Genomic DNA, 57406 nt, shown 5'->3' on the forward strand with positions numbered 1-57406 from the left:
GTCCAGCGCGGCGAGCTGGACCTGGACGCGCCGGTGGCCAAGTACTGGCCGGAGTTCGCCGCGAACGGCAAGGCAGACATCCCGGTGCGCTGGCTCCTGTCCCACCAGGCCGGTCTGGTCACACTGGACCAACCGATGCCGTTGAACCAGGCGTTGGCCTGGCATCCAATGGCCGCCGCACTGGCCGCGCAACGCCCCGTGTGGGCTCCAGGAACCGCCCACGGATATCACGGGCGGACGTGGGGCTGGCTGGTCGGCGAGGTGATCCGCCGAGTGTCCGGCCGCTCACCCGGCCGCTTCTTCGCCGACGAGTTCGCCACCCCGCTCGGACTGGACTTCTTCATCGGGCTGCCGACGAGCGAACGCGGCCGGGTCAGCCGCATGGTGCACCGGAAGCCGGACGTCGACTTCACCACCCTGCCAGCGGAGTCGATCCCCGAAGACCTCCGCGAACAGGTCGCGGCCTGGAGCGACCCGAACTCCTTCAGCAATAGGGCGTACATGGTCACTGACCCGGCGGCGATCGACTTCGACTCCCCCGAGGTGCAGGCCGCAGAACTGCCGGCCTCCAACGGCATCGGCACCGCGCGGGGGCTGGCGCGCATGTACGCGGCACTGATCGGGGAAGTGGACGGCGTGCGCCTGCTCACCCCACAGACGATCGCAGCGGCCACCAAAGAGCAGTCGAGCGGAATGGACCAGGTACTGGTGGCGCCCAGCCGCTTCAGCTCCGGATACATGCTGCCCACCGAGGGCAACCCCATGACCGGGCCGCAGTCCTTCGGCCACACCGGACGGGGCGGCTCCTTCGGATTCGCCGACCCGGAGCACGGCATCACCTTCGGCTACGTGATGAACCACATCATCAGCGGCTCCGACGACGTGCGGGCGGCATCACTGGTCGAAGCAGTGCGCACATCACTGTCGTGACGAGCCCTGCACACTGTCGTGACGAGCACTGCCTGACGAGCTCATCCTTCGCGGCGAAAGAGCCTCTGCGACGGCAATTGCCGACGCCGGATGGTCTGAACAGTACGACGAGAGTGTCAAAGCGGTCTGGAGGACAGCGCGCCCATGGGCACCCGAAGGCGCGCATTTTCGCGTATGAATTCTTTCACTCTGTCTGGAGAAGCCCGGAGCCCACCGCGGAGAATCGGCCACGCGGAAAGACAGCAGGGCGAAGGAACGGGAAATGCGCATCGCCCCAGCTCCAAGCGGGTCACCAGCAAGTTTCCGCAGATCAGCGCTACCGGGACGACGACTTCAAGAAGATCTCCAGCCGGGCCGCCATCCTCTTCGTCCCCACCCCGGTGGGCACGATCAGCTGATGGGGGTGGTGCGTGTAAGTCTGTGCTTCATCTGCAAGAGGCAGGACTGGCTGTAGCGGGTAACGCAGCTGACCTCATCAGCAGTCCGGACAGGCCCAAGGACATCGCATGCGTCGCGTCACTCCCCTCGGCTTGTCCGGCAGCTTCGCCGGTGAGGACCGCTTCCGGCGCGACGCGGAGACGATCACGACGCTCGCGGGCCTGATACCCGCTCATGAGAGCTCACGCGTGGCGCGGTACCTGAGAGCAGTGACGGCGTCCACTACCGGCGCGCGACACGGCGGAGTACGTGGAGACCCACGGCACCGGCCTCCCGTCCGGCTTCATGGCGCACGGCGGGTGGGCGGGGTGGAGCGTGCCCTCGCTGATCGACGAGGAGATCATGGAGGTCGACGACTTCTTCATGTCCCTTCGCGCGCAAGGCTGAGCAGCTCCTACGATCACGGTCATGGACTGGCTGGAGCGCGTCGCGAAGCTGCGGCAGTGGAGTCGGGGTGGTGTGCGGGCGCCGCACAAACCCTTGCTGCTGCTGTACGCGCTGGGGCGGTATCAGGTCGATGCCGAGGGCGAGTTGGCGTACACGGCGGTGGAGGCCGATCTCAAGGGGCTGCTGGCCGAGTACGGGCCCGTGCGTGGGACCACGCCCGCCTATCCCTTTCACCATCTGGTCAGTGACGGGGTGTGGGAGGTACGGACCGACCGCGGTGCCGGCAGCCCCGGCTCCGGCGTGCGGGAGTTGCGGGCGAGCGGCGCCGCCGGGCGGCTGGTGCCGGAGCTGCGGGCGGTGCTCCGACAGGATCCTTCGCTGCTGGGGCGCATGGCAAGGGTCCTGCTGGATCTGCACTTCCCGCCCTCGCTGCACCAGGACCTGTGCGACGCCGTGGGTCTCGAACTGGAGTTGGCGGAGACCGCGACCCTGACGGCGCCCGGGCGTCGGCAACGGGACCGCCGTATGCGGGACGCGGTCCTCACCGCCTACGAGTACCAGTGCGCCTTCTGCGGCTACGACGGCATGCTCGGCACCGTGCCGGTCGGACTCGAGGCCGCGCACGTGCGCTGGTGGGCCTTCGACGGGCCCGACGACGTCGACAACGGGCTGTGCCTGTGCTCCCTGCACCACAAGCTCTTCGACAGAGGCGTCCTCGGCATAGGTGGGACGGAGGGTGCGGGTGGCTCGGGGCGCGGGCATCGCGTCCTCGTGTCCCCGCACTTCGCCGGCCGCAGCCACGCCGCCCGCGAGCACGTCACCACCCTCGCGGGCCGTCCCCTCATCGGGCCCCGGCCCGGCGCCCGCCCCGTCGCCGCCCCCCACCGCTCCTGGCACACCAGCCAGGTCTTCAAGGGCTCCACCCGGCCGGACCGGCTCGTCAGCGGAGTTTGACGGAGCCGCCGTCCGCCATCACCGTCTGGCCCGTCATGTACCGCGCGTCGTCGCTCGCCAGGAAGGCCACCACGGGGGCGACGTCCCGGTCCGGGTCGCCGAAGCGGCCCAGCGGGACCGAGGCCGCGGACCGCTCGTACTGCTCCGGGCGGGCCTCGGCCCACGCGGCCACTCCCGCCGTCAGAGCCATCGGGCAGACCACGTTGACCCGGATGTTGAAGGACGCCCACTCATTGGCCGCCACCCGGCTCAGGCCCCTGATCGCCTCCTTCGCCGCCGCGTACGACGCCTGGTTCGGCTGGCCGTTCAGTCCCGCGCCCGAACCGAAGTTGACGACACTGGCGTTGCCCGTCCTCTTCAGTTCCGGCAGCGCCGCCAGCATGAAGTTGCGCGTCGCGTACAGGCCGGTGTCCATCGCGAGGGCCCAGTCCTCGTCCGTCTGCTCCTCGAACGGCTTCTGCCGCGACACACTCGCGTTGTTGACCAGGACGTCGAGGGAACCGAACCGCTCCACCGCCGTGGCCACCGCCCGCTCCGCCACGTCGCGGTCGGAGACGTCGCCCGGCACGAAGGCCACCGCGTCCCCCGACCCGTCGGCGAGCGCCCGCCCCGCGTCCTCCTGAAGGTCGACCACGACCACGCGGGCGCCGCGCGCGACGAACAGTTTCGTGATGGCGCCGCCGATGCCCGAGGCTCCCCCGGTGACGACGGCCGACTTGCCCTCCAGGGTGCGGGGGTGGTGGTGGGAGTGGGTCATGGTGCGTTTCCCTTCTTGGTTCGGGTGTGACGATCCTCGGTGGCCGTCACGGAGGTGCCCTCGGGCGCGGAGGTGGACGCGGGCGCGGGCGCAGACGCGGACGCGGGCACAGACGTGGGTGCGGGCGCGGGCGCTTCGGCTCCCCCGCCCGGACGGCGCACCCCTCCCCCCGGAATCGCCAGCGTGAGCAGCAGCCCCACCCCCGCGGCCGCCATCGCCACCACGTACGTCATCCGGAAACCGTGCTCGGTCGGTATCTCCGCCGGACCCAGGCGCGTCGTCATGTTCGCCAGGATCGCCGCCGTCACCGCGCTCGACGTCGAGGTGCCGATCGAGCGCATGAGCGCGTTGACCCCGTTGGCCGACGCCGTCTCGGTCACCGGTACGGCGCCCATGATCAGGGCGGGCATCGCGGCGTAGGCGATGCCCACACCCGCGCTGATGATCATCGAGGCGAGGACGATCTGCCACATCTCGGACATCAGGAGGAGGCCGATCCCGTAGCCGACGCCGAGGACCGCCACGCCGACCAGCAGGGCCGTGCGGGCGCCTGACCTGGCCGTGATGCGGGCGGACACGGGTGACAGGGCCATCATCACCAGTCCGCCCGGCGCGAGCGCGAGGCCCGCGGCCAGCGTGGACTGACCCAGGCCGTACCCCGTCGCGGCGGGCGACTGGAGCAGTTGCGGCAGGGTCAGCGACATCGCGTACATCGAGAAGCCGACGAGGACGGACGCCAGGTTGGTGAACAGCACCGGTCGGCGCACGGTGATGCGCAGGTCGACCAGCGGCTGCGCGACGCGCGTCTCGTGGAAGCCCCAGACGACGAGGACGAGGGCACCCGCCGCGAACAGCCACAGAGTGGCGGCGCTGGTCCAGCCCCAGTCCCCGCCCTTGGTGACCGGCAGCAGCAGACACACCAGACCGGCCGCGAGACCGAGAGCACCCGGTACGTCGAAACGCCCCTGCGCGCGCACCGGCGACTCGGGCAGCAGCGCGACGACGAGGGCGAGGCAGACCACGCCCAGTGCGGCGGCGAGCCAGAACAGCACATGCCAGTCGGCGTACTCGACGATGGCCGCGGCGACCGGCAGACCGATCGCGCCGCCGACGCCGAGCGTCGCGCTCACCAGGGACACCGCACCGCCGACCCGCGCGGGCGGCAGTTCGTCCCGCAGCATGCTGATACCCACGGGGATGACGCCCGTGGCCAGTCCCTGGAGCGCCCGCCCGACGATCACCGGGACCAGGCTGTCGGTCACGGCACAGACCACCGAACCCGCCACAAGCGCGGCCAGGCTCGCGACGAGGATCCTGCGCTTGCCGTACATGTCGCCGAGCCGCCCGGCGATCGGGGTCACGACCGCCGCGGCGAGGAGCGTCGCGGTGATCACCCAGGACGTGTCGGACGGCGCCGCGTGCAGCAGCCGCGGCAGCTCGGGGATGATCGGCACGACGAGGGTCTGCATGAGCGACACCACGACTCCGGCCAGCGCGATCACGGGGGTGATCGCGCCCGGTCGCGGCGTGCGCCGGGGGGCGGATGTGCTGGGCACGTAGGTGCTCCTCAAGGGGCGAGGGACAGGTGACAGGCGGGGGCGGAGGCGGCCCTCAGGAGGGGAGTTGCGCCCTTCGCCCCGGCGCGGCCGACGACTGCATCGTCATCCCGCCGTCCACGACGAGGAGTTGCCCGGTGAGGTACCGGGACTCGTCCGAGGCGAGGAACACCATGGTGTGGCCGATGTCCTCGGGTGCGCCGAGTCGGGGCAGGGCGTTGCCCTTCCGCAGACTGTCGATGACGCTCTCCGGCAGGTTGTTCTCCAGGGCCGGTGTCATGACGGCGCCGGGGGCGATCGCGTTGCAGCGCACGTTGTGGGGCCCGTACTGGACGGCCGTCGACTTGGTGATGCTGACCACGGCGGCCTTGACGGCCCCGTACGACGTCTGGAGCACGTCGCCGACCAGCGCGGCGACGGAAGCGGTGTTGATGATCGAACCGCCGCCCGCCCGGATCATGAGGGGCAGCGCGTGCCGGGTGCCGAGGATCGTGCTGGTCATGTTGCGGGCGACGGCCCGGTGGAACTCGTCCATGTCCATGCACAGGAGGTCCAGGTCGGTACGCGGATCGGTGCCGCCCACGTGGTTGCAGAGCACGTTCAGGGAGCCGAACTCCCTGACGGTCGCGGCGATCATGTCCACGATCGAGCTCTCGTCGGTGACGTCCACCGTGACGGGCAGGGCCTGGCCGCCCGCCTTCTCGATGAGCGCCGCCGTCTCCGTCGCGGCGCCGGTGTCGTAGTCGGCGACCACGACCCGCGCGCCCTGCCCGCTCATCAGCTCCGCGGCGGAGCGGCCGATGCCGCTGCCCGCACCGGTGATGACGGCGACCTTGTCCTTGAGGCGTTCCATGAGGGTTTCCTTCGCTGTGTACGGGGGTGTCGGTACGGGGGTGGGTGTGGGTGTGGGTACGGAGATGCCCGTACGGGTACGCGTACGGAGCCGAGCCGCGCGGCGGTTCAGGAGGACGCGCTCGCCGCAGGCACCGCGGCGGTGTCCTGACCGCCGGCGGGCCGGGGCGCCCTGGGAATGAGCAGAGTGACGGCGACCGCCGCGGCCGCGGCGAGCATCGCCACGACGTAGGTCATGCGGAAGCCGTGCTCGGTCGGTACGGAGACGGGCCCGAGCTGTGTGCTCATGGTGGCGAGCATCGCCGCCATGACCGCGCTGGACGAGGACGTGCCGATGGAGCGCATCAGGGAGTTGAGGCCGTTGGCGGACGCGGTCTCGGTCAGCGGTACGGCGCCCATGATCAGGGCGGGGCTCGCGGCGTAGGCGATGCCCACACCGGCGCTGACGATCATCGACATGACGATGATCTGCCAGACCTCCGCCATGAGCAGCAGGCCGACGCCGTACCCGGCGCCGATCACGCACAGTCCGGTCAGTAGCGTCACGCGGGCGCCGTGGCGGGCGGTGATGCGGGCGGAGAGGGGCGCGAAGGCCATCATGACCAGGCCGCTGGGCGCGAGGGCGAGGCCGGCGGCGAGCGTGGACTGACCCAGGCCGTACCCCGTGGCGGCGGGCGACTGCAGCAGCTGCGGCAGGACCAGCGACGTCGCGTACATCGAGAAGCCGACCAGGAGCGAGGCCAGGTTGGTGAAGAGCACGGGGCGGCGCGCGGTGACGCGCAGGTCGACCAGTGGCTGCGCGACGCGCAGCTCGTACACGCCCCAGAGAAGCAGGATCACGACGCCGCCCGCGAACAGGCCGAGGGTCGAGCCGCTCGTCCAGCCCCAGCTCGCGCCCTTGGTGGCGGGCAGGAGCAGGCACACCAGACCGGCGGCGAGCCCGATCGCGCCGAGCACGTCGAACCGTCCCGGGGACTGGTTCGGGGACTCCCGCAGCAGGGTCACGACGAGGGCGAGGCAGACCGCGCCGAGTGCGGCGGCGAGCCAGAACAGCACGTGCCAGTCGGCGTACTCGACGATGGCGGCCGACGCGGGCAGGCCCACCGCGCCGCCGACGCCGAGGGCGGCGCTGACCAGGGCGACGGCGCCACCGACGCGTTCGGCGGGCAGCACGTCGCGCAGGAAGCTGATGCCGACCGGGATGACTCCGGTGGCGAGCCCCTGGAGCGCCCGCCCCGTGATCACCGGCACCAGGCTGTCGGACACCGCGCACAGCACGGACCCTGCGACGACCAGGACCAGGCTCGCGACGATGACCCTGCGCTTGCCGTACATGTCGCCTAGCCGCCCGGCGATCGGCGTGACCACGGCCGCCGCCAGGAGCGTGGCCGTCACCGCCCAGGAGGCGTTCGAAGGACCCGTGTGCAGGAGCTGGGGCAGCTTCGGGATGATCGGCACGATCAAGGTCTGCATGAGCGATATCACGACGCAGCTCAGCGTGATCACCACGGTGACCGGCCCCGATGCCGCGGTGCGGCTGCCGACCGCCCTGGCTGACGACGAAGACATCGAAGCGCTCCTTGATGAGGCAGAGGGGTATGCATGTTACATACGATGTGCATGTTACATACATACGATGCCTCGAACAATGGCCCGGACAACGGCTCGGGGATGAGACGGTTGGGGCCGGACACGGCACACGAGGACATGCGGAAGGGAACACAGCTCAGATGAAGGAGACAGAGGGGGCGCAGGAGTCGAAGGGGGCTCAGGGGTCGCAGGAGTCCAGCGAGCAGGAGCGCCGCCTGGGTGACCTGGAACGCGAGCTGACCCTGCTGTCCCGGCACTTCATCGCCTCACGCGGGCCACGCATCGGCCAGAGCCTGGACCGCTCCGCCTACGTGCTGCTCACCCGCCTCGAAACGGGCGAGCCGCTCACGCTCAAGGAGTTGGCGCACACCTTCCAGGCGGATGTGTCCACCATCCACCGTCAGGTCAACGCCATGCTCCGGCACGGCCTCGTCGAGCGCGTCGGCGACCCCGCGGGCGGGGTCGCCCGCAGGTTCCGCCCCACCCCTCTGGGCCTGGAGCGGCTGGAGGCGGACCGGGCCATCAGCCGGGCGGGAGCGGCCCGGCTGATCGCCGCGGCGGGATGGAGCGGGGAGCGGACGCAGCAGTTCCTCACCCTGCTCGTCGAGTTCAACCACGGCATCGAGGAACTCGAAGGGCTCGCCTGGGTCGGCGCGGGGGGCCGCGCGAAAGACTCGTCCGGCACGAAGTGAGCGCGGGTCCGCGGCCGCGCCCCGCACGTTCTCACCTGCGGACCACGGCCCCGGCCACAGCACGTCGCGAGCCCGCGCCATCGCCACGAACAGGCGGCTGCGGAGCAGCTCTTCGCGTTCGTCGGCCGTTTCCCCGTGCGGGGAGGGCCGTGGGGGCCGGGGGCGGTGTCACCGTGCCGTTGCGCAGGGGGGTGTCGTACTCGGGCAGTGCGTGCGCGCGATCACCGCGGATGCCGATGCCCGCGTCGGCGCGACGGATGCCCGCCGGGGTGGACGGCTGTCGGCCGTCGCCCGCGCTCGCGGCCTCCCACCGGCGGGCCCGGTGACGCGTGGCCTGCCCGCACGAGGGGCACCCCGCGTGCCTAGGTCACCCTGCGGTACGCCGCCCGCGCGTTCACCACCCGCGCCACCACCGTCCCCCCGACCGTCGCCGCCAGCAGGCAGGCCAGCCACGCCGTGTCGCGGTGGCCGGCCCAGGTGAGCCGGCCCGCCGGTGGGATGCCGAAGGTGTTGAGGAACAGCCAGCACAGGACGGCGGTGCCGGGGGCCGCGGTGAAGCGGGCGCAGAGGCCCAGCAGGGCCGCGAGGAGGGAGAGGGCGACCAGGGCCGCCGTGGGTTCTCCGTGGCCGCCGAGGTGGTTGGAGACGGAGACCAGGAGCAGGGCACCGACGAACGCCGCCGACCAGACGAAGGGCGTGGCGACGGGCTGTGGAACGGCCCTCGCGCCCGTGCTGAGCCGCACCCACTCAATCATGCTCGCGGTCCTCTCGTCGGTCTCCGCCTGCCGCTCCCTCCCGCACGGGCGGCACCGGCAGGCGTTCGCGCCGGTCCTGGGAGCGGATGAATTCTTCCACCGGACGGCCCTCCCGCGCCCCCTCCGGCAGAGGCCGGGACGGGATCACGGACGGTGTCCGCGGCGCTGCGGGAGCGACGCGGCGGGCGAGCGGCTCGGTGAAGCGGGCGGTGAGCGGGCCGAGTACGACGAGGATCAGGACGTACGCGGTGGCCAGCGGGCCGATGCGGGGTTCCACGCCGACGGCGAGGCCCGCGATGACGATGGAGAACTCACCGCGGGCGACCAGCGTGCCGCCCGCGCGCCAGCGGCCCGCTCGGCCCACCCCCGCCCGGTGGGCCGCGTACCAGCCGGTGGCGATCTTCGTCAGGGCCGTGACGACGGCCAGGGCGAGCGCGGGCAGCAGGACCGGCGGGATGTCCGCCGGGTCGGTGGACAGACCGAAGAAGACGAAGAAGACGGCGGCGAACAGGTCCCGCAGGGGCGTGAGGAGGGTGCTCGCGCCCTCGGCCACCTCGCCGGAGAGCGCGATGCCGACGAGGAACGCCCCCACCGCCGCCGAGACCTGCAACTCCTGGGCGATGCCCGCGACGAGCAGGGCCAGGCCGAGGACCACCAGGAGCAGCATCTCGGCGTTGTCGGAGGACACCGCGCGGCTGATGAGGCGGCCGTGGCGCAGGGCCAGGTAGAGGACGGCGCCGACGGTGCCCAGGGAGATCAGCAGGGTCAGGGCACCGCCCGCCAGGCTCACGCCCGCGAGCAGTGCCGTGAGTATCGGCAGGTAGAGGGCCATGGCCAGGTCCTCGATCACCAGCACGCCGAGGATCACCGGGGTTTCGCGGTTGCCGAGGCGGCCCAGGTCGCCCAGGACCTTCGCAATCACTCCGGACGACGAGATCCAGGTGACTCCGGCCAGGGCCACGGCCGCGACCGGCCCCCACCCGAGGATCAGGGCCGCGACGGCCCCCGGCACCGCGTTGAGGACGAAGTCGACGGCCCCCGACGGGTACTGCGTCTTGAGGTTGTCGACCAGTTCGGACGCGCTGTACTCCAGGCCAAGGAGCAGCAGGAGCAGGATGACGCCTATCTCCGCGCCGGTGGCGGTGAACTCCTCGCTGGCCCGCAGCGGCAGGATGCCGCCGTGGCCGAAGGCGAGCCCGGCCAGCAGATACAGGGGTATCGGCGAGAAGCCCACCCGTCCCGCGAGGCGCCCGAGGACGCCGAGGCCGAGAATGATGGCCCCGAGCTCGATCAACATGGCAGTGGTGTCGTGCACGGGTTCTGTGTCCTCCGGTGGTGAGTTCGGCGACGGCGTCCACGCCTTCCCGGGTGGCGCTCAGCGTGCGGCCCGCGTACGGGGACCGCTTGGTGGCCGGGACGCGCGAGGCGAGGACGCGCCTGCCGTCCTACTGGTGGACGACGCCCCCGGCGGACGACGACCGGCGGATGCCGGTCCGCTTCCGTCCGCGGGTCGTGGCGCGTACCGACCCCGGGTACGCCTCGGCGGGGCGGGCAGGACGGCAGCGGGAACCGCTGAGGCGACCGGAACCCGGACGCGTCAGCGGCGGCGCTCGCCGAAACCGCTACCGCGGGCGTCGGGTTCAGGCACGCCGTCGCGAGCGGCGTTGTCGGCACGCACCGCCCGGGGAGTCCGCACCGCGGGGCGGCGGACCGTGCGGGTGGGCACGGGCACGACGCTCAGGACAGGGAGATGTGTCCCCATCGTGCCCCCCTCTTCCCGCTCGTGCGGCGTGTCCACGTGGTAGCTGCGCCGGAGTACATATGCAGCGTACAACTAAAGAAACGCACGCAAAATGAGCACACGCCCGCTCAATGGAGCGTAATGACTCAGTAAAGAATACCAGCGCCGTGCTCGAGGGGCTGTGGGATCCTGCTGGGGTGACATCCCTGGAGGACCTCGTCCGGCTGCGTCGGGCCCGTGACCGCATGGACCGCGACTACGCGCAGCCGCTCGACGTGCCGGCCCTCGCGCGGGGCGCGCTGATGTCGTCCGGTCACTTCTCCCGCAGCTTCCGCGCCGCCTTCGGGGAGACGCCGTACAACTACCTGATGACGCGGCGCATCGAGCGGGCCAAGGCGCTGCTGCGCCGCGGCGACCTGTCGGTCACGGAGGTCTGCTTCGCGGTCGGGTGTACGTCGCTGGGGTCGTTCAGCTCACGCTTCACCGAGCTGGTCGGCGAGAGCCCGAGCGCCTACCGGGCCCGCGACCACGGTGACGGCGCCGGCATCCCGGCCTGCGTGGCCAAGATCTACACCCGGCCGGTCAGGATCGGAGAAGCGCCCTCCGCCCCGCCGCCCGTAGCGTGAGATCCATGGACATCAAGCTTTCGCAGTGTTTCATCGCCGTCGACGACCACGACAAGGCGCTCGGCTTCTACCGTGACGTGCTCGGTCTGGAGGTGCGCAACGACGTGGGGTTCGAGGGCATGCGGTGGGTGACCGTCGGCTCCCCGGCGCAGCCCGACGTGAACATCGTGCTCGAACCGCCGCTCGCGGACCCGAACGCGTCCGCCGCCGACAAGCAGGCCATGGCCGAGCTCCTCGCCAAGGGCCTGCTGCGCGGGGTCATCTTCCACACCGAGGACTGCGACGCCACCTTCGAGCGCGTCCGCGCCGGTGGCGGCGAGGTCCTCCAGGAGCCGGTCGACCAGCCGTACGGCGTCCGCGACTGCGCGTTCCGCGACCCCTCCGGCAACATGCTGCGCTTCACCCAGCCGCGCAAGCAGTGACGCGGCCGGCTCCACCGAGTCACCGCAGTATCAAGGCGACTCGGTGAAGCCGTGGTTCCGGACATTCGAGATCGGCACCACGCCCACCCGTTTGCACCGCATGACGACGGGCAGGCGATCATCGTGCTTCGGACAGGAGGCGCGTTCGCGGGACGGTTCCCACCGGTCGCGTACCGCCCTCTGTCGGGCCGTGCGCCCGGTCGTGCCGCGACACCACATCGTCGACACGGCCGAGGAGCGATCATCCATGCCCAGCACGAAGCCCACCGGCACAGCGAGGCCCACCGGCACAGCCACGCGGCACGCGTACGAAGGCCGCCGGCACGCGCACGACGACCGTCCGGAGACGGAGAAGGCCTTCGAGCACCTGGCGGGGCTGCCCGAGGGCCGCGAGCGCGCGCTGCTCTGCGAGGAACTCGTCGCCGCCTGGCTGCCGATGGCCCACCGCATCGCTCACAAGTTCCGCAACCGCGGCGAGAACCTCGACGACCTCCGCCAGGTCGCCGCCATGGGCCTGGTCAAGGCCGTCAACCGCTACGAGCCGGGACGCGGCGCCTTCGAGAGCTACGCCGTGCCGACCATCACCGGTGAGCTGCGCCGCCACTTCCGCGACCACACCTGGGACGTCCGGGTCCCCCGCCGCGTGCAGGACCTGCGCAACCGCGTCCGCTACGCACGCCGCGAGCTGACCCAGACCCCCGGCAGCCCCGAACCCACCGTCGCCCAGCTCGCCGAGCACACCGAACTCGCCCCCCAGGAGGTCCGCGACGGCCTCGAAGCCCTGGACGCCTACCGGTCCCTGTCCCTGGACGCCGAGATGACCGTCGCCGGGGACGACGGCTACCAGCTCGCCGACACTCTCGGCGAGGCCGACCCCGGCTACGACCTGGTCGTCGACCGCCAGGGCGCGAAGGACGGCCTGCGCCGTCTGCCCGAACGCGAGCAGACCATTCTCTACCTGCGGTTCTTCCGCGACATGACACAGAGCAGCATCGCCGAGGAACTCGGGCTCTCCCAGATGCACGTCTCCCGCCTCATCACCAAGTCGTGCCGTCAGGTGCGCGCCGAGGCCCTGGGGGTCGCCTCCTGACGTGACGGGAACCTGTCGACGGGGACGCCGGGGAGGATGACGGCGGGGCCGCGTCGGGCCGAGGGGCCCGCCGCGGCCCCGGCTATACACTCTGTGTATAGTTCACGCATGCTCGCCATACACAAGATGCGGAAGCCCGTGCCGAGGTTGCACCGCCGTACGACCTTCCTCGGGCTCTCCGCGCTCGCCGCGACCGTGGCCCTGACCGGCTGCACCAAGCTGGACACGGTGTCCCCCAGCACCGTCCGCAAGGACGCGGCGAACGCCGAGGCCGCCGACCAGGGCGCTTTCGGCACGGTGGACTGCCGCAAGGCCAAGTGCATCGCGCTGACCTTCGACGCGGGCCCGAGCGAGAACACCCCCCGGCTGCTGAAGATCCTCAAGCAGAAGGCCGTCCCCGCCACGTTCTTCACGCTCGGCAAGAACCACATCGTGAAGTACCCCGAGCTGGTCAAGCAGATGGACGCGGAGGGGCACGAGGTCGCGAGCCACACCTGGTCGCACAAGATCCTCACCAAGATCGAGCCGGCGGAGGCACGCGCCGAGCTGGAGCGCCCCAACAAGGCGATCGAGAAGCTCATCGGCAAGAAGCCCACGCTGATGCGCCCGCCGCAGGGCCGCACCAACGACACCGTGAACAAGATCTCGCGCGACCTCGGGCTCTCCGAGATCCTGTGGACGGTCACGGCGAAGGACTACACGACGAACGACTCGGCGCTGATACAGAAGCGCGTCCTCGAACAGTCGAGCCGCGACGGCATCATCCTGCTGCACGACATCTACAAGGGCACGGTGCCCGCGGTGCCGGGCATCATCGACGAACTCAAGAAACGCGGGTACGTCTTCGTGACCGTTCCGCAGCTGCTCGCCCCCGGCAAGGCCGAGGCGGGCAAGGTCTACCGCTGAGCGGAGCGGAGACGGGCCCGCGCCCGCCGCTCACCACGTCACGTACAGCGCCTCCGGCGACCGGTGGATCAGCGTCGGCCGCATCCGCACCGCCGCCCCGTCCCCGGCGAGCCGCAGCCCCGGGAAGCGCCGGGTGAACAGCTCCAGGGTCAGCCGCAGCTGCTCGCGGGCGAGCAGGGCGCCGGGGCAGGCGTGCGCGCCGAGGCCGAAGGCGATGTGCCGGGCGACCGGGGTGCGGGTGATGTCGAAGACGTCGGGGCGCGCGTACCGGCCTTCGTCGCGGCCCGCCGCGCCGAAGCCGACGAGGACCTCGGCGCCCGCGGGCAGTTCGGTGCCCGCGAGGGTGACGGCCCGGGTGGTGACGCGGCGGAAGCCCTGCAACGCGGTGTCGAAGCGGGCCGCCTCCTCGATGGCCGCGGGGATCCGCTCGGGCTCCTCGCACACCAGCTTCCACTGCGCGGGGTGGCGCAGCAGGTGCAGCAGGGTCGTGCCGATCAGGGCCGTGGTGGTGAGGTGCCCGGCGAGCAGGAAGTTCTGCAGGTGCGAGACGAGTTCGCCGCGCTGGCCGACGGTGAGTTCGTGCGGGCACCCGGCCGCGTGCCCGGCGTCGTCGCCCGCCGGGTCGGCCTCGTCGGGCTCGCCGTCGTCGGGTGCGAGCGAGGCGACCATCTCGCTGCACAGGTCGTCACGCGGGGCGGTGTGGCGGTCGCGTACATAGCCCTCCAGGAGGCGCTGGAGGGCGACCATGTCGTGGGCGGCGGCGATCTGCTCGTCCTCGGGCAGCGGCCGGAACAGCAGGCGCTCGATGCTGTGGCCACCGCGCACGATCAGCGGCACGTCCGCCGGGTCGAAGCCCAGGATGTGCCCGATCACCTGGCCGGGCAGATGCATCGCGTACGCGCCCATGACGTCCGTGCGCCGCCCGTGCCCCGGTGCGGCGAAGGCGTCGGCCAGGGCGGCGGCCCGTTCGGCGGCGTACGGGAGGACCGCGGCGACACGGGCCGGGGTGAGGCCGCGGACGATGGGGGTGCGCAGGCGCTGGTGGGCCGGGCCGTCCGCGGTGATGACGACGCGGCGGCGGGCTCCGGTGCCGAGGCCGAGGACGGCCTGGGCGGCGGCTGACGGGGTGGCGTCCGCGCGCACGGCGTTCGCCGACGAGAAGACGTTCGGCCGGCGCAGCACCTCTCGGACGTCGGCGTCCCTGGCGACCAGCCAGGCGCCGAACTCCGGTACGTAGGTGAGCCCTTCGGCGCGCCGGGCGCGGGCGTACAGCGGATACGGGTCGCGCATCAACTCGTCGAGCCTGGCGTGCTGTTGCCGGTCCACCCTCCTCATGGTGCCCGACCTCCGCCTCCGGGCGGAAGGGCACGTGCGGGCCCCACCGGGGCGCTCGTGGCTCAGGCGTCCCGCCCGGCGCGGGCGTCGAGCGCCGGTGCGACGACGGCGAACGCCCGGTCGGTCAGTGCCGCGGGATCCTCGGCGCAGCCGTCGGCGCTCCACCGGTGCAGCACGGCGTCGAAGGCGTCCAGGGCCATGGCGGCGGCCAGGCGCGGATACAGCTCCGTACCGGCGTCGAGACCGAGGCGGTGCGCCAGTTCCGCCGCGAGGTCGTCGCGCCACGCGGCCTGACGCTCCAGGAAGCGGGCGTGCAGCGCGGGCGTCCGCAGGATGAGGCGGACCACGCGCAGCGCCCGCTCGCCGTGGTCGGCGCACTGCCCGAGGGGCACCCAGACCGCGTGCCGCAGCGCCTGCGACGGGCGCTCCGCCGCGGGGCGCGCCGCCAGTGCGTCGCGGATGTCTGCGCCCATCCCCGCCAGGAACTGGACGACCACGTCCTCCTTGGACGCGAAGTACCGGAAGAACGTCCGCTTGGAGACGCCCGCCGCGGTCGCGATCTCGTCGACCGTGACGGCGTCGAACCCCTTCTGGGCGAGTGCCTGTAGCGCGGCCTCGGTCAGCTCGTCCGCGACGAGCTGCCGCTTGCGCTCGGCGAGGGTGGTCGCGCGCCGGGGTTCCCGGCGGGCTTCCGGGCGGCTTCCGGGGCGGCTGTCAGGGCTGGGGGTCGCAGTCACCCCGCCATGCTACACACCATGCCTTGTATGACACTCAATGCCATGTTGACACTTGGTGACACAAAGAGCAGAGTGTGGCGCATGACGCCACAGCACCAGAGCTGGACCGCCGACCGCATACCTGACCTGACCGGCCGGATCTGCGTCGTCACCGGAGCCAACAGCGGCCTCGGTCTGGCGACCACCCGGGCACTCGCACGCCGGGGCGCGCACGTGATCCTCGCGGTGCGCGACGAGGCGAAGGGGTGGGACGCGGTCGCCGCGCTCACGGCCGAGCGACCGGAAGCACGCGCCGGGAGCCGCCCCGGAGACGGCAGCGGGGTCGGCCGCGACGACAGCGGGGACGGCATCGGGGACCGCCTTGAGGTGCGCCGCCTGGACCTCGCCGACCTCGACTCGGTCCGCGCGTTCGCCGCCGGGCTGCGCGCCGACCGGCCCCGCGTCGACGTCCTCGTCAACAACGCGGGCGTGATGGCTCCCCCGCGCACGCTCACCGCCCGGGGCCAGGAGCTCCAGTTCGCCGCCAACCACCTGGGCCACTTCGCGCTCACGGGCCTGCTGCTCGGCCTCCTGCCGCCCGGACCCGGCTCCCGCGTGGTCACGGTGACGTCGGCCAACCACCGCCGGGCCCGCCTGTTCTTCGACGACCTCACCGGCGCGCGCTCGTACGGACCGATGGCGTTCTACGACCAGTCCAAGCTGGCCAACGCGGTCTTCGGCCACGAGCTGCACCACCGTCTGACGGCGGCGGGCAGCCCGGTCCGCAGCGTCCTGGCCCACCCGGGGTACACGGCGACCAACCTCCAGACGAGCGCCCCCACGGGCCTGCCAAAGCTGCTCTTCGGCACGCTCCTCAAGCCCCTGGCTCAACGGCCCGCGCAGGGCGCGCTCCCCCAGCTGTACGCGGCGACCGCCCCGGAGGCGACGGGCGGCGACCTCTACGGCCCCGACGGCGCGGGGGAACTCCGTGGCGCCCCGAAGCGGGTGGCCCTGGCGGCACGGGCGACGGACCCGGAGACCGCCCGCCGCCTGTGGGAGCTGTCGGAGGAACTGACGGACGTACGCTACGAGTTGCCGACCGCCACCCCGGAACGCACGCCCGGCCCGCCCGGCGATTGAGGACGGGCGGGCAGCGCGAGCAGCGCACCGCCCTCGTGGTGGATGGGCGTGTGCCCCCCGGCGAGGGAGCGCCCCTGCCCGCCCCGCCGGACGGCGACGATCTCCGCGGCGATGGACAGCGCCGTCTCCTCAGGCGTCCGCGCTCCGAGGTCCAGCCCGATGGGCGACCGGAGGCATGCCAACTCCCGCTCGGTGACGCCGACTTCGCGGAGCCTGCGGTTGCGGTCCAGGTGGGTGCGCCGGGAGCCCATCGCGCCCACGTACGCCACGGGCAGCCGCAGCGCGAGCCGCAGCAGCGGCACGTCGAACTTGGCGTCGTGGGTCAGGACGCACAGGACGGTGCGGCCGTCGACCTCGGTGCGCTCCAGGTACTCGTGCGGCCACTCGACGACGATCTCGTCCGCGTCGGGGAAGCGGACGGGTGTGGCGAAGACGGGCCGGGCGTCGCACACGGTCACGTGGTAGCCGAGGAACCTGCCCGCCCGTACCAGCGCGGACGCGAAGTCGATGGCCCCGAAGACGATCATGCGGGGCGGCGGTACGGAGGACTCGACGAGGACGGTCAGGGGCTGTCCGCAGCGCGATCCCTCCGCGCCGATCCCGACCGTCCCGGTGCGCCCGGCGTCGAGGAGGGCGCGGGCCTCGGCGGCCACGGTCCGGTCCAGCTCGGGATGCCCCCCGAACCCGCCCTCGTACCCGGAAGCGCCTCCCCCGGCCCCCGCACCGCCGTCCGCACGGACCAGCAGCGCCCGGCCGAGGAGCTCCGCGGGCCCCTCGGCCACCCGCGCCACCGCCGCCGCCTCCCCACGGGCGGCGGCGGCGAGCGCGGCGCCGAACACCGGCCGCGCGGGACCGTCCGCGCGGACCGGTGTGACCAGGATGTCGATGACGCCGCCGCAGGTCAGGCCCACGGCGAAGGCGTCGTCGTCGCTGTAGCCGAAGCGTTCGAGCACGGTCTCGCCGTCGTCGAGCGCCTGCCGGCACAGCTCGTACACCGCCCCTTCCACACAGCCCCCGGAGACCGAGCCGATCGCCGTGCCCGCGCTGTCCACGGCGAGGGCGGCGCCGGGCTGCCGGGGCGCGCTGCCGCCGACGGCCACCACGGTGGCGACGGCGAACTCGCGTCCCTGCTCGACCCACCGGTGCAGTTCTTCGGCGATGTCCAGCATGTCGGTCTCCTCAAGGGCTCTGCCGGGCCGGTGCTGCCTGTGGCTGCGCGGCTGCGGGGCGGGGGGCGCCTCGGCGGACGCCTCCGTGGACGCCTCAGTGGACGCCCATCCAGCTTTCGATGGGGCTGAGGGCGAAGTACACGAGGAAGATCAGCGTCAGGCCCCACATGAAGGCCCCGATCTCCCGTGCCCTGCCCTGCGCGATCTTGATGGCGACCCAGGCGATGACGCCGGCCGCGACACCGGTGGTGATGGTGTACGTGAAGGGCATCAGGACCACGGTCAGGAAGACCGGGATCGCGGTGCCGCGGTCCGCCCAGTCGACGTGCCGGGCGTTCATCATCATCATCGCTCCGATGACGACGAGCGCGGCGGACGCGACCTCCTGCGGGACGATCGCGGTGACGGGCGTGAAGAACAGGCAGGCCGCGAAGAACAGGCCGGTCACGACGGAGGCGAGACCCGTACGGGCGCCCTCGCCGACGCCGGTCGCCGACTCGACGAACACGGTCTGTCCCGAGCCGCCGGCGACGCCGCCGATGGCGCCGCCCGCGCCGTCGATGAACAGGGCCTTGGACAGGCCGGGCATGCGGCCCTTGTCGTCGGCGAGGTCGGCCTCGGTGCCGACGCCGATGATCGTCGCCATGGCGTCGAAGAAGCCCGCGAGGACGAGCGTGAAGACGATCATGCCGACCGTCATCGCGCCGACCTCGCCCCAGCCGCCGAACTCGACGTCCCCGAAGAGCGAGAAGTCGGGCGAGGAGACCGCGCCGCCGTGCAGTTCGGGCGCTCCGTTGGCCCACTGCTTCGGGTCGATGACGTCCATCGCGTTCAGGGCGACGGCGACGACGGTGCCGGTGACGATGCCGATCAGGATGGCGCCGGGGATGTCCCGGGCCTGAAGCATGAAGATCAGGAGCAGGGTGCCCGCGAAGAGCAGCACGGGCCAGCCTTGGAGCTCGCCGCCGGGGCCGAGGGTGAGCGCGGTGGCCTTGCCCTGGTGCACGAAGCCGCCCTTGACCAGGCCGATGAGGGCGATGAACAGGCCGATGCCCATCGTGATGCCGTGCTTGAGCGCGAGCGGGATCGCATTCATGATCATCTCGCGTAGGCCGGTGACGACCAGCAGCATGATCACGACGCCGTACATCACACACATGCCCATGGCCTGCGGCCAGGTCATCTCGGGCGCGACCTGCGAGGCGATGACGCCGGACACGGAGAGCCCGGCGGCCAGGGCCAGCGGCACCTTGCCGACGAAGCCCATGAGCAGGGTGGTGACGGCGGCGGCGAACGCCGTCGCCGTGATGAGGGCCTTCTGCCCCATCGTGTCGCCCGCGGCGTCCTTGCCGGACAGAATCAGCGGGTTGAGCAGGACGATGTACGCCATCGCCATGAAGGTGGTGATGCCGCCGCGCACCTCACGCGCGACCGTCGATCCTCTGCGGGATATGTGGAAGTACCGGTCGAGCCAAGACCGTCCGGCGGGGACGCGTGAGCCGGGGCCCGCGTCCTCCGCGGTGGTCCTCGGCTCCAGTGACTGCTGGGTCATGGTGCCTACTCCCAAGGTTCATAGGGGCACCCGCGGCAGCCGCGCTCGGGCGCGCCTGCGGAAGCTGCGGGATTTGGGATGGTGCGTGGGCTGCACGACCCGGGGGACGGCCCGAGACGAACGGAACGTGGTACTGGACTTCGGCTGACCGGGGTGACCGTCGGAACCTCCGTCGCCCGGCGCCGGGGTGCTGTCGCGGTGGGCAGGCGTCCCGGCCTGCGGGACGCCTGCCCACAGCGACAGCGGCGGTTACACGGTTCCCGTGAGGTGTTCGGGACGTACCGGTGTCCTGTTGAGTTCCAGGCCCGTCGCGTCGCGGATCGCCGCGAGGACGGCCGGGGTGGACGACAGGGTGGGGGCCTCGCCGATGCCGCGGAGCCCGTACGGGGCGTGCTCGTCGGCGAGTTCGAGCACGTCGACGGGGATGGTCGGCGTGTCGAGGATGGTGGGGATCAGATAGTCCGTGAAGGAGGGGTTCTTCACCTTCGCGGTCTCCGGGTCGACGATGATCTCCTCCATGACCGCGACGCCCAGGCCCTGGGTGGTGCCACCCTGGATCTGGCCGAGCACGGACAGCGGGTTGAGGGCCTTGCCGACGTCCTGGGCGACGGCCAGCTCGATGACCTTGACCAGGCCGAGTTCGGTGTCGACCTCGACGACCGCGCGGTGCGCGGCGAACGAGTACTGGACATGGCCGTTGCCCTGTCCTGTGCGCAGGTCGAAGGGCTCGGTGGGGCGGTGCCGCCACTCGGCCTCGACCTCGACGCTCTCGCCCTGGAGGACGTCGACGAGGTCGCCGAGGACCTCGCCGCCGTCGGTGACGACCTTGCCGCCCTCCAGGAGGAGTTCGGCCGTGGCCCACGCGGGGTGGTAGGTGCCGAACTTGCGGCGGCCGAGCTCCAGGACCTGCTCGCGCACCAGCTCGCAGGAGTTCTTGACGGCGCCGCCGGTGACGTACGTCTGCCGCGACGCGGACGACGAACCGGCGCTGCCCACCTGGGTGTCGGCGGGGTGGATCGTCACCTGGGTGACGCCCAGCTCGGTCCGCGCGATCTGCGCGTGCACCGTGACACCGCCCTGGCCGACCTCCGCCATCGCGGTGTGCACGGTCGCCACGGGCTCGCCGTTGATGACCTCCATGCGCACCTTGGCGGTGGAGTAGTCGTCGAAGCCCTCGGAGAAGCCGACGTTCTTGATGCCGACCGCGTAGCCCACACCCCGTACGACGCCCTCGCCGTGCGTGGTGTTGGACAGGCCGCCGGGGAGCTGACGGACGTCCGCGCCCTCGGAGCTCTCCCACTGGCGCTCGGGCGGCAGCGGGCGGGCCTTGACGCGGCGCAGGATCTCGGCGACGGGCGCCGGGGAGTCCACGACCTGCCCGGTCGGCAGGAGCGTGCCCTGCTCCATGGCGTTCAGCTGCCGGAACTCGACCGGGTCCATGCCGAGCCGCGCGGCCAGCTTGTCCATCTGGGCCTCGTAGGCGAAGCACGCCTGGACCGCGCCGAAGCCGCGCATGGCGCCGCAGGGCGGGTTGTTGGTGTAGAGGGCGACGGCCTCGATGTCGACGTCGTCGATCACGTAGGGGCCGACGCTCAGCGAGGACGCGTTGCCGACGACCGCTGGGGACGCGGACGCGTAGGCGCCGCCGTCCAGGACGATCCTGCACTTCATGTGCGTGAGCTTGCCGTCCTTGGTGGCGCCGTGCTCGTAGGTGAGCTTCGCCGGATGGCGGTGGACGTGCCCGAAGAAGGACTCGAAGCGGTTGTAGACGATCTTCACCGGCTTGCCGGTGCGCAGCGCGAGCAGGCAGGCGTGGATCTGCATCGAGATGTCCTCGCGGCCGCCGAACGCGCCGCCGACGCCGGAGAGCGTCATGCGCACCTTCTCCTCGGGCAGGCCGAGGACGGGGGCGATCTGCTCCAGGTCCGAGTGCAGCCACTGGGTGGCGACGTACAGGTCGACGCCGCCGTCCTCCGCGGGCACGGCGAGGCCGGACTCGGGGCCGAGGAAGGCCTGGTCCTGCATGCCGAAGGTGTACTCGCCCCGGACGACGACGTCGGCCCTCTTCGCGGCCTCGGCGGCGTCGCCCCTGACGATGGGCTGGCGGTGCACGATGTTGGGGTGCGGGACGTGCTTGATGTACTCGTCGTCGCGGCCCTCGTGCACGAGGACGGCGTCGGCGGCGGTCGCAGACGCCTCGTCGGTGACGAGGGGCAGCTCCCGGTACTCGATTCTGATCTTCGCGGCGGCGCGGCGGGCGGTCTCCGGGTGGTCGGCGGCCACGAGCGCGACCGGCTCGCCGTGGTGGCGGACCTTGCCGTGCGCGAGCACCGGGGTGTCCTGGAGCTCCAGGCCGTACTTCTTCGTCGCGGCGGGAAGGTCGTCGTACGTCAGGACGGCGTACACGCCGGGCTGCGCGAGGGCCTCGGAGGTGTCGATGGACACGATCTCGGCGTGCGCCACGGTGGAGCGGAGCGTCTGGCCCCAGAGCATGTCCTCGTGCCACATGTCCGAGGAGTAGGCGAACTCGCCGGTGACCTTCAGGGTGCCGTCGGGCCGCAGCGTCGACTCGCCGATGCCGCCCTTGGTCCCCGAACCCTGGGTGATCTTGGTGGGTGCGCCGGTCGTCCGTGTGGATGCCATGGTCAGACCGCCCCTTCCTGGAGTCCTCGACGGTCCTGGCGGGCGGCCGCGAGGCGGACGGCGTCCAGGATCTTCTCGTAGCCCGTGCAGCGGCACAGGTTGCCGGACAGCGCCTCGCGGATGTCGGCGTCGGTCGGCTGCGGGTTGCGCTCCAGCATCTCGTCGGCGGCGATCAGGAGGCCGGGGGTGCAGAAGCCGCACTGGACGGCGCCGGCGTCGATGAACGCCTCCTGCACCGGGGAGAGCCTGCCGCCCTCACCGGTCCCCGAGTCGGTGCCCTTGGCCTGCCACCGCTGCGCGTCCTGGAGCGGGACGCCGCACGCGCCGGAGGCGCAGCCGCCGCCCGGATGGGCCTGCTCGCGGTGCTCGGCGTAGTCGGCGAGGCCCTCGACGGTGGTGACCTCGCGGCCCTCCACCTGCCCGGCGGCCACCAGGCACGAACAGACCGGGACGCCGTCCAGCCGGACCGTGCAGGAACCGCACTCGCCCTGCTCGCAGGCGTTCTTGGAGCCCGGCAGGCCCATGCGCTCACGCAGCACGTACAGCAGGGACTCGCCCTCCCACACGTCGTCCGCTTCCTGCGGACGGCCGTTGACCGTGAAGTTGACACGCATTACGCGACTCCCTCCGTGGTGCGGCCGGTGCCGCGGTAGGACTCCCACGTCCAGCCGAGCGTGCGGCGGGCCATGATGCCGACGGCGTGGCGGCGGTAGCTCGCGGTGCCGCGGACGTCGTCGATCGGGTTGGCGGCGCCGGAGGCGAGGTCGGCGAACTGCTTGGCGATGGACGGGGTGATGATCTTCCTGCTGTCCCAGAAGCCGCCCTCTTCGAGCGCCGCGTTCAGGAACTCCTCGGCGGCCTTCGCCCGGATCGGCGTCGGAGCGGCCGAGCCGATGCCGGTGCGCACGGTACGGGTCTCGGGGTGCAGCGCGATGCCGAAGGCGCACACGGCGATGACCATCGCGTTGCGCGTGCCCACCTTCGAGTACTGCTGCGGCCCGTCGGCCTTCTTGATGTGCACGGCCCTGATCAGCTCGTCCGCGGCGAGGGCGTTGCGCTTCACACCGGTGTAGAACGCGTCGATCGGGATCAGCCGGGAGCCGCGTACGGACTCCACCTCGACCTCGCAGCCGGCGGCGAGCAGCGCCGGGTGGGCGTCCCCGGCGGGCGAGGCGGTGCCGAGGTTGCCGCCGACGCCGCCGCGGTTGCGGATCTGGGGGGACGCGACCGTGTGCGAGGCGAGGGCGAGGCCGGGCAGTTCGGCGCGCAGGTTCTCCATGATGTCGGTGTACGGAACGGAGGCCCCGAGCCGGACCGTGTCCGCACCTGCCTCCCACTCCCGCAGCTCACCGATGCGGTTGAGGTCGAGGAGGTACTCCGGGCGGCGGTGGTCGAAGTTGATCTCGACCATGACGTCGGTGCCACCCGCAATCGGCACAGCGGTGGGGTGCTCGGCCTTCGCGGCGAGCGCCTCCTCCCAGCTGGCGGGGCGAAGGAAGTCCATGAGGGGCTCTCTCTTCGTGATCGTGCCTGACGGCCGGTTCCCGCTGGGAATCCGGCCGGGGCTTACTGGGCTGACGAGCCGGGGCGATCGTTCCGGCCGACGTGTCCGGCCGGTGTTCCGGCCAAGTCGGCCCTTCGCCTCTCGACTACTCGTTCATGTGCTGTTAACGCGGAGTGGGGCAAGTACACCGCTCGCTCCGCCAATGGGGTCAGTCACCGAAACCATGAAGGAGTTGGCTGGCCAAGCCGCGAGTCTTGTAGATTCGTATGAAGAACGGGTCCCGGTAACCTCGCGGCTTCCCCCCGGAAACCGCCGCGCACCCCCGGGCCACGGCGGCCCCGGATCGACCGGGCCCCCGGCCACACGTGAAATCGAGACAGATCGGCGGCGACGACCCCATGCGGCTGCGCGCACTCCTTGACACCGACGCCCTCGGCCTCAGGCTGCTCGGCGGCGAGGACGAGCTCGACCGCACGGTGCGTGGCGTGATGACCACGGACCTGCGCGACCCCAGCCGCTATCTCACGGGCGGCGAACTGGTGCTCACCGGCCTCGCCTGGCGCCGGGACGCCGCGGACAGCGAGCCCTTCGTCCGCATCCTCGCCGCGGCCGGGGTCGCGGCGCTCGCCGCCGGTGAGGCGGAGCTCGGCGCCGTCCCCGACGACCTCGTGCGGTCGTGCGCCCGGCACCGCCTGCCGCTGTTCGCCGTCAACGAGTCGGTGGCGTTCGCGACCATCACCGAGCACGTGGTCCGGCAGGTGTCCGGCGAGCGCGCCGGTGACCTCGCGGCCGTGGTGGACCGGCACCGCCGCCTGATGACCTCGGGGCCCGCGGGCGGCGGGCCCGACGTGGTCCTGGACCTGCTCGGCTCGGACCTGGACCTGCGGGCCTGGGTGCTGTCCCCCGCGGGCCGCCCCATCGCCGGGGCGAGCACGGCGGGGCCCGTGCTGCCCGCGGCCGTCTGCGCCCGGCTCTCCGGGGAGCACCTGGCCGCCGCCCGCACCGGCCGCCGGGGACCGCACCGGGTGACCGTGGACGGCGTGACGTACTCGCTGTTCCCCATCCGGTCCAGCGGCCGGGGCGCGGTGAACGCCTCCCGCGACGTGCGCGAGACGGTCCTCTCGGACTGGCTGCTCGCCGTCGAGGCGGACGCGGGCGACTGGCCCGAGGAGCGCCTCGACCTGCTCCAGGGCGTCACCCAGCTCATCGCGGTCGAGCGGGACCGCAGGGACGCGGCGCGCACGGTGCGCAGGCGGCTCGCCCAGGAGGTCCTCGAACTGGTCCAGACGGGCGCCGCGCCCGCCGAGATCGCGGCCCGCCTCCGGGTCGCCGCGCCGGTGCTGCTCCCCGGCCTCGGGGCGGCACCGCACTGGCAGGTGGTCGTGGCGCGGGTCGAGTGGGACGGCGGGAGCACGGGTGAGGTCGCGGGCGGCCCCGTGGCCCAGTCGCTCCTGGAGGAGATCCTCGTCGACCCGGAGACGGCGGGGCCCGACCCCTTGGACCGCATCGCCGTCGCCCACACCGGCGACGAGGCCATCGCGCTCGTGCCGCTGCCCGCGATGTCCGCCGACGCCGAGGGGCCCGAGCCGGGGCTGCTCGCCGACGCGCTGCTCGCCGCCGTGCGGGAGCCGCTCTCGGCGGGCCTCGCCGACGACGGGCGCCTCACCCTCGGCGTGAGCGCCTCCGTGCACTCGGCGGAGGGGCTGCGGGGCGCCCTGGAGGAGGCTCGGCACGCCCGCCGGGTCGCCGCCGCCCGGCCGGGGCGGGTCTGCGCCGCGGGCCACCAAGAGCTGGCCTCGCACGTGCTGCTGCTGCCGTTCGTCCCCGACGACGTGCGCCGCGCGTTCACCGCCCGGCTCCTCGACCCGCTGCGCGAGTACGACCGCAGGCACCGCGCCGAACTCATCCCGACCCTGGAGGCGTTCCTCGACTGCGACGGCTCCTGGACGCGGTGTGCGGCGCGGCTGCACCTGCACGTCAACACACTGCGTTACCGGGTCGGGCGTATCGAGCAGTTGACGGGCCGTGACCTTTCGCGCCTGGAGGACAAGTTGGACTTCTTCCTGGCCCTGCGCATGAGCTGAGGCCGCGAGGGCCCGCCCACGGGCCCCGGGGGTCGCGGGCGTCCCGCGGTCCCCCCTTCTTCCCTTCCCCCTCGTTTGTGAAATCTTTCACCCATCCCCTTGGCCGGGCCCGCCGATCCGTGCTGAGATTCGCCCACGACTCACAGCTCGATGGCGCGCTAGGGGAGGGCAACGTGGCGCATACCGCCATGTCTGGTACCGGAACGCACTCAGGGATCGATCCACTCCAGACCGCGGTATGGCGGCTGCGCTCGCGCGGCTGCTGGACCGACGCGGCAGCGCTGCTCGCCACCCGGGAGGGTGCGGACGCCGCCGTACAGAGAACCTCGCTCCTCGTCGAGCGCTGCCTGTTCACCGGGGACGGCTGGGACGAGGCCGAGGACAGCCTGCGGACGGCCGAGGCGGTCGCCGACAACGACGAGGCGCGCGGGGCCGCGGCCTGCGAGCGCGGTCAACTCGCCTACTCCTCCACCGTGTTGGGGGTACGGGACCGGGCCGACGAGGCGCGCACCGCGCTCGGCAGGGCCGCCGCGCTGCTCGCTCCCGGGTCGGCCGGGCGGCCGCTCCTGGACTTCCGGCGCGGCCTTATCGCCGAGCACCTCGCGGACTCGCCGCAGGCCGCGCGGGCCGCGTACCGGCGCGCCCACGCGGGCGCCACCGCCCACGACGATCCGCTCCTGCTCTCCTTCACGTGGCGCCATCTGGCCGGGATCGCCCTGCGCGAGGGCGAGTTGGCCGAGGCCCGGCACGGCTTCACCGAGTCCCTGCGGCTCCGCGAGGAACTGGGGTTCCTGGTGGGCACGGCCCCGGCCCTCGCCGCTCTCGCGGACGCCGAGCCCGAGCCGGAGGCGTCCCGGCTGCGGGCGGAGGCCACCCGGCTCTTCCGGCTCCTCGGCGGGGTCCCCGCCTGGCTCGCCGCTCAGCTCACGCCGCCCGCGCCGGCGGCCTGACGGCTCCGGCGGGCCGGACCCGGGCCGGTACTCTCAGGCCTCTCAGGCCTCTCAGGCCTCTCAGCCCTCGCCGCCCGCGAAGTGCTCCCGCACCAGGGACTGCACCACCGGCAGGTCGCGGGCGACGAGGGCCTCCAGGAGGGCCAGGTGCTCCGCGGCGTCGGCCACCAGGTCGGCGCGGCGGCCGCTCACGGGTCCGGTGACCAGGGGCCACTGGGAGCGCCGGTGCAGGTCGTCGGCGACGGTCACGAGCTGCTCGTTGCCGGAGAGGCCGAGCAGCGCTCCGTGGAAGGCCCGGTCCGCCTCCGCGTATCCGGCCAGGTCGCCCACCGCCGCGGCGGCGACCGTGGCCTCCGCGAGGGGGCGCAGCCGCACCCACTCCCCCGCGGGCACGCTCCGCGCGAGCCGCAGCATCACCGGGACCTCGATGAGCGCCCGCACCTCCGCCAGCTCCGCCAGCTCCCGCGCCCCGCGCCGCAGCACCCGGAACCCCCGGTTCGGCACCACCTCCACCGCCCCCTCCAGGGCGAGCTGCTGCATCGCCTCCCGCACCGGCGTGGCGGAAACCCCGAACCGCTCCCCCAGGGCCGGCGCCGAGTACACCTCCCCCGGCACGAGCTCACCCCCGACGAGGGCCGCACGCAGGGCGTCGAGCACCTGCGCCCGGACGGAGGCGCGGCGGAGGGTGCGGCGCGGGGCCGGGATGCCGCGGTGGGCGGGAGTGCTGCCGCGGCCTCGGCTCCGCGGGGCCGGGACGCCGCCGGGAGCGGGGCCGCCGGAGGCCGGGCCGCCAGGGGGTGTGCCGTCACCGGCGGGGGTCGCGGCCCGGCGGCTCGCGCGCCCACCGGCGGGGGCCCCACTGCCAGGATTCGAACCTCCGACGGGAGCGCTCCCGCCGCAGGCCGCTCCGGCGGAGGCCGCACCGCCCGGAACCGAGTCCGCCCCACCCGCGGCGGGTGCCGGGCCCGCCGGGGAGGCCGAGCCCGCCGGAGTCGCGGTGCCCGCCGGGGACGCCGGACCCGCCGGAGTCGCGGCGCCAGCCGGGGACGCCGAGCCCACCGGAGTCGCGGTGCCCGCCGGGGACGCCGGACCCGCCGGAGTCGCGGCGCCAGCCGCCAGGCGGGCCGCCGGCCCGCGGTCGACCCGCTCCACCCGCGGCTGCTCCGGCACGCGCACGGGGGCGCAGCCCACGGCACCGTCCGCCGCTCGTGCGCTCGTCCGCTCCACCTTCGCCTCCTGTGACTCCGCGCCCCGTCGGCCCGAAACGTACGAGAAGCACCATAGGCGGACAGGACCCCAGTTGAAACCTCGATCAACTTGGGTAAGGTTAGGCTTACCTGCAATCGATCGTGATTCGGTGGTCCCCGCGCATGTCCGTTCCCACCCTGGAAAGCGGCACCCGACGTGCGGAGCGCGCCCAGAGCTCCGTCACCGCCGCCTACGCCCGCCTCACCGAGGTGTTCCCCGGGCTGCGCATCCAGGAGCTGGCGGAGGACGAACAGCCGCCGCGCGGCGGTGGCTGGGTGAGCGCGGACCGGCTCGCGGAGGCGGGGCCCGAGTTCGACGAGTTCCTCGCCTGGGACGACGCGCAGGTCCTCAAGGACTACGGCCAACAGGCCCGCCCTGACGTCGTCGCCAGCTTCGCCCTGCACCGCTACGCCTGGCCCGCTACCCTCCTGTTCACGGTGCCGTGGTTCCTCCAGCGCCGCGTACCCCGCTACCCCGTCCAGAACGTCGCCTTCCAGCGCGCCCTCGGCAAGTTCGCCGTCCGCCCCGGCTCCTTCGCCTGCCTGCCCGACGACCCGGCGGCCGGCCTGCCCGGTGCCCGCGTCGTGCCGGACGAGGAGGCGCTGCGCGGCGAGGTGCGGGCCGCGGTGGCGGAGCACATGGGCCCGCTGCTCGACGGCTTCGGGCCACGCATGCGCCGCCGGGGCCGCGCCCTGTGGGCCGTCGCCACGGACGAGATCGTGGAGGGGCTCTGGTACGTGGCCCATCTGCTCGGCGAGGAGCAGCGCGCGACGACCGAGCTGGAGCGCCTGCTCCCGGGCGCCACGAAGCCGTACGTGGGCACGGCGGCCTTCCGCAAGCTCTCCGGCCCGAACGGCGAGGAACTGCCCACCCGGGACCGGGCGAGCTGCTGCATGTTCTACACCCTGCGCCCCGCCGACACCTGCGTCACCTGCCCGCGGATGTGCGACGCGGACCGGGTCGCCCGCCTGACGGCCGACACCGCGACAGCGGCGGCGAGCTGACCGAGGGCCCGCTGCGGACGGCCGCACGAGGTCACCCCCGGGCCCCTCCCTCCCCACCCCCGCGCACCGAACCACCCGTTCGTGCGCGTTTAATCGAACTCAGCTCCTGTCCCTCTGCCATGAGTTCGAGGTATCCGGCGCTCGGTGCGGCATTCACCACCCCCTTGGCGGCCTCTTGCCCGAAAACCGCCGTGGGCGCCGTGCGGCGTGGGTCACTATGGCGCCCGAAAACGCCCTACCGCGACGCAAGGGACGCCAGATGAGACTGACCGACATATCGCTGGACTGGCTGCTGCCCGGCGGCATTCTTCTTCTGGGCATGGCAGTGGCGGTGGCGGTGCTCGCGCGGGGCAAGAAGGCCCAGGCGAAGGCGGCCGCCGCGAGTGACGATTCATGGGAGCGCAGCGAGGAGCGCCGCAGGCGCAAGGAAGCCGTGTACGGCACCGCCTCCTACGTCCTGCTCTTCTGCTGCGCGGCGGTCGCCGCCGCACTCTCCTTCCACGGCCTGGTCGGCTTCGGCCGGCAGAACCTGAACCTCTACGGCGGCTGGGAGTACCTGGTCCCCTTCGGCCTCGACGGCGCGGCCATGTTCTGCTCCGTCCTCGCGGTGCGCGAGGCCAGCCACGGTGACGCGGCGCTCGGCTCGCGCCTGCTCGTGTGGACGTTCGCGGGGGCCGCCGCCTGGTTCAACTGGGTGCACGCGCCGCGCGGCATCGGGCACGCGGGCGCCCCGCAGTTCTTCGCCGGGATGTCGCTCTCGGCGGCGGTCCTCTTCGACCGCGCGCTGAAGCAGACCCGCAGGGCGGCGCTGCGCGAGCAGGGACTCGTACCGCGGCCGCTGCCGCAGATCCGCATCGTGCGGTGGCTGCGGGCGCCGAGGGAGACCTTCGGCGCCTGGTCCCTGATGCTGCTCGAAGGCGTGCGCACCCTCGACGAGGCCGTCGAGGAGGTCCGCGAGGACCGGCGCGAGAAGGAGCAGGCGCGGACGCGGCGACGCGACCAGGAGAAGCTGGAGCGGGCACAGCTCAAGGCCATCAGCCGGGGGCATCGCGGCTACCACCGCGGCGGGCGCCAGGTGGACATGCCGGCCGTCGCGTCGCCCACGGGGTCCGCGCAGGTCGGCGCGGACCCTGCCATAGGTACGCCGCCGCCGTCGCCGTCACCGCAGGAACAGCTGCCCGCCCGGTCCAGGCCCTCCCTGCAGGCCGTACCGACTGAACCGGCGGGTCCGGTGACCGTCGACCTCACCGCCGAGGACGACACCCAGACCCTGCCCCGCCTCGACTCACTGGAGCGGAAGCTCAAGGATCTGGAACAGCAGTTCGGCTGACTCCTCCCCCCCACCCGCTGCCCGTGCGGCGAGCAGGAAGAGCGGGTGGGGCAACAAGCCCCAGCGGAGCTCACCCCGCGTCGAGTTCGAACCAGACCACCTTGCCCACGCCCTGCGCCCGCACGCCCCAGGCGTCCGCCAGGGACTGGACGAGGACGAGTCCCCGGCCATGGGTGTCCTCGCCCTCCTCGGCGGAGCGCACCCGCGGGCGCCGGGCCATGAAGTCGCGGACCTCGACGCGCAGCCGCCCCGGCCCCACCGCGGCGGTCACGACCGCGTCCCTGTCGGTGTGCACCAGGGCGTTCGTGACCAGCTCGCTGGTGAGCAGCTCCGCCGTGTCCGCGCGCCCCGGCGGCCCCCAGTGCCGCAGCAGTTCCCGCAGCGCGCCGCGGACCTCGGACACCGCCCGCAGATCGCGGCGGTCGAGCCTGCGAAGCAGCTGCGGCGGTCCGGTGCCGGCTGAGTGCCCGGACGTCCCGCCCGGTCGTTTCGGAATGGAAGCCTCCGTGTCGATGGTCCCCATGGCTTCCATGGATTCCATGGACCCCACGGAATCCATGGGCCCCGCGGACCCGATGAACCCCGTGGTTTCTATGGAGGCACCTCGTAAGTGTCTCGTCATGACCCCCGCCACCCGATGGTCGAGCCCCCCGCCCGGCCCTACGTGTCGAACATGCTCACGGAATGCATGCCCGCCTCACCCGGCCGCAACTCATGTCCATTCGTCAACCAGTGACGAGGATGGGCCGATGACTCGGGGGGAAGTGAAGCCCCGTACCGCCGATCATCGATCGACCACGCGAAGGAGCCGCCGTGCACGACGACCGACTGCTGGTGGAGGAGCGCCTGGAACGCGCGCTGCGGCAGTTCATCCGGCCCGCCCAGTACGCCGCCCGGGTCCCGCTCGCCCTGTCCGTGTGGCACGCGCCCGGTGAGCCGGTGCCCGTGGGCGAGGCCCTCGCGGAGTCGTACGAGCCCTTCGCGACCGGTGCGGAGTGGGGGAAGCCCTGGTCGACGAGCTGGTTCCGCCTGGAGGGCGAGGTGCCGCGGGAGTGGGAGGGGCGGCACGTCGAAGCGGTGATCGACCCCGGGTTCACCGGGGACGGGCCCGGGTTCCAGGCCGAAGGACTCGTGTACGACGCCTCCGGTGTGCCCCTCAAGGGCATCCACCCGCGCAACCGGCACGTACCGGTGGCGGCGCGGGCGCGGGGCGGGGAGCCGGTGCGCCTGCTGCTGGAGGCGGCGGCCAACCCCGCCGTCCTGCACGACTTCGAGCCGACCCCGCTCGGAGACGTCCTGACGGCGGGCGATCGGCCCATCTACCGATTCGCCGCTGCCGACCTCGCCGTACTCGACGAAGACGTCTGGCAGCTCACGCTGGACATCGAGGTCCTTATGGAACTCATGCGGGAACTGGACGCGGCGCGACCGCGGCGGCACGAGATCCTGCGCGCCCTGGAGGACATGCTCGACACCCTCGATCTGCACGACGTGCCCGGCACCGCCGCCGCGGCCCGCGCCGCGCTCGCCGGGGTGCTCGCCCGGCCCGCCCACGCCAGCGCCCACCGCGTCTCGGCCACGGGACACGCGCACATCGACTCGGCCTGGCTGTGGCCGCTGCGCGAGACCGTGCGCAAGGCCTCCCGCACGTTCGCCAACGTGACGGCGCTCGCGCGGGACTACCCGGAGCTGGTGTTCGCGTGCTCGCAGGCGCAGCAGTACGCCTGGGTGAAGGAGCACCAGCCGCACATCTGGGAACGCATCAAGAAGGCCGTCGCGGACGGGAACTGGGTGCCCGTGGGCTCGATGTGGGTGGAGTCGGACGCCAACATGCCGGGTGGTGAGGCGCTGGCCCGGCAGATCGTGCACGGCAAGCGCTTCTTCCAGGAGGAGTTCGGCATCGAGACGGAGGAGATCTGGCTGCCGGACTCCTTCGGCTACACCGCCGCGTTCCCGCAGCTCGCGCGGCTCGCGGGCGCACGGTGGTTCCTCACCCAGAAGCTCAGCTGGAACCAGTCCAACAAGATGCCGCACCACACCTTCTGGTGGGAGGGCATCGACGGGACCCGCGTCTTCACCCACTTCCCGCCCGTGGACACCTACAACTCCCAGCTCCACGGCGCCGAACTCGCCCACGCCGAGCAGAACTTCGCGGACAAGGGGCGCGCCACGCGCTCCCTGGTGCCGTTCGGCTGGGGCGACGGCGGCGGCGGTCCCACCCGCGAGATGCTGGAGCGGGCCCGCAGGCTGCGCTCCCTGGAGGGCTCACCGCGCGTCGAGGTCGAGAAGCCGTCGGCGTTCTTCGCGGCGGCCAAGGAGGAGTACGGCGAGCGGGCCCCCGTCTGGTCCGGCGAGCTGTACCTGGAGCTGCACCGCGCCACGTACACGTCGCAGGCCGCCACCAAGCGCGGCAACCGCCGCAGTGAGCACGCACTGCGCGAGGCCGAGTTGTGGTGCACGGCGGCCGCGGTGAAGGACGCCGCCTACGCCTACCCGTACGACGACCTGGACCGCCTGTGGAAGACGGTCCTGCTCCACCAGTTCCACGACATCCTGCCGGGCTCCTCCATCGCCTGGGTGCACCGCGAGGCCCGTGACACCTACGCGCGGGTGCTCGCCGAGCTGGACTCGCTCACCGCGGAGGCGGTGCGGCACCTCGGCGCCGGCGAGGCGTCGGTGCTCAACGCGTCGCCGTACGCCCGCAGCGAGGTCGTCGAGCACGAGGGGCACCTGGTGCACGTGGACGTCGGCGGCCTCGGCGCCCGCGGCCTCGCGGAGGCGGCCGGGCAGGAGCGGGAGACGGGCGCCGTGACGTCGGCGACCCGCACCGGCCAGGAGATCGTCCTGACCAACGAGCACCTGCGGGTCACCATCGACTCCGACGGGCTGCTCGCCTCCGTCGTCGACCGCGCCGCCGACCGCGAGGTCCTCGCCCCCGGCAGCCGCGGCAACCTCCTCCAGCTGCACCCCGACCACCCCACTCACTACGACGCCTGGGACCTCGACAAGCACTACCGCCACCGCCGCACCGACCTCACCCGGGCGGAGTCGGTGGAGCTGGTCGAGGACGGACCACTGCGGGCGTCCGTACGCGTCGTACGGGTCTTCGGCGCCGGGTCGCGGATCACGCAGGAGCTGCGGCTCGCCGCGGGCAGCCGCCGTGTCGACGTGGTGACGGAGGTGGAGTGGCGCGAGTCCGAGAAGGTCCTGAAGGCGGCCTTCCCGCTGGACGTGCAGGCCGAGAGGTCCGCCGCGGAGATCCAGTTCGGGCATGTGCACCGGCCCACGCACGCCAACACCACCTGGGACGCGGCGCGCTTCGAGATCTGCGCGCACCGGTGGCTTCGGGTGGCGGAGGAGGGCTACGGCGTCGCCGTCCTCAACGACTCCACCTACGGCCACGACGTGACCCGCACCCCCCACCCGGAGGGGCTCGGCACCACCGTCCGCCTCACCCTCCTGCGCGCGCCGCACAGCCCCGACCCGGACACCGACGTCGGCACCCACCACTTCACGTACGCGCTGCTGCCCGGCGCGGAGACGGGCGACGCGGTCGCCGAGGGCCTCGCCCTCAATCTGCCCCTGCGGGTCGCCGCCGCCCCGGCGGTGGCGCCCGTCGTGCGGGTCGACCACCCCGGGGTGACCGTCGAGTCGGTCAAGCTCGCGGAGGACCGCAGCGGGGACGTGGTGGTACGCCTCTACGAATCCCTCGGCGGCCGTGCCCGCACCACCCTCACCACGTCCTTCCCCGTCACCCACGCCGACGTCACGGACCTCCTGGAACGCCCCCTCCACCCGGCCGGCACCTCCGGCGCGGGTCTGCCCCTCTCGCTGCGCCCGTTCCAGATCCTGACCCTGCGGCTGACTCCGGCGTAGGTGCCGAGGTCGCGCTCCTCGCGTCAGGGCCTCGGCACGTTGCGCAGGTTGGAGCGGGCCATCTGGAGCATCCGCCCCACTCCCCCATCGAGAACGATCTTGCTGGCGGAGAGCGCGAACCCGGTCACCATGTCGGAGCTGATCCTGGGTGGGATGGAGAGGGCGTTGGGGTCGGTGACGACGTCGACGAGGGCGGGGCCCTTGTGGGCGAAGGCGTCCTTCAGGGCGCCCGCGAGCTGCTTGGGCTTCTCGACGCGGACGCCGTAGGCCCCGGCGGCCCGCGCGACGGCGGCGAAGTCGGGGTTGTGGTTGCCGGTCCCGTACGAGGGCAGCCCGGCGACCAGCATCTCCAGCTCCACCATGCCCAGGGAGGAGTTGTTGAAGAGGATCACCTTCACCGGCAGGTCGTACTGCACGAGAGTGAGGAAGTCCCCCATCAGCATGGTGAAACCGCCGTCGCCCGACATCGACACGACCTGCCGCTCGCGGTCGGTGAACTGCGCGCCGATGGCCTGCGGCAGCGCGTTGGCCATCGACCCGTGGCTGAAGGAGCCGATGATGCGCCGCTTGCCGTTGGGCGAGAGATAGCGGGCGGCCCAGACGTTGCACATGCCGGTGTCGACGGTGAAGACGGCGTCGTCGGCGGCGAGGTCGTCGAGGACGGAGGCGACGTACTCGGGGTGGATCGGGATGTGCTTCTCGACCTTGCGGGTGTAGGCCTTCACCACGCCTTCGAGCGCGTCCGCGTGCTTCTTCAGCATCTTGTCGAGGAACTTGCGGTGCGACTTCGGCGAGACGCGCGGCGTCAGACAGCGCAGGGTCTCGCGTACGTCGCCCCAGACGGCGAGGTCGAGCCGGGAGCGGCGGCCGAGGTTCTCGGGGCGCACGTCGACCTGGGCGATCTTCACGTCGTCGGGCAGGAAGGCGTTGTACGGGAAGTCCGTACCCAGCATGATCAGGAGATCGCACTCGTGGGTCGCCTCGTACGCGGCGCCGTAGCCGAGCAGACCACTCATGCCCACGTCATAGGGGTTGTCGTACTGGATCCACTCCTTGCCCCGCAGCGCGTGCCCCACCGGGGACTTGATCTTCTCGGCGAACTCCATCACCTCGGCGTGCGCGCCCGCGGTGCCGCTGCCGCAGAAGAGGGTGACCTTGTCGGCCTCGTCGATCATCGCCACGAGCTTGTCGATCTCGGCGTCGCCGGGCCGCACGCTGGGGCGCGACGTCACCAGGGCGGTCTCCGCGGCCTTGTCCGGCGCGGCCTCGGAGGCCACGTCGCCGGGGAGGGAGACCACGCTGACGCCCGACTGGCCGACGGCGTGCTGGATGGCCGTCTGGAGCAGGCGCGGCATCTGCTGGGGGCTGGAGATCAGCTCGCAGTAGTGGCTGCACTCGCGGAACAGCCGGTCGGGGTGGGTCTCCTGGAAGAAGCCGAGGCCGATCTCGCTGGAGGGGATCTGGGAGGCGAGGGCGAGGACCGGGGCCATGGAGCGGTGGGCGTCGTACAGGCCGTTGATGAGGTGCAGGTTGCCCGGACCGCAGGAGCCCGCGCAGGCCGCGAGGGAGCCGGTGATCTGGGCCTCCGCGCCCGCCGCGAACGCGGCGGTCTCCTCGTGCCGCACCTGGATCCACTCGATGCCCTTGGTGCGCCGGATCGCGTCCACCACGGGGTTCAGGCTGTCGCCGACGACGCCGTAGAGGCGTTTGACTCCGGCGCGGACGAGGATGTCGACGAACTGCTCGGCGACCTTCTGCTTGGCCATCTCTTCATGCACCCCTTCGCTCTCTTTGGGTCCATGAATTCACAGCGGGGCCGCTCACGCCTCCCAAACGGCGGCGGCCGTGCGGTCGTCCGCGTACCCCTTGACCCGTACCTGCGTGTCGGCGAGGAACGCGGTGAGGCCCGGTGGGCCGCCCCCCGCCCACCGGCGGGTGAGGTGGCGGGCGAGTTCCGGCTCGCCGCGCAGGGGTTCGGCGAGGCCGCCGCTGCACAGCAGGAGCGTGTCACCCGGGCGGGCGACGGAGGCCCGGAACCGGAAGGGCTCCCGGGCGGGGTCGCGGCCCGGCCCGCCCGCGCCGGCGCCGCCCGTGGCCCCCGCGGGGGCTGGTTCGTACGGGCTCGGGGGTGTCGGTATGCCCAGGTCCATGGTGAGGCGGTCGCCGTCGGGGGTCTCGGCGGGCGGTGAGCCGAAGCCGACGACGGGTTCGCCCGCGGTCCTCGCCACGCGCGGCTCGATGTCCTGCCACTCGCCGCCGCGCAGCCGGAACAGGCCGCCCGCACCGACACCGAAGAACACCCGGGTGCGGCACTCGGGGTCGGCGGGCAGCAGCAGGCAGCGCAGCGACGCCGTGTACTCGTCGGGCTCCAGGCCCAGTTCGGCGGCGCGGGCGCGGAGCTTGCCGAGGCTGCGGTCGGTGAGGCGGTGCAGGCCCGACTTCAGGTCGCCGCGGCGGGCGGCGCGGATGTCCTGGGCGAGGCGGAGGTGGCTGCGGCCCACCGCGCGGCCGATCCAGGCGCAGGCGTCGGCCGCCGCCCGGTGGGCGCCCGCGGTGGCGCGGGCGCCCGTGGCCATGGCGACCAGGACCAGGGCCTCGTCGCCGCTGCCGAAGCGGGCCGTGAGCAGCGCGTCGCGGCGCGGCTCGCCCCGGTACCGGGCCGAGTCGCCCCGTGCGGAGACCGCCCGCAGGGTGCTGCTGCCGTAGCGGGCGCCGTCGAGCACCGTGTCGGCGACCAGCTCGCCGAGAGCGTCCGGGTCGGCGACGGGCAGCCCCGTCGGTTCCGCCTCGTACGTCGGCGGCCCGTCCCCCACGTACGCGGGCGCTCCCGGAGCCCCGTAGCCGCCCCCGCCCGCCTGCCCTTCCTCCGCCGGAAGGCCGGACGCGTCGGTGCTCCGGCCCCCCGGGAAGGTCGTCGGGCGGGTCGGGGCGTGGGAGGGGGCCCAGGGAGCGGGGGCGCGATAGGAGGGGACACCGGACCCGCCCGGGGCCCGGGGCCCTTCGGCGGCCCCGGCCGGGGTGGCCGGCTTGCCGGGCCGCCCGGTGAGGCCCTGGGCCGAGGGGCCGGGGTCCTGTGGACCCGCGGCAGTGGTGAAGCGAGGTGCCGCCGCTCCGGGCTCCCCTGGCGTGGACCACGGCGCGGGTGACGCGGGGCGTGAGGGCTCACTGCGGGAGGAGGCCGGGGGCTGCGCCTCGGCATGGGCCCGCGCGAGGAAGGGGGTCGCCAACGGCAAGGGCGTGGCTGCGCCGCCCCCTGCCTCGCCCCCTGCGGGTGCCTCTGGGGTTGGCTCCGGGGCTGGGGCTGGGTGTGCGTGTGGCTCGGGCTTGGGGGGCTTTGCCTCGGGCGGGGGTGGGGGTTGGGGTGCGTCGGCTGCCGGGTCGGGCCGGGGGGCCTTTGTCTCGGGCCGGGGTGGGGTGGGAGTGGCCTCGGGCCTGGGCGGGGGTGGAGCGGCTGTCGGCTCCGGCCGGGAGGCCTCTGCCGCGGGCCGAGGCGGAGCGGGAGTGGCCTCGGGCCTGGGCGGAGCTGTGTCGGCCGCCTGCTCCTGCCGGGAGGCCTCCGCCGCGGGCCGGGGCGGGGTCGGAGCAGCCGGGGGCCTGGGCGGGGGTGGAGCTGCCGCCGGTGGCGGTGGGGTGGCCGGGCGGCGCGGCGAGGGCGGTTCGGATGAGGGGCCGGGTGCCTCCGCGGGCGGGCGCGGGGGTGGCTGGGGGCCCGGGGTCGCCGGGGTGCGGGGGTGCGCTGCCGGTGGGGCCGGGACGTCCTGGGCGGGGCCGGAAGATTGCGGTCCTGCGGTGGGGGGTCCTGGGGGCGGGGGTTCCGGGGGCAAGTGTGGCGGGGCTGAGGCTGGGGCTGGGGGTTCTGGGGTCAGGGCCGAGTGTCCCGGGGTCGGGGCCGAGTGTCCCGGTGCAAGGGCCGAGTGTCCCGGTGCCAGGTGGTCCGGGTGTCGGGGCTCCGGGGTCGAGGCTGGGGGTGGGGCCGCAGGTTCCGAGGCTGGGGCAGGTGCCGAGGCTTGGTATCCCTGGGCCGGGCGATCCGAGGCCGGGCGATCCGAGGCCGGGCGGTCCGAGGCCGGGCGATCCGAGGCTGGGGTCCAGGGAGGCGCGGGCGCCGGTGGTTCGGCGGGTTGGGGTGGCTCGGTGGCGGGAGGGGGCGGACGGTGCCTCGGAGTCGTCAGCCAGTCCGGGAGGGCTTCCCGCCGGGCAGGGGCCGGGTCCCTCCGGTGCGTGTCGGGCTCCGCCTGGCCCTGGCCGGAGAGGGCGGGGTCCTCGCTTCCCGGGGCTGGGTCGCGGGGGCCCGGCGCGGTGTCCCGGTGGGCCTGGACGACGTCGCGCGGTCCCTGCTCTGCGTCCCGGCGCCCCGAGGCGGTGTCGCGCGGCGGTCCCAGCTCCGAGTCATCGCGCCCGGAGGCCGGACCACGGCGCTCCTGCGCGGAGTCCTGACGACCTGAGAGGGCGTCGCGCGGCCCCGGCACGGAATCCCGGCGCCCCAAGGCAGGGTCAAGGGGCCCCGGCGCGGGGTTCTGACGGCCCAGCTCGGCGTCCTCGCGGCTCGGCGCAGCACCCTGGCGGCCCGGCTCGGCGTCCTGACGGCCCGGCCCGGCGTCCTCGCGGCTCGGCGCAGCATCCTGGCGGCCCGGCGCAGCGTCCTCGCGGCTCGGCGCGGGATCCCGGCGCCCCGACGCGGCGTCACGCGGTCCCGGCCCCGCGTCGCCCCGATCCGGGGCAGCCGCGCCGCTCCCACCCGAAGCAGCGTCACGAGCACCGGGCACCGGATCCCGACCGTACCGGGCGGTGTCACGACGACCGGGCTCGGAGGCCTGACGGTCGCCGTCCGGGGAAGCGTCGCGGCCGCCCGGACCGGAGTCCTGACGTCGGCGTTCCGGGACGGAATCCGCCGGCCCCGGCGCCCCGGAAGCAGCCGCGTCGCGCCCACCCGGCGCGGCCCCCCGCGCGGCCGGAGCGTCCTCGCCGCTGCGCTGCGGCGGAACCCCGTACGACGACGCGGTGTCGGCAGCCGGATCGTCGCCCCCGGAGGAGACGGCGTTCGCGGCCGAGGTGAAGCGGTCGTCCAGGGTGTCCGGCGCGACGGCGGGGCCCGTGTCGCCCTCGGACTCGTCGTACAACTGGCCCCACCAGTCGTCCTCCTGGCCGGACTGGCCGGACTGACCGGAGCCGTGTGAGCGGTCCGCGCGGTGTGAGCGGTCCGGGCCGTCCGAGGTGCCGGACTGGCCGGAATCGGCTCCGTGACCCGTGTGCCTCTCCCCCTGCTGGCTCATCCCCCCATTGTCCACCGCGCAGCCCGTACGAAAACGGTGCATCCGGAAATCCACGGCGGAGCGGGGCCGGTGCGCAGCACGCCGGGCGGCCCCACCCCCCACGGGAGGACCGCCCGGCACCTGGGCACCTTGGCAGACCGCCGGGTCCAGCGGGGATGATGTTCACGGCGGGTTTACGCCGTGGCTCTTTCCCGCCACAGGCACGCGAACGCGCCATGACGATCGGAAGGCCGCGCCCACGGGAGGGCCATCGGGGAGGGACGGCTGCGCATGCTGGCAGCGATAGGGCTGGACGAGACGCACGAGGCGGCGTACCGCGCACTGGTGTCGGTGGGCGCGGCCGACGTGCCCGACCTGGCGCGCAGGCTCACCCTGGCCGAGCCGGAGACGGAGCGCGCGCTGCGCCGCCTGGAGCGGCACGGCCTGGCCGCGCAGGCCTCGGGCCGGGCGGGCCGCTGGGTGGCGGCGCCCCCGGGAGTGGCCCTCGGCGCGCTCCTCACCCAGCACCGGCACGAGCTGGAGAAGGCCGAGCTCGCGGCGACCCTCCTCGCGGAGGAGTACCGGGCCGGCGCGGCCGAACCCACCGTGCACGACCTGGTCGAGGTGGTGACGGGCGGCGCCGCGGTCGCCCAGCGCTTCCTGCAGTTGCAGCTCGGCGCGAGCCGCGAGGTGTGCGCCCTGGTGACGGGCAGACCGGTCGCGGTCACGGGCGTCGAGAACGACGCCGAGGAGCAGGCCGCGAACCGGGGCGTGCGCTACCGGGTCGTGATCGAGCGGGAGGTGCTCACGGCGTCCACCGGCCTCCTGGAGGTGTCGGCGGCGATGCGGCGTGAGGAGCGGATCCGGGTCGCCGACCGCGTACCGACCAAGCTGGTGGTCGCGGACGGCACCCTCGCGATGGTGCCGCTGACGTCGCGCACCGCGGAACCCGCGGCGCTCGTGGTGCACGCGAGCGGCCTGCTCGAATCCCTCACGGGCCTGTTCGAGGCGGTGTGGCGCACCGCCCTTCCGCTGCGTCTCGGCGAGGGCGGCGCGGTGCGCGAGAGCGGCGCCGAGGGTCCGGACGGCACGGATCTGGAGGTGCTCTCGCTGCTGCTCGCCGGGATGACGGACGCGAGCGTCGCGAAACAGCTCGACCTGGGCCTGCGCACCGTACAGCGCCGGGTGAAGCGGCTGATGGAGCTGACCGGCGTGACGACCCGGCTCCAGCTCGGCTGGCACGCCTACGAACGGGGCTGGGTGGCCCGGGAGGCGGCCGGTGCGGGGCGCGCCCCCACGGCCTCCGTGGGGGCGGCGGACTGACGCCGACCTGCGGTTCCGAATCCGCTCCTGCACCCTGAACAGATGGGAGCGTGGGAACTCCTGCTGGTCGGCGTGGTGATGCTGCTCGGCCTGTGCGGAGTGCTTGTGCCCGGCGTGCCGGGGTCCTGGCTCGTGTGGGCCGGGGTCCTGTGGTGGGCGCTCCAGGAGCCGAACGGGCTCGCCTGGAGCGTCCTGGTGGGCGCGACGGTGGTGCTGCTCCTTTCCCAGGCCGTGCGCTGGCAGCTGCCCCCGCGGCGGCTGCGGGAGTCGGGCGCGACCCACCGCATGGCCGCCTTCGCGGGCGGCGGCGCGCTGCTCGGGTTCTGCCTGGTGCCGGTGGTCGGCGCGCTGCCGGGGTTCCTCGGCGGCCTGTACCTGTCCGAGCGGGCGCGGCTCGGGGGGCGCGGGGAGGCCGTGACGGCGGTGCGGACGGCGCTGCGGGCCGGGGGGTGGAACGTGTTCGCGGAGCTGTTCGCGTGTCTGCTGATCGTGGGGGCGTGGGTGGGGGCGGTGGTCGCGGGCGGCGGGTGAGACGCCCGTACCCGCAGGGACGCCGGCAGACGGCCGGGACCACCGCGACCGCTTGCGGCAGACGGGAGCACGGCGACCTTCGCGGCGGACGGGAGCATCGTGACCGCTTGCGACACCCGTGCCGGGAGTGGGGATGTCCTCGGCGAGCGGCGCGTGCCAGCCTCGCCCCATGACCGAATTCAGCGCGGCCGAGCGCGCGTACCTCTCGTCCCGGCGTCTGGGCAGGCTCGCCACCGTCGACCCGCACGGGCAGCCGCAGGCCAACCCCGTGGGCTTCCACCCGCAGGACGACGGCACCATCCTCATCGGCGGCCAGGCGATGGGCACCACGAAGAAGTGGCGGAACCTGCTGGCCAACCCGAAGGTCGCGCTCGTCGTCGACGACATCGTGAGCGAACGGCCGTGGCGGGTGCGCGGCGTCGACATCCGCGGCGACGCCGAACTGCTCACTGGGCCGCACCAGTTGGGCCCGCACTTCAGCGAGGAGGTCATCCGCATCCATCCGCGGCGCATCCACAGCTGGGGGCTGGAGGGCCCCGGGGCGGGCGGGGTGTGAGGCGCCGGAGGGGGCGGCGTTGACACCGCAAGCCAGAGCGACTTAGGTATGCCTTACCTAAGTGGAGATCCGCTCCGGCGTGTCTCCCCCTGACACCCAGAGAGGTGCCGTCACCCATGCCCACCCGCACTCGCACCCGCGCCTGTGTCACCGTCCTCGCCGCCGCCGCGCTCACGGCCGCGTTCGCCGGTACGGCCGCCGCCGCCGACGTCACCGTCGAGCGCACCATCAGCGACGGCGGCAAAACGTACCGGCTCCAGCTCACCGGCCCCGACTCCGCCGCGGCCGCGGGCGCCAACGTCACGGTGTCCGGCAAGGGGTACAACACCGGGCAGGGCGTGTACGTCGGTCTCTGCGCGGTCTCCGGTGCGCCCGGCGCCAACAAGCCGACGCCGTGTCTGGGCGGCCAGGACCAGTCCGGCACGACCGGCGCCTCGCACTGGGTGTCCAACGTCGGCGGCGGCACGGTGCCGAACAGCTCCAGGTTCAAGGCGGGCGGCGCCTTCTCCGTGAAAATCCATGTGAAGGCGGACCTGGGCAACGGCCAGGTGTGCGGCGAGACGGTGGAGTGCGCGATCGTGACACGCGCCGACCACTTCGACTCCGGCGACCGCAAGTACGACGTGCACATCCCGGTCACCTTCCAGTAGGCGGGACGGCCACGCATGAGACGCAGCACGCCACGGACCGCGTCGGTGCCGGCCCTTGCCGTGCTGACCGCGCTCGCCGCGCTCTCCACCGGCTTCGTGCCCGGGGGCGCGGGACCGTCCGCCGGTTCCGGCGGGCACTCGTCCGCCGCCTCCGGTGACCACGCCTCCGAAGGCGACGGCGGCGGCGGTGACGGCGGCGACGGCGATCGCGCACACGCCGTCACCGCCACCGACTCCGACTCCGGCTCCGACTTCGGCTCCGACTCCGGCTCCGACTCCGGCTCCGACTCCGGCTCCGACTCCGGTACGGGCAAGCTCGGTTACCGCCGCACGGACGACTTCGCCACCGCGGGCAAACCCCTCGACGTCCTGCTCCACCCGGAGTCGCGGAAGCTGTACGTCGGCTCCGACAACGACCCGGCGACGCCGGACGTCAACGAGATGGGCCTGTACGTCCTGGACCGTACCCGCGGCACGGTGCGCGGCCACACCGCGACGGCGCCCAGCTCCACCGGCGAGCAGCGCCCGTCGGCCGTGCGCCGGATCGCGGCCCCGCTGCCGGGCGACGGCGTCGTCTTCCACTATCCGCTCAAGGGCCTCGGCACCGCCAAGGACGGCGACACCGCGGCGCGGGGCGTCTGGCTCACGGGCCCGACGGTGACCGACGTGGGCCCCGGCCCCGCCCCCGGCGCCGGCGGGACCGTCCTGGTCGCCCAGGGTGCCGCGCTCACGGAGGTCGAGACGGCCACCGGCACCGCCCGGCGGTCGTTGACCCTGCCGGGCGGGGGCCGGTTCGCCGTCGATGCCGCACGGGGGTCGGTGTGGTCGGCGGACCTGGCCGGGAACAAGCTGTACCGCGTCGACACCGCCTCCTTCACGGTGCGGCAGACCGTCCGACTCCCCGTGCGGGAAGGGTCGGAGGGCTTCACCGCCGTCGACCCGGCGACCGGTTCGGTGTGGGTCGGGCGGCAGGACGAGGTGACGGTGTTCGGTCCCGACGGTGCCGTGCGCGGGACCGTGGGCGGCCCCGACCTGGCAAGGGACGTGGCGTTCGACGGCCCGCGCGCGTACGTGGCACGCCAGGACGTCGGCGACCCGGACGCGCCGGACTACGACGGCCGGGGTTCCCTGACCGTCCTCGACACCACCACCTTGAAGCCGGTGGCCGAGCCGGTCCCGCTGCCGGGGAACGAGGCCCAGCTCGGGTCGGCGGCCGTCGCCGTCGCGCCGGGCGGGGCCGAGGTGTTCGTGACGAGCCCGGCCGAGGGCCTCGTCTCCCGGATCGAGCGCAACACCCCGCCGAAGGTCACCGAGTCCCCCGCCGACGCGACCGCCGACACCGGGGACCGCGTCACGTTCACCGCGCGGGCAGAGGGCGCGCCGGAGCCCTCCGTGCGGTGGCTGCGGAGCACGGACAGCGGACGCTCCTGGCAGCCGGTGGCGGGCGCGACCTCACCCTCGTACACCTTCAAGGCGCGCGCGGAGCAGGACGGGCAGCGCTTCCGCGCCGAGTTCACGAACGACGCGGGCACGGCCCGGTCGGAGCCGGCGACGCTGACGGTGCGCGCGGGTTCCGGCGGCACGGGCTCCGCGACCGGCCCCCAGGGGCAGCGCCTCACCGTCGCACCGGCGCGCGACCTGGCGGTGCGCAAGCAGAGGCTGACCGTGTCCGGCACCGGCTACGACCGGGGCAAGGGCGTCTACGCGGCCCTGTGCGTCGACAACGGGCCGGGCAGGACGCCGACGCCGTGCGTCGGCGGCGCGGCCACGGACGGCGCGTCGAAGGCGTCGGCGTGGATCACCGACGACCCGCCGCCGCAGGGAGCGGACCTCACCACGCCCTACGGCGAGAACGGTTCCTTCGAGGTCGTCCTGACGGTCGACGCGCGGGACGGCTCCACGGACTGCCGCAGGACGCGCTGCGTCCTCGCCACCCGTGCGGACCACACCCGCCCGGACGACCGTTCGCAGGACGTACGGGTGCCGGTGACGTTCGCGGACACCGGCGGGCCCGGCGACGGCGGGCCGGGGGACGACGCCCCGGGCGACGGCCGACCCGGCGACGAGGGCCCCGGGGACGACGGCGGCAGCCCCGACGGCGGTTCCGCAGGGCCCGGCTCGGGCGGTGCCGACGGCGGTGGAGCGGCCGGGGGCGGGGGCGCCTCCGACACGGCCGGTGACCCGAACTCCCCCGGACCGCAGGCGGGTTCGGACCCCGGCCCCGGTCCGGGCGGCAGCCTGGCGTCCACGGGCCAGACCGTCACCGGCGCCGCGGCGCTCGCCGCGGCCCTGACGGCCGCGGGCTGGTACGCGCTCCGCCGGGCGCGGCGGAACGCCAGGAGCCCGTCCGGCGCCTGAGGACGAGGCGCGGGGCACCAAGCCCGAGGCACCAGGCAGGAGACACCAGGCAGGAGACACCAGGCAGGAGGCATCAGGCGCAAGGCCCGGGGCGCGAGACACGATGCACGAAGCCCAGGGCCCGGAGCGCCAGGCCCGAAGCGCCAGGCCCAAGGCGCCGGTTCAGGCCGAGAGGGGGTGAGGGTCAGCGATCCGAGCCCCCTCTTCCGCCGCACGCCGGAGGTGCCGCAGCGCGTACGACCGCCACGGCCGCCACCCGTCGGACGACACCTCGCCGGGCACGGCGACGTCCGGGTCCCCGAGGGCCCGCATCCGGATGAGCGCGGCCACCGCCGGGCCGACGCCGGGCACCGCCAGGAGCTGACGCTCCGCGTCGTCGCGGTCCGCGCCCGCGTCGAGGCGCACGGCCCCCTCGGCGAGGGCGGCGGCGAGGGGAACCCGTCCCGCGAGGGCCTCGGGGGCGGGGAAGACATGGGTGAGGGTGGAGCACGGCGACGGCAGCGGCGTGCCGAACTCGACGACGAGACGGCGGGCCGCCGCGGGCCCGACCGCCGCCCGCACGGCGAACTCCTCCGGGTCGGCGGCGCCCGGTGAGCGCAGGCCGGGGCGGGCCCGGACGAGCGGGGCGAGGCGGGGGTCGGCGGCCAGGCGCTCGTCCACGGCGTACGGGTCGGCGTCCAGGTCGAAGAGCCCGCGCAGCCGCTGCACGGCGGTGGTCAGGTCGCGCAGGTCGCTCAGGTGCAGGCGGGCGTCGAGCCAGCCGCAGCGGTGGGTGTCGCCGCCGCGGCGCGGGTCGCGCTCCTCGACGGCGACGATCCCGGAGGCGTACGGCAGCCGCAGCGTGCGCCGGTAGGTCCGGGTGCCGCGCTCGCCGATGACGTCCTCGACGCCGGGCAGGGCCTCTTCGGCGAGCAGGTCGAAGACCGCGGTGGCCTGGTAGGGGCCGCGGTGGGCGAGGCGCAGCGGGATGCCCGCGGCGGGGGTGGCGCGGCCGCCCCCGCGTGTGGGCGCGGCGGCGCGCAGTGCGGTGGGCGTCAGGTCGTACACGGCCCGGATGGTGTCGTTGAACTGCCGTACGCTGGCGAATCCGGCGGCGAAGGCGATCTCCGTGACCGGCAGGCCGGTGGTCTGGAGCAGCACGCGGGCGGTGTGGGCGCGCTGGGCGCGGGCGAGCGCGACGGGGCCCGCGCCGAGTTCGGCGGTGAGCTGGCGCTGGACCTGGCGGGCGCTGTAGCCGAGGCGGACGGCGAGGCCGCCGACGCCCTCGCGGTCGACGACGCCGTCCCCGATCATCCGCATGGCCCGGCCGACGACGTCGGCGCGGACGTTCCAGTCGGCGGAGCCGGGTACGGCGTCGGGGCGGCAGCGGCGGCAGGCGCGGTAGCCGTTGCTCTGCGCGGCCGCGGCCGTCGCGTAGTAGCGGACGTTCTGGCGCTTGGGGGTGACGGCCGGGCAGCTCGGCCGGCAGTAGATGCCGGTCGTCGCGACGGCGAAGAAGAACTCGCCGTCGAAACGGGCGTCGCGGCTGCGCACGGCCTCGTACCTGGTGTCGGAGAAGGTGCTGTCGCCCCGGGAGCCCCTGGTGTCCTGATCGCTCACGCGTCCAGTGTGGGTCGGGCCCGGCGCCGGGGCCAGCGGAAATCGGACGTCACGTTCGTTCCCGCCGCCCCGGCGCCGCGGGTCAGCGCAGCCGGCCCCGCTTGGCCGCCATGGCCGCCCGGCCCTCGGCGCCGCGCCGCTTGTACTCGCGGCGCAGGTCGGCGCGGACGCGGGCGTCGGTCTTGGCGACGATGCGCTGGTTCTCGCGGATCAGCTTGCGGTAGCTGTCGAGGCGGCGCTCGGGCAGGGTGCCGTCGTCGAGGGCGGCGAGGACGGCGCAGCCGGGCTCCGCGACGTGCGCGCAGTCCTGGAAGCGGCAGTTCTCGGCGAGTTCCTCGATCTCGGAGAAGACCTGCCCGACGCCGGTGCCCGCGTCGTACAGGCCGACGCCGCGCAGTCCCGGCGTGTCGATGAGGACGCCGCCGCCGGGCAGGACCAGGAGGTTGCGGGTCGTGGTGGTGTGCCGGCCCTTGCCGTCGACGTCACGGATGGCCTGGACCTCCATGACGTCGGCGCCCGCGAGGGCGTTGGCGAGGGTGGACTTGCCCGCGCCGGACTGGCCGAGCAGCACCGACGTGCCACCGGAGACGACGGCGGCGAGCACGTCGACGCCCTCTCCGGTGGCGGCGCTGACGGGCAGCACCTGGACGCCGGGGGCGCTCGTCTCGACGTCCTCGACGAGGTAGGACAGGGCGGTGGCGTCCGGCACGAGGTCGGCCTTGGTGAGGACGACGACGGGCTGGGCGCCGGACTCCCAGCCGAGCGCGAGGAACCGCTCGATGCGGCCGAGGTCGAGCTCGGCCGCCAGGGACACCGCGATCACGGCGTGGTCCACGTTGGCCGCGAGGATCTGCCCCTCGGACCGCTTGGAGGAGGTGGAGCGCACGAACGACGTGCGCCGCGGCAGATAGTCCCGGACGTAGCGCGGGTCGCCGCCGGCCGGGTCCACGGCCGCCCAGTCGCCGGTGCAGATGACCCTGAGCGGGTCGTGCGGGGTGACGTAGGTGGTGTCGGCGCGGACGACGCCTTCTTCGGTGACGACCAGGTCGCAGCTGCCGCGGTCGACGCGGACGACCCGTCCGGGCAGCAGTCCGCGCTCCGCGTACGGGGCGAAGGCGGCGGCCCACTCCTCGTCCCAGCCGTAGGCGGCGAGGGCGGAGAGGCGGGAAGAGGCGGAGCACGCGGAAGCGGCGGAAGAAGCGGAGAACTGGGAGGAAGCGGAGGAAGTCAAGGGGAACCCTTCACAAGGGTGGCCCCGGCGTGCGCGCCGGACGGGCGCGGCCAAGAAGGCAGGAAGAGGAGGAGTCAGCCGGAGACCACGGAGGTGATGTGGACGGACGTCTGGATGCGGGCAGCACCCTTCGCAACGACAGCCATGAACCACACCTCCCGAAAATTCCGCTCGACCGGCCACGGCGGTCGTGCACCGCCGTGGAACGATCAGAACTGTAGCCCTCGCCTCCGAGGGCCCGCCACCCATTTGTTCGCCGTTCCGGCCACCGGTGTCACCCGAACGCGCCACCGTCCACGCTTCCGTCCCATCAGTTCATCAAGAATCCAACAACCCTCCGACGCAAAGAATTGAGCGGCACCGCCCGCACACGTTCTGATGGAGTCATGGAGCTCCCCTACCACGAGGACGTGTCCCCCGGCACCGGTGGTCTGCCGCCGCGAGCCTGGTGCGCCGGTTCGGACGCCGCCTCCCTGTCCCTGAACGGAAGCTGGCGGTTCCGCCTTTCGCCCGGCGCCTGCGGTCCTGACGAGTCGTTCGCCGCGGACGGGTTCGACGCCGCCGCGTGGGACGAGGTCGTCGTGCCCGGCCACTGGGTGCTGCAGGGCCATGGCGCGCCCCACTACACGAATCAGCAGTACCCGTTCCCCGTGGACCCGCCGCGGGTGCCGACGGAGAACCCGACCGGTGACCATCTGCGCTGTTTCGACCTGCCGGCGGACTGGCCCGCGGACGGCACCGCGGTGCTGCGGTTCGACGGGGTGGAGTCGTGCGCGCGGGTGTGGCTGAACGGGACGCCGCTCGGCGACTTCAAGGGCTCGCGGCTGCCGCACGAGTTCGCGGTCGGGCACCTGCTGCGCCCCGTCGACAACGTCGTCGCCGTACGGGTGCACCAGTGGTCGTCGGGGTCGTACCTGGAGGACCAGGACCAGTGGTGGCTGCCGGGGATCTTCCGGGACGTGACGCTGCTGCACCGGCCCGCGGGCGCCGCGGGGGACTTCTTCACGCACGCCTCGTACGACCACGAGGAGGGCACCGGCACGCTGCGCGTGGACTGCGACGTGCCGGGCAGGGTCACGGTGCCGGAGCTCGGCGTGGACGTCGCGACCGGCGAGGGCGTGACCGTGCCGGTCGAGCCGTGGACGGCGGAGCGGCCGCGTCTCTACGACGCGGTGCTCAGCACGCCGGGCGAGCGGATCGCGCTGCGCGTGGGCTTCCGCACGGTCGCGCTGACCGACGGGCTCATCACCGTCAACGGGCGCCCGCTGCTCTTCCGCGGCGTGAACCGGCACGAGTTCCACCCCGACCACGGCCGCGCCCTGGACCTCGCGACGATGCGCGCCGACGTGATGCTGATGAAGCAGCACAACATCAACGCCGTGCGCACCGCCCACTACCCGCCGCACCCGGCCTTCCTCGACCTGTGCGACGAGCTCGGCCTGTGGGTGATCGACGAGTGCGACCTGGAGACGCACGGCTTCACGGCGCTCGGCCGGGGCGGCAACCCCGTCGACGACGACCGCTGGACCCCGGCCCTCCTGGACCGTGCGGCGCGTACCGTCGAGCGGGACAAGAACCATCCGTCGGTGATCGTGTGGTCCCTCGGCAACGAGTGCGGCACCGGCCGCGGTCTGCGCGCGATGGCCGCGTGGATCCGCGAACGCGACCCGGACCGGCTGCTGCACTACGAGGGCGACCCGTCCTGCCAGGACACCGACATGTACTCGCGGATGTACGCCGACCACGCCGAGGTGGAACGCATCGGCCGGGGCGAGGACGGGGGCCCCGAGGAGCGGCGGCGGCTGCCGTTCGTGCTCTGCGAGTACGCGCACGCCATGGGCAACGGTCCGGGCGGGCTGCGCGAGTACCAGGACCTGTTCGAGCGCTACGACCGGTTGCAGGGCGGCTTCGTCTGGGAGTGGATCGACCACGGCCTGCGGCACCCGGAGTTCGGCTACGCCTACGGCGGGGACTTCGGCGAGCGGCCGCACGACGGGAACTTCGTCTGCGACGGCCTGTGCTTCCCCGACCGCACGCCCTCCCCCGGCCTCCTCGACTACATGCAGGTGATCCAGCCGGTGCGGTTCACCTACGACCCGGTGTCCGGCACGGTGTCGGTGACCAACCTGTACGACTTCGCGGACCTGTCGGAGCTCGCCTTCGAGTGGACGTACCTCATGGACGGCCCGGACCGGGCGGTGTCGGGCCCCCTCGACGTGCCGCCGGAGCTCGGCCCCGGCGAGAGCGTCGAGCTGAAGCTGCCGGAGCCGCCCCCGGCCGCGCGCGGCGCCGAGACCCGGCTGCACGTGAGCGCGATGATCTGCGAGGAGACCAACTGGACCGCGCTCGACCACGTGGTGGCGCGGGCCGACTTCGCCGTCACACCGCGCCCGCCCGTGCCCGTCGCCACCGGCGCGCGCCCGCGCCCCTGCGGCTACGACCTGGCTCTCGGCCCCGGCCGCTTCGACGTCCGCACCGGTGAGCTGCGGGCCATCGGCGACGTCACCCTGAGGGCGGCACCGCGCCTCGACGTGTGGCGGGCGACCACGGACAACGACGACGGCGCACCCTGGCAGCCCGACACCCGCTACGGCCCCCTCTGGCGCGATCTGGGCCTGGACCGGATGCAGCACCGCCTGAACGACGTGGAGTCGGGCGACGGCGCGCTCACCGTCCGCACCAGGGTCGCGCCCGCGGCCCGCGATCTGGCGCTGCGCGCCGTCCACCGCTGGACGTCCGACGGCGAGGCGCTGCGGCTCACGGTGTCGGTGACGCCGGAGGGCGACTGGCAGGTGCCGCTGCCCCGGCTCGGCATCCGGCTCGGGCTGCCCGCCGCCCTGGGGTACGCGCACTGGTTCGGCGGCGGCCCCGGGGAGGCGTACCCGGACACCGGCTCCGCCTCGTGCGTGAGCCGGTGGCACAGGGACGTCGGCGGCATGCAGACGCCCTACGTCCGCCCGCAGGAGAACGGGGCCCGCGCCGACGTGCGCTGGGCCGAACTGCGCACGCGCTCCGACGGCGAGGGGGTGCGGATCGTCGGCGACCCCGCGTTCTGGTTCACCGCCCGCCCCTGGAGCACCGAGCAGCTGGACGCGGCGGCCCACCGCACGGACCTGGTGCCGGGCGACACGGTATGGGTGCACCTCGACCACGGGCAGCGCGGCATCGGCACCCAGTCGTGCGGCCCCGGCGTGCTGCCGCAGCACGAACTGCGGGTGGCACCGGCGGAGTTCGCCTTCACCTTCACCACGGTCGCGCGGGAGCGGTGAGGGCCGCGCGACGGGGCCGCGCGGACCGCGGGACGCCCCGTCGCGGACCCTTCCTGACCCGGAGGAACACCGTGGTGGCCCCCTAGACTGGGAGGGACGGAGAACCACGCGGCGCCCTGGGGGGAGGGAACATTCCGTGTCACAGCAGCAGCTCCGCCGCACCCCCGTCCGGCCGGATCCGGGACCGCCGCCCCCGGACACCTCGCGGCAGGGGAGATTCGTGGGCTGGCTCGGCGGCTTCGGCTGCGTCGCCGCGGGCTACGCCGTGTTCCAGTCCCTGGTCGGGGTGTTGCCGCAGGAACTCTCCGCGGACGCGGCACGGTACGGCATCGCGGCGGTCAGCGGCGTCGGCACGAGCGCCGCAGCCTGGCTGGCCGCGGCGCTGCTGCGCGCCAGGGCGGTCGGCGACGACACCGGCACGGCGGGGCCGGCGGGCTCGCGGTGGACGACGGCCGCACGGCGGACGGCGGCGGGGCCCGGCGGCCCCGGCACCGCCCCCGACACCGGCCCGGGACCGTTCCCGGCGCTGGCCGCCGCGACGCACCGCACGCTCCTCGCGGACCTCGCCGTCCTCGACGATCCCGACCGCGGGCTCCTCACGGGCTGGCCGCACGCCCTCGACGAGCCCACCCTGCCGGTGCGGCCCACGCCCACGGGCACCGCGTACGGACTGCATCTGGTCCTCGAACTCGGCGTGCAGGACGGCCGTCTGAACCCCGCGGACCTGGTCGGGACGCTGTGGCGGCTGCGGCTGCCCGACGGCGGCTGGGCCGCCCGTTCGCAGGGGTCCGTGCCGAGGCCGGAGGTGACGGCCCTGGTGCTCGGCGCGCTCGCCCGCGCGGGCGCGGACCCGGACCGGCTCGCGGACGAGGCGGCGCGCTGCGCGGCCCGCTTCACGGCCGACCTGGAGCCGTCCGGCCTGGCCAGGACGCATGTGGTGACGACCGTCCTGCGGGGCCTGCTGCGCGCGGCGCCCGCATCGCCCGCCATCGCCCGGCTGCGCGACGAACTGGTCGACAGGACCATCACCGACCCCGCCCGGGAGAGCCGGCGCTGCTGGGGACCGACGCTGCGCCCGACCTCGGCGCATCCGACGCGGCCCTCGCCCGCGCACACCGCGCAGGCCGTCGTCGCCCTGGACCGGACGGCCCGCGTCCTCGGCGACGAGGACGTCAACAGCCGCTCCGCGCGCGAGGACGGCATCCGCTGGCTGCTGTCCTGCCCGATGCCGGCGCACGAGGGCTGCGCGGACCTGCTCAACACGCAGGAGGAGGTGCGCAGGCCGCATCCGCAGGACTCCTGGCGTCAGGAGGTCCTGTTCGTACGGCACTTCACCGCGGCGTGGATGGTGCGGGCGCTGCTCACCCGGGGCGCCTGGGACATCGCCGTCGCCGAGGGCCGCGAGGAGGCCTGGCGGGCGCTGCTGGCCGATGCCGTGGCGGGTGTGCTGCGCCAGCAGGACGAGGGCATCTGGAACTGGGACGGGCACGATCTCGGCCGTCCGCTGTGGATGACCTATCAGGGCCTTTCGGCGCTGCGCGCCCATGCCGTATGGATGTATCAGCCGGGCGCCTGAGCTCCGGCCTCGCGCCCCGGCGGGCGGGACGACCGAAAGGCGGCGGCACTGCATGGGTGGTCGGCACGTCCTGCGGGCCCGGACACTGCTCGAAGGGGCCCTGGACGGCCTGGCCGATGAGGCACTGGTGCGGACGGCGCGGACGGTCGTCGCCGAACTGGGCGACCCGGGACGCCTCTCCGCGCTCGTGGCGGAGCTCGCGGCGGGCACCGGCGACCCCTCGGGGTGTGCGCGGCTCTCGTACCGGCACGTCCTCGGCTTCGACAAGCTGCTCCTGATCGACGTCGGCACCCGGCACATGCTGCGCGCCCACGTGTGGCACCCCGGCGCGCACCGCGCGGCACGCGAGGACATCCACAACCACCGCTCGCCGCTCGCCTCCTACGTGGTGCGGGGCACCCTGGGCATGGAGCTGTACGAGACGGCGGGCGACGGCCCGCTCGCGGCGGCGCGTTTTCGCGAGTCGCTGTCGGAGGAGGTGCGGGACTGGCTCCTGGAGCCCGCCGGCCGTGCCCGGCTGCGGCTGACGCAGACGGCCGAGTACACGGCGGGCAGTGGCTACGCCCTGCCGTCGTACGCCCTGCACCGCGCCTGGTGCGCCTCGCCGGAGGCGGCGGTGACGCTGTTCCTGGAGACGGGGGCGGGCAGGCGCCGCTACACGGACGTGTTCACGCACACGGACGCGCATCCGGGGGCTGATGTGTACACGGGCGGTGGCGTGCCGGGGCGGCGCACACGGGCGATCTCCAAGAAGCCCTTGGAGGAGGCGGAGTACCTGGAGGAACTGCGGAGCCTGAGCGAACTCATCGACGGGAGGGATGAGTTGGCGCGCCCATGAGAGGGGGCGCGGGGTGTCGCGGTGGCGGGTCAGCGGCCTCGGAGCCTGTTGACGGCCTGTCGCACGATCTCGTTGTTGTAGTCGTCGATCTCCACCGTGCCCAGTTCCTCGGGGGTGAGCCAGCGGTAGTCCTGATCGGGGTGGGGCAGCGTCACGTCGAGGCTGAGGGGACGCACCAGGAAGTTGTCCTGCCAGTTCTTGACCTCGCGGCCCTTGTACCGGCTGACGAAGGACGACTCGCCGACCTTGCGGACGACGTGGCCGAGCAGGCCGGTCTCTTCCTTCAGCTCCCGCAGTACGCCGTCGCGTGGGCTCTCGCCCGGTTCGAGCTTTCCACAGGGCACCCCCCACACACAGGGCAGGAACCGCTCCGTCTCACTGCGGCGCACGAGCAGCACCCTGCCCCGGTGGGCGACGACGGCTGCTGCCAGATGGTTCTCGCCAGGGATACCCATGACACCACCGTAGCGAGGATTCGGGGCCCGGGACAGCCACGGACACCGCCCGCGCCCCGTCCGCGCGCCGGCGCGCGTCCGATTCCTTCAAGACCGCGTGCCGCCCGGCTGCCTACGCTCACGGCATGAACAGCAACGACACGCACCCCACCGCCGCCCCGTCCCCGGTCGCGCCCCGCCTCGACATGGTGGGCGTCGTCACGTCCGACCTGGCGGCGTCGCTCGCCTTCTACCGCAGGCTCGGCCTGGACTTCCCCGCCGGGTCCGAGGACCTGCCGCACGCCGAGGCCACCCTGGCGAACGGCCTGCGCTTCGCTCTCGACACCGAGGAGACCGTCCGCTCCTTCCACCCCGACTGGCGGTCGGTGCCCGGCGCCGGGCGGATCGGGCTCGCCTTCCACTGCGGTACGCCCGCCGGGGTGGACGCGGTGCACGAGGAGCTGGTGGCCGCCGGGTACCGCTCGGAGCTGAAGCCGTTCGACGCGGTCTGGGGGCAGCGGTACGCGACCGTGCTCGACCCCGACGGCAACGGCGCCGACCTGTTCGCGCCGCTCCCCTGACCTTCCCGGTGCCTCATCGCGCGGGCGGGGAGAGCAGGTCCGAAAGGCGCATGCCCGTCAACTCCTTGACGTCGCGGGCCAGGTGGGCCTGGTCGGCGAAGCCCGCCGCGGCAGCCGTGTCCGCGTACGGCCGTCCGGCGCGGGCCAGCGCGAGCGCCCGCTGGAGCCGCAGCACCCGGGCGAGGGTCTTGGGCCCGTACCCGAACGCGGGCAGGGAGCGCCGGTGCAGCAGGCGGGCGCCGATACCGGCGGCGTCGGCGGTCTCGGCGACCGAGTGCCCCGCGTTCAGGTACCGCACCACGCGGGCCAGGAGCGGATCGGGCGGCGTCCGGTCCGCGGCGCGCTCGGCGGCGACGGCCTCCAGGGCGGCGAGGGGATCGTCGGCCGCGTCGACGCGGGCGGTGAGGCGGCGGACCTCGGGGGCCCGCCACAGGTCCGCCAACTCCACACGCAGGTCCCGCAGTTCGTGCGCGGGGACGCCGAGGACGGCGGGGGCCGCGCCCGGGGCGAAGCGGACGCCCGCGTACCGTCGCGCGGCGTCACCGTCCGGGGGTTTCGTGAGGTGGGCGCGGGTGTCCGGGCCCGCGACGAACAGCCTGCCCTCGGTCCACAGCAGGTCCATGCAGCCGTCGGGCAGGACGGCCGCGCCCGCCGCCGACGCGGTGGCCGGGGCCGTCTTCGACCACACGACGGCGCCGGGCAGCACGCGGGAGGGCCGCTCGGCGTACGAGGCGCCGGGCGGGTCGTGGCGCGCGCGTGCCTCGCCCTTCATACCGCCAGGCTACGACGCGCCCGCGCGGTGGTCCTGCGGGCTGACCCCGTACACCCGCTTGAAGGCGCCGGACAGGGCGAAGGCACTGCCGTAGCCGACCTTGCGGGCGATGGCCGCGATGGTCAGTGCGCTGTCGCGCAGCAGGTCGGCGGCCAGCGCGAGCCGCCAGCCGGTCAGATACGTCATCGGCGGCTCGCCCACCAGGTCGTTGAAGCGCCGGGCGAGCGCGGCCCGGGACACGCCCGCCTCGGCGGCGAGGGAGGCCACGGTCCAGGGGCGCGCCGGATCGTCCTGGAGCAGCCGCAGGACGGGGCCCACGACAGGGTCGCCCATCGCCCGGTACCAGGCGGGCGCCGCCGCCTCCGGCCGCGAGAACCAGGCCCGCAGCGCCGCGATGAGCAGCAGGTCGAGGAGCCGGTCGAGGACGACGTCCTGGCCCGGCTCGTCCTTGCCGATCTCCTCGGCGAGGAACGGCGTCAGGGGGCAGTCCCACACGTCCGTGGGCAGGACGAGCAGCGGCGGCAGCGCGTCGAGGAGCCGTCCGGTGATCTCCCCGCGCATCTGGTACGTCCCGATCAGCATCTGCGCGGATCCGCCGCGCTGCCCCCACGCGCGCATGCCGAGGCCCGCGTAGTGGCCGTCGGGCGCGCCGTTGAGCGGGGTGCAGACCTGGCCCGGTCCGATCTCGGCGTACGGTTCGGTCCGCCGGTCGTCCGCCACGAGGTAGTGGCCGGGACCGCGGGCGACGGCCACGTCGCCGGGCCGGACGAGCCGGGGCTCGGCCCCGTGCCCGGCCTGCTCGCCCTGCTTGCCCTCCGGCACGATCCACGCCTCGCCCCGCACCATGATCATGACGGAGACGGGCGCCTCGTCCGCGATGCGGACCGCCCATGGCGGCTCGAAGCATGCGCGGATCATGAAGGCTCCGCGTGCTCGGGGGCCCTCGAGGAGGCCGGCGAGTACGTCCATGGGGGCAGCGTAGACGTACGCGTATGGGAGTGAGTCCTTCGAGGATGGCTCCTGGGCCGGGGCGGCAGTTGACTGGGGCCATGACCGACAACAGGACGCGTGAGACGACGCGTGACACGACGCGTGACACGACGCGTGAGACGACGCGTGAGACGACACGTGAGACGCCAGAGAACACGATGACGGTGCTGGTCACCGGGGCGACGGGGCGGGTGGGGAGCCGGGTCGCCGAGGCGGCGCGGGACGCCGGGCACGAGGTGCGGGCCGCGGCGCGTTCCGGCCCGGTCCTCTTCGACTGGACCGACCCGGCCACCTGGACGGACGCCCTGCGCGGCGCCGACGCCGCCTTCCTCGCCCACCAGCCCGACGTGGGCTCGCCCGGCGCCGCCGAGGCGGTGGGCGCGTTCGCCCGCCGTGCCGGTGAGCTCGGGGTGCGCCATCTCGTGCTGCTGTCGGCGCGCGGTGAGCACCAGGCGCACGCGACGGAGGACGCGCTCGCGGCGGCCGGGGTGCGCTGGACCGTCGTGCGGGCCGCGTGGTTCGCGCAGAACTTCAGCGAGGGGCCGCTGGCCGACGCCATGCGGGAGGGCGGGGAGCTCGTCTTTCCCGGGGGTGAGGTGCTGGAGCCGTTCATCGACGTGCGGGACGTCGCGGAGGTGGTCGTCGCGGTGCTCGGGGCCGGGGAGCGGTATGCCGGGCGGGTGCTGGAGGTGAGCGGGGGGCGGTTGTTGTCCTTCCGGGACGCGGTGGCCGAGATATCCCGTGCGGGTGGGCGGGAGTTCTCCTATGTGCCGGTGGCGGCGGTGGAGTACGGGGCGGCGCTTCGTGGATTCGGGGTTCCCGAAGGGGAGGTGGAATTCCTGATCGACCTTTTCGAGACGAATCTCGACGGTCGTAACGCGTATGTCTCCGACGGGGTGCGGGAGGTACTCGGGCGGGGCCCGAGGGAATTCTCCCGCTTCGTCGACGAGGGGGTGGCCGGGGCCGCCTGGAAGCGCTGAGCCTCTCCCCCACCCGCCCACCCTTCCCACGCTGCGCGCTCGCCCTCAAACACCGGACAGGATTTCCCCCACCCACCCGCCCTTTCCCGGCCTGACGGCCTTGTCCTCAATCGCCGGACGGGCTATTTCCCACCCACCCACCCCTTCAGCCTCAATCGCCGCACGAGCCGATTCCAGCCCGTCCAGTACTTGCGCACGAGCGCGCAGCGCGACGACGCA

Annotated in this window: 48 protein-coding genes (1 of these 48 running past the window's edge); 26 read left to right on the top strand and 22 right to left on the bottom strand. The window is 73.6% G+C overall.

All coding sequences use genetic code 11. The features are described 5' to 3' along the window. From GPA10_RS16185 to GPA10_RS16195, 3 genes are all read left to right on the top strand, one after another. On the top strand, positions 1-930 hold the 3' portion of the coding sequence (locus tag GPA10_RS16185; RefSeq protein WP_157166140.1) for a serine hydrolase domain-containing protein. It extends 243 nt beyond the left edge of the window; the window shows 930 of its 1173 coding nt (coding positions 244-1173); its start codon lies beyond the left edge, outside the window; the stop codon is at positions 928-930. 687 nt (positions 931-1617) lie between these two features. Next, positions 1618-1755: a hypothetical protein gene (locus tag GPA10_RS16190; protein ID WP_157166141.1), complete on the top strand. Its 138-nt coding sequence runs from the start codon at positions 1618-1620 to the stop codon at positions 1753-1755. 21 nt (positions 1756-1776) lie between these two features. Next, positions 1777-2709 (top strand): phosphorothioated DNA-binding restriction endonuclease, encoded by a 933-nt coding sequence (locus GPA10_RS16195; RefSeq protein WP_157166142.1) that lies wholly within the window; start codon positions 1777-1779, stop codon positions 2707-2709. Here GPA10_RS16195 and GPA10_RS16200 read toward each other — a convergent pair. The 4 genes from GPA10_RS16200 to GPA10_RS16215 form a co-directional block, all read right to left on the bottom strand. Beyond that, complete coding sequence (locus tag GPA10_RS16200; protein WP_157166143.1) at positions 2696-3466, bottom strand: SDR family NAD(P)-dependent oxidoreductase; 771 nt, start codon at positions 3464-3466, stop codon at positions 2696-2698. The two genes, GPA10_RS16195 and GPA10_RS16200, sit on opposite strands and share 14 nt — an antisense overlap. Further along, on the bottom strand, positions 3463-5022 hold the full coding sequence (locus tag GPA10_RS16205) for an MFS transporter (protein WP_343040948.1): 1560 nt from the start codon (positions 5020-5022) through the stop codon (positions 3463-3465). The genes GPA10_RS16200 and GPA10_RS16205 overlap by 4 nt, the downstream gene beginning before the upstream one ends. A 55-nt stretch (positions 5023-5077) precedes the next feature. Further along, on the bottom strand, positions 5078-5875 hold the full coding sequence (locus GPA10_RS16210; RefSeq protein ID WP_058849274.1) for an SDR family NAD(P)-dependent oxidoreductase: 798 nt from the start codon (positions 5873-5875) through the stop codon (positions 5078-5080). 107 nt (positions 5876-5982) lie between these two features. Then, the gene (locus tag GPA10_RS16215) at positions 5983-7443 is read right to left on the bottom strand and encodes an MFS transporter (protein WP_157166144.1); all 1461 of its coding nucleotides are present in this window, start codon (positions 7441-7443) and stop codon (positions 5983-5985) included. A 161-nt stretch (positions 7444-7604) separates the two neighbouring features. On the opposite strand from GPA10_RS16215, the gene GPA10_RS16220 reads away from it, so the two are divergent. Continuing rightward, positions 7605-8156 carry a MarR family winged helix-turn-helix transcriptional regulator gene (locus GPA10_RS16220; protein ID WP_157166145.1) on the top strand — a complete coding sequence of 184 codons (552 nt, stop codon included), beginning with the start codon at positions 7605-7607 and terminating at the stop codon, positions 8154-8156. Between the two features lie 362 nt (positions 8157-8518). Here the strand turns inward: GPA10_RS16220 and GPA10_RS16225 are convergent, their stop codons facing one another. Beyond that, on the bottom strand, positions 8519-8911 hold the full coding sequence (locus tag GPA10_RS16225; protein WP_157166146.1) for a hypothetical protein: 393 nt from the start codon (positions 8909-8911) through the stop codon (positions 8519-8521). Further along, on the bottom strand, positions 8904-10226 hold the full coding sequence (locus GPA10_RS16230) for a cation:proton antiporter (RefSeq protein WP_343040949.1): 1323 nt from the start codon (positions 10224-10226) through the stop codon (positions 8904-8906). The genes GPA10_RS16225 and GPA10_RS16230 overlap by 8 nt, the downstream gene beginning before the upstream one ends. A gap of 623 nt (positions 10227-10849) precedes the next feature. Here GPA10_RS16230 and GPA10_RS16235 point away from each other — a divergent pair. From GPA10_RS16235 to GPA10_RS16250, 4 genes are all read left to right on the top strand, one after another. Then, positions 10850-11278: a helix-turn-helix transcriptional regulator gene (locus GPA10_RS16235; protein ID WP_241845147.1), complete on the top strand. Its 429-nt coding sequence runs from the start codon at positions 10850-10852 to the stop codon at positions 11276-11278. A 5-nt stretch (positions 11279-11283) separates the two neighbouring features. Further along, positions 11284-11700, top strand: coding sequence for a VOC family protein (locus GPA10_RS16240; RefSeq protein ID WP_058849279.1), 417 nt, complete (start codon positions 11284-11286; stop codon positions 11698-11700). 247 nt (positions 11701-11947) lie between these two features. Then, positions 11948-12790: a SigB/SigF/SigG family RNA polymerase sigma factor gene (locus GPA10_RS16245; protein ID WP_157166147.1), complete on the top strand. Its 843-nt coding sequence runs from the start codon at positions 11948-11950 to the stop codon at positions 12788-12790. A 126-nt stretch (positions 12791-12916) separates the two neighbouring features. Further along, entirely contained in the window at positions 12917-13696 is a 780-nt protein-coding gene (locus tag GPA10_RS16250) for a polysaccharide deacetylase family protein (protein WP_157166291.1), read from the top strand. 30 nt (positions 13697-13726) lie between these two features. Here GPA10_RS16250 and GPA10_RS16255 read toward each other — a convergent pair whose 3' ends face one another. After that, complete coding sequence (locus tag GPA10_RS16255; RefSeq protein ID WP_343040953.1) at positions 13727-15022, bottom strand: cytochrome P450; 1296 nt, start codon at positions 15020-15022, stop codon at positions 13727-13729. A gap of 71 nt (positions 15023-15093) precedes the next feature. After that, the gene (locus tag GPA10_RS16260) at positions 15094-15654 is read right to left on the bottom strand and encodes a TetR family transcriptional regulator (RefSeq protein WP_157166292.1); all 561 of its coding nucleotides are present in this window, start codon (positions 15652-15654) and stop codon (positions 15094-15096) included. 195 nt (positions 15655-15849) lie between these two features. Between GPA10_RS16260 and GPA10_RS16265 the strand changes: the two genes are divergently transcribed. Next, entirely contained in the window at positions 15850-16887 is a 1038-nt protein-coding gene (locus GPA10_RS16265) for an oxidoreductase (RefSeq protein WP_157166149.1), read from the top strand. On the opposite strand, the gene GPA10_RS16270 is transcribed toward GPA10_RS16265, so the two are convergent. The 5 genes from GPA10_RS16270 to GPA10_RS16290 all read right to left on the bottom strand — a co-directional run bounded on the left by GPA10_RS16270 (position 16833) and on the right by GPA10_RS16290 (position 23755). Beyond that, complete coding sequence (locus tag GPA10_RS16270) at positions 16833-18056, bottom strand: XdhC family protein (protein WP_157166150.1); 1224 nt, start codon at positions 18054-18056, stop codon at positions 16833-16835. The genes GPA10_RS16265 and GPA10_RS16270 overlap by 55 nt on opposite strands. Before the next feature lie 94 nt (positions 18057-18150). Next, positions 18151-19608: an NCS2 family permease gene (locus GPA10_RS16275; RefSeq protein ID WP_157166151.1), complete on the bottom strand. Its 1458-nt coding sequence runs from the start codon at positions 19606-19608 to the stop codon at positions 18151-18153. A 249-nt stretch (positions 19609-19857) separates the two neighbouring features. Beyond that, on the bottom strand, positions 19858-22251 hold the full coding sequence (locus tag GPA10_RS16280) for a xanthine dehydrogenase family protein molybdopterin-binding subunit (RefSeq protein WP_157166152.1): 2394 nt from the start codon (positions 22249-22251) through the stop codon (positions 19858-19860). 2 nt (positions 22252-22253) lie between these two features. Further along, positions 22254-22865 carry a (2Fe-2S)-binding protein gene (locus tag GPA10_RS16285; protein WP_157166153.1) on the bottom strand — a complete coding sequence of 204 codons (612 nt, stop codon included), beginning with the start codon at positions 22863-22865 and terminating at the stop codon, positions 22254-22256. After that, positions 22865-23755 (bottom strand): FAD binding domain-containing protein, encoded by an 891-nt coding sequence (locus GPA10_RS16290; RefSeq protein ID WP_157166154.1) that lies wholly within the window; start codon positions 23753-23755, stop codon positions 22865-22867. Before GPA10_RS16290 ends, GPA10_RS16285 begins: the two co-directional genes overlap by 1 nt. 398 nt (positions 23756-24153) lie before the next feature. On the opposite strand from GPA10_RS16290, the gene GPA10_RS16300 reads away from it, so the two are divergent. Together GPA10_RS16300 and GPA10_RS16305 are read left to right on the top strand one after the other, a co-directional pair. Beyond that, the gene (locus GPA10_RS16300; protein ID WP_058849288.1) at positions 24154-25839 is read left to right on the top strand and encodes a PucR family transcriptional regulator; all 1686 of its coding nucleotides are present in this window, start codon (positions 24154-24156) and stop codon (positions 25837-25839) included. A gap of 173 nt (positions 25840-26012) precedes the next feature. Continuing rightward, on the top strand, positions 26013-26789 hold the full coding sequence (locus GPA10_RS16305; RefSeq protein WP_343040954.1) for a hypothetical protein: 777 nt from the start codon (positions 26013-26015) through the stop codon (positions 26787-26789). 60 nt (positions 26790-26849) lie between these two features. Here GPA10_RS16305 and GPA10_RS44055 read toward each other — a convergent pair whose 3' ends face one another. Next, positions 26850-27941: a GntR family transcriptional regulator gene (locus GPA10_RS44055; protein WP_425505762.1), complete on the bottom strand. Its 1092-nt coding sequence runs from the start codon at positions 27939-27941 to the stop codon at positions 26850-26852. Positions 27942-28159: 218 nt separating this feature from the next. Between GPA10_RS44055 and GPA10_RS16315 the strand changes: the two genes are divergently transcribed. Then, positions 28160-29041: a (2Fe-2S)-binding protein gene (locus tag GPA10_RS16315; RefSeq protein WP_157166157.1), complete on the top strand. Its 882-nt coding sequence runs from the start codon at positions 28160-28162 to the stop codon at positions 29039-29041. A gap of 259 nt (positions 29042-29300) precedes the next feature. After that, positions 29301-30371 (top strand): DUF2637 domain-containing protein, encoded by a 1071-nt coding sequence (locus GPA10_RS16320; protein ID WP_157166158.1) that lies wholly within the window; start codon positions 29301-29303, stop codon positions 30369-30371. Positions 30372-30441: 70 nt separating this feature from the next. On the opposite strand, the gene GPA10_RS16325 is transcribed toward GPA10_RS16320, so the two are convergent. After that, positions 30442-30912, bottom strand: a complete 471-nt coding sequence (locus GPA10_RS16325; protein WP_246259214.1) for an ATP-binding protein — start codon at positions 30910-30912, stop codon at positions 30442-30444. Between the two features lie 272 nt (positions 30913-31184). On the opposite strand from GPA10_RS16325, the gene GPA10_RS16330 reads away from it, so the two are divergent. Continuing rightward, complete coding sequence (locus GPA10_RS16330) at positions 31185-34247, top strand: alpha-mannosidase (protein WP_343040955.1); 3063 nt, start codon at positions 31185-31187, stop codon at positions 34245-34247. A gap of 23 nt (positions 34248-34270) precedes the next feature. On the opposite strand, the gene GPA10_RS16335 is transcribed toward GPA10_RS16330, so the two are convergent. Continuing rightward, complete coding sequence (locus GPA10_RS16335) at positions 34271-36013, bottom strand: pyruvate dehydrogenase (protein WP_157166159.1); 1743 nt, start codon at positions 36011-36013, stop codon at positions 34271-34273. Between the two features lie 54 nt (positions 36014-36067). Next, a complete protein-coding gene (locus tag GPA10_RS16340; protein ID WP_425505756.1) occupies positions 36068-37060 on the bottom strand; it encodes a protein phosphatase 2C domain-containing protein in 993 nt (330 codons plus the stop codon). A 1404-nt stretch (positions 37061-38464) separates the two neighbouring features. Here GPA10_RS16340 and GPA10_RS16345 point away from each other — a divergent pair. From GPA10_RS16345 to GPA10_RS16375, 7 genes are all read left to right on the top strand, one after another. Then, positions 38465-38692: a hypothetical protein gene (locus GPA10_RS16345; RefSeq protein ID WP_157166160.1), complete on the top strand. Its 228-nt coding sequence runs from the start codon at positions 38465-38467 to the stop codon at positions 38690-38692. A 556-nt stretch (positions 38693-39248) separates the two neighbouring features. Beyond that, positions 39249-39410 (top strand): hypothetical protein, encoded by a 162-nt coding sequence (locus GPA10_RS16350; RefSeq protein ID WP_157166161.1) that lies wholly within the window; start codon positions 39249-39251, stop codon positions 39408-39410. A gap of 380 nt (positions 39411-39790) precedes the next feature. Then, positions 39791-40822, top strand: coding sequence for a helix-turn-helix transcriptional regulator (locus GPA10_RS16355; protein WP_157166162.1), 1032 nt, complete (start codon positions 39791-39793; stop codon positions 40820-40822). Between the two features lie 42 nt (positions 40823-40864). Beyond that, on the top strand, positions 40865-41353 hold the full coding sequence (locus GPA10_RS16360) for a DUF456 domain-containing protein (RefSeq protein WP_157166163.1): 489 nt from the start codon (positions 40865-40867) through the stop codon (positions 41351-41353). 169 nt (positions 41354-41522) lie between these two features. Continuing rightward, positions 41523-41909: a PPOX class F420-dependent oxidoreductase gene (locus GPA10_RS16365; protein WP_157166164.1), complete on the top strand. Its 387-nt coding sequence runs from the start codon at positions 41523-41525 to the stop codon at positions 41907-41909. A 116-nt stretch (positions 41910-42025) separates the two neighbouring features. Continuing rightward, complete coding sequence (locus GPA10_RS16370; RefSeq protein ID WP_058849299.1) at positions 42026-42559, top strand: hypothetical protein; 534 nt, start codon at positions 42026-42028, stop codon at positions 42557-42559. A 15-nt stretch (positions 42560-42574) separates the two neighbouring features. Then, positions 42575-44917, top strand: a complete 2343-nt coding sequence (locus tag GPA10_RS16375; protein ID WP_246259216.1) for an immunoglobulin I-set domain protein — start codon at positions 42575-42577, stop codon at positions 44915-44917. Positions 44918-45079: 162 nt separating this feature from the next. Here the strand turns inward: GPA10_RS16375 and GPA10_RS16380 are convergent, their stop codons facing one another. Both GPA10_RS16380 and rsgA read right to left on the bottom strand, forming a co-directional pair. Beyond that, positions 45080-46516, bottom strand: coding sequence for a DNA-3-methyladenine glycosylase 2 family protein (locus tag GPA10_RS16380; protein WP_343040956.1), 1437 nt, complete (start codon positions 46514-46516; stop codon positions 45080-45082). An 82-nt stretch (positions 46517-46598) separates the two neighbouring features. Further along, complete coding sequence (gene rsgA / locus GPA10_RS16385) at positions 46599-47747, bottom strand: ribosome small subunit-dependent GTPase A (RefSeq protein ID WP_157166165.1); 1149 nt, start codon at positions 47745-47747, stop codon at positions 46599-46601. A gap of 386 nt (positions 47748-48133) precedes the next feature. Between rsgA and GPA10_RS16390 the strand changes: the two genes are divergently transcribed. The 3 genes from GPA10_RS16390 (at position 48134) to GPA10_RS16400 (ending at position 53430) form a co-directional block, all read left to right on the top strand. After that, positions 48134-51016, top strand: a complete 2883-nt coding sequence (locus tag GPA10_RS16390; RefSeq protein WP_157166166.1) for a glycoside hydrolase family 2 TIM barrel-domain containing protein — start codon at positions 48134-48136, stop codon at positions 51014-51016. Between the two features lie 136 nt (positions 51017-51152). Then, a complete protein-coding gene (locus GPA10_RS42485; protein WP_343040957.1) occupies positions 51153-52592 on the top strand; it encodes a prenyltransferase/squalene oxidase repeat-containing protein in 1440 nt (479 codons plus the stop codon). A 52-nt stretch (positions 52593-52644) separates the two neighbouring features. Beyond that, positions 52645-53430, top strand: a complete 786-nt coding sequence (locus GPA10_RS16400) for a hypothetical protein (protein ID WP_157166167.1) — start codon at positions 52645-52647, stop codon at positions 53428-53430. A 29-nt stretch (positions 53431-53459) separates the two neighbouring features. On the opposite strand, the gene GPA10_RS16405 is transcribed toward GPA10_RS16400, so the two are convergent. After that, entirely contained in the window at positions 53460-53885 is a 426-nt protein-coding gene (locus GPA10_RS16405) for an NUDIX hydrolase (RefSeq protein WP_058849304.1), read from the bottom strand. A gap of 125 nt (positions 53886-54010) precedes the next feature. Here GPA10_RS16405 and GPA10_RS16410 point away from each other — a divergent pair, with 125 nt between their 5' ends. Continuing rightward, positions 54011-54445, top strand: a complete 435-nt coding sequence (locus GPA10_RS16410) for a VOC family protein (RefSeq protein WP_157166168.1) — start codon at positions 54011-54013, stop codon at positions 54443-54445. Positions 54446-54458: 13 nt separating this feature from the next. Here GPA10_RS16410 and GPA10_RS16415 read toward each other — a convergent pair whose 3' ends face one another. Together GPA10_RS16415 and GPA10_RS16420 are read right to left on the bottom strand one after the other, a co-directional pair. Continuing rightward, the gene (locus tag GPA10_RS16415) at positions 54459-55217 is read right to left on the bottom strand and encodes a helix-turn-helix domain-containing protein (RefSeq protein ID WP_157166169.1); all 759 of its coding nucleotides are present in this window, start codon (positions 55215-55217) and stop codon (positions 54459-54461) included. A 9-nt stretch (positions 55218-55226) separates the two neighbouring features. Further along, entirely contained in the window at positions 55227-56186 is a 960-nt protein-coding gene (locus GPA10_RS16420) for an AraC family transcriptional regulator (protein WP_157166170.1), read from the bottom strand. A 179-nt stretch (positions 56187-56365) separates the two neighbouring features. On the opposite strand from GPA10_RS16420, the gene GPA10_RS16425 reads away from it, so the two are divergent. Then, positions 56366-57187: an NAD(P)H-binding protein gene (locus GPA10_RS16425; RefSeq protein ID WP_246259283.1), complete on the top strand. Its 822-nt coding sequence runs from the start codon at positions 56366-56368 to the stop codon at positions 57185-57187. Positions 57188-57406: the final 219 nt, after the last annotated feature.

Origin of the sequence: Streptomyces typhae (assembly GCF_009755605.1) — a bacterium.
GTDB classification, from domain to species: domain Bacteria; phylum Actinomycetota; class Actinomycetes; order Streptomycetales; family Streptomycetaceae; genus Streptomyces; species Streptomyces typhae.

Bases quoted from the DNA above. Each gene is read 5' to 3' on its own strand.
- GPA10_RS16195 (WP_157166142.1), top strand. From the start codon at position 1,777: ATGGACTGGCTGGAGCGCGTCGCGAAGCTGCGGCAGTGGAGTCGGGGT.
- GPA10_RS16200 (WP_157166143.1), bottom strand. From the start codon at position 3,466: ATGACCCACTCCCACCACCACCCCCGCACCCTGGAGGGCAAGTCGGCC.
- GPA10_RS16210 (WP_058849274.1), bottom strand. From the start codon at position 5,875: ATGGAACGCCTCAAGGACAAGGTCGCCGTCATCACCGGTGCGGGCAGC.
- GPA10_RS16215 (WP_157166144.1), bottom strand. From the start codon at position 7,443: ATGTCTTCGTCGTCAGCCAGGGCGGTCGGCAGCCGCACCGCGGCATCG.
- GPA10_RS16220 (WP_157166145.1), top strand. From the start codon at position 7,605: ATGAAGGAGACAGAGGGGGCGCAGGAGTCGAAGGGGGCTCAGGGGTCG.
- GPA10_RS16225 (WP_157166146.1), bottom strand. From the start codon at position 8,911: ATGATTGAGTGGGTGCGGCTCAGCACGGGCGCGAGGGCCGTTCCACAG.
- GPA10_RS16240 (WP_058849279.1), top strand. From the start codon at position 11,284: ATGGACATCAAGCTTTCGCAGTGTTTCATCGCCGTCGACGACCACGAC.
- GPA10_RS16245 (WP_157166147.1), top strand. From the start codon at position 11,948: ATGCCCAGCACGAAGCCCACCGGCACAGCGAGGCCCACCGGCACAGCC.
- GPA10_RS16250 (WP_157166291.1), top strand. From the start codon at position 12,917: ATGCGGAAGCCCGTGCCGAGGTTGCACCGCCGTACGACCTTCCTCGGG.
- GPA10_RS16265 (WP_157166149.1), top strand. From the start codon at position 15,850: ATGACGCCACAGCACCAGAGCTGGACCGCCGACCGCATACCTGACCTG.
- GPA10_RS16270 (WP_157166150.1), bottom strand. From the start codon at position 18,056: ATGCTGGACATCGCCGAAGAACTGCACCGGTGGGTCGAGCAGGGACGC.
- GPA10_RS16275 (WP_157166151.1), bottom strand. From the start codon at position 19,608: ATGACCCAGCAGTCACTGGAGCCGAGGACCACCGCGGAGGACGCGGGC.
- GPA10_RS16280 (WP_157166152.1), bottom strand. From the start codon at position 22,251: ATGGCATCCACACGGACGACCGGCGCACCCACCAAGATCACCCAGGGT.
- GPA10_RS16285 (WP_157166153.1), bottom strand. From the start codon at position 22,865: ATGCGTGTCAACTTCACGGTCAACGGCCGTCCGCAGGAAGCGGACGAC.
- GPA10_RS16290 (WP_157166154.1), bottom strand. From the start codon at position 23,755: ATGGACTTCCTTCGCCCCGCCAGCTGGGAGGAGGCGCTCGCCGCGAAG.
- GPA10_RS16300 (WP_058849288.1), top strand. From the start codon at position 24,154: ATGCGGCTGCGCGCACTCCTTGACACCGACGCCCTCGGCCTCAGGCTG.
- GPA10_RS16315 (WP_157166157.1), top strand. From the start codon at position 28,160: ATGTCCGTTCCCACCCTGGAAAGCGGCACCCGACGTGCGGAGCGCGCC.
- GPA10_RS16320 (WP_157166158.1), top strand. From the start codon at position 29,301: ATGAGACTGACCGACATATCGCTGGACTGGCTGCTGCCCGGCGGCATT.
- GPA10_RS16325 (WP_246259214.1), bottom strand. From the start codon at position 30,912: ATGGAATCCATGGAAGCCATGGGGACCATCGACACGGAGGCTTCCATT.
- GPA10_RS16335 (WP_157166159.1), bottom strand. From the start codon at position 36,013: ATGGCCAAGCAGAAGGTCGCCGAGCAGTTCGTCGACATCCTCGTCCGC.
- GPA10_RS16355 (WP_157166162.1), top strand. From the start codon at position 39,791: ATGCTGGCAGCGATAGGGCTGGACGAGACGCACGAGGCGGCGTACCGC.
- GPA10_RS16360 (WP_157166163.1), top strand. From the start codon at position 40,865: ATGGGAGCGTGGGAACTCCTGCTGGTCGGCGTGGTGATGCTGCTCGGC.
- GPA10_RS16365 (WP_157166164.1), top strand. From the start codon at position 41,523: ATGACCGAATTCAGCGCGGCCGAGCGCGCGTACCTCTCGTCCCGGCGT.
- GPA10_RS16370 (WP_058849299.1), top strand. From the start codon at position 42,026: ATGCCCACCCGCACTCGCACCCGCGCCTGTGTCACCGTCCTCGCCGCC.
- GPA10_RS16375 (WP_246259216.1), top strand. From the start codon at position 42,575: ATGAGACGCAGCACGCCACGGACCGCGTCGGTGCCGGCCCTTGCCGTG.
- GPA10_RS16390 (WP_157166166.1), top strand. From the start codon at position 48,134: ATGGAGCTCCCCTACCACGAGGACGTGTCCCCCGGCACCGGTGGTCTG.
- GPA10_RS16400 (WP_157166167.1), top strand. From the start codon at position 52,645: ATGGGTGGTCGGCACGTCCTGCGGGCCCGGACACTGCTCGAAGGGGCC.
- GPA10_RS16405 (WP_058849304.1), bottom strand. From the start codon at position 53,885: ATGGGTATCCCTGGCGAGAACCATCTGGCAGCAGCCGTCGTCGCCCAC.
- GPA10_RS16410 (WP_157166168.1), top strand. From the start codon at position 54,011: ATGAACAGCAACGACACGCACCCCACCGCCGCCCCGTCCCCGGTCGCG.
- GPA10_RS16415 (WP_157166169.1), bottom strand. From the start codon at position 55,217: ATGAAGGGCGAGGCACGCGCGCGCCACGACCCGCCCGGCGCCTCGTAC.
- GPA10_RS16420 (WP_157166170.1), bottom strand. From the start codon at position 56,186: ATGGACGTACTCGCCGGCCTCCTCGAGGGCCCCCGAGCACGCGGAGCC.
- GPA10_RS16425 (WP_246259283.1), top strand. From the start codon at position 56,366: ATGACGGTGCTGGTCACCGGGGCGACGGGGCGGGTGGGGAGCCGGGTC.